Genomic DNA, 56,818 nt, shown 5'->3' on the forward strand with positions numbered 1-56,818 from the left:
TCGGCTGAGTTCAAATCCAAGCTGTATATACCGCTATGGCACGTTAACTGCTGTATCTGTAATAGATGTCGCTGTCATCGACCAACCACAACGCATAACTAGAACCAACACATACCATAAGCCTCGCTGTACCTGATGAAGGAGTTACACCATGCAACTCGATTCTCTGTTCAGTAAAAAATTCAACGGCCTTTGCATCGCCTTGGCCTTGACTGGCGCTTGCATGGCGGCTCAAGCCGATCAACTCGCCGATGTTAAAAAATCCGGTGAACTAGTGGTGGGCACCGAGCTGCAATTTGCACCTTTCGACTTCACCGAGAGCGGCAAACAGAAAGGCCTGAACGCCGAGCTGTTCGAGCAGTTGGGCAACGAGTTGGGAGTCAAGGTCAGATTCATGGACCTACCATGGCCCAGTGTATTACCAGGGCTGGAAGCCAAGAAATTCGACGTGGTTGCAGGTCCCATCATCGTCACCAAGGCGCGTAAGGAGCGTTACCACTTTGTGTTGCCGATCGCCGAGGCCACGGTCGCGTTGCTGGTCAGCGCCAAAGACAGCCCAATCAATAAGCCTGAAGACATTGCCGGTAAAGTCGTCGGCGCGGGGAAAGGCTCGGCGCAGCTCGAAGAGCTGAAAACTTTCGCCGCCACCCTACCGAAAAAAGTCGATGTTCGTGAATACATCGACAACAACCAGGCTTACGCCGAGCTGGGAACCAAGCGCATCGTTGCAGTCGCCAACTCCCTGCCAAACATTTCCTACGTCGCCGCCCAACACCCGGACAAGTACAAAGTGGTGATGCCTCCGTTCGGCAAAAAATCCTATTTCGCGTACCTGGGGCGCAAGGATGACGACGCCAACAGTCTGATCGCAGCCCTCGATTCCGCCATGCTGAAAATGCACGATGACGGTCGCCTCGCCGCTCTGCAAAAGAAATGGCTAGGTAGTGAAATGGACGTGCCAAAAGCTGACTTCGAGCCTACCTGGTAATCAGAATATGCGGGTTCGATGAACGGATCGCCGGCTCAGCCGAGCCGGTGATTTATCCATGCTGGAGGCACGACGATGTTCGATTGGCCTTTATTGCTGCTAAACCTGCCACTACTGCTGGACAGCCTGCTGGTGACCCTTGAGATTTCCGTCTTGGCACTGGCCATTGGCTTTGTCATCGGCGTTATCGTCGGGAGCTTGCGTCTTTCGCCCCTGCCGTTGCTCAGACGTTTGGGTGGCGCTTATATCTTCGTGTTCCGTGGCATTCCGCTGCTGGTGCAACTGCTGTTCATTTATTACTTCCTGCCGCGTATCGGCCTGCCCAACGTTTCACCCATGGTGGCGGCGGTGATCGGTCTGTCCCTGGCGGCCGGCGCCTATATCGCTGAAATCATGCGCGGTGGTTTTCTCGCCATCCCTGGCGGTCAGCTGGAAGCCGCCGGCCTGCTTGGCCTGAGTTCAGGACAAATGCTGGTGCGCATTCGTGTCCCTCAAGCCGTGCGCCTAACCCTGCCGGCACTGGTCAATGAAATGATCCTGCTGATCAAGGCTTCGTCACTGGTGTCGGTGGTGGGCCTGGCCGACCTGACTCGCACGGCCCAGAACATTGCGGCCAGTGACTACATGTTCGTTCAGGATTACCTGATGCTGGCCGGCTTCTATTGTCTGATCAACATCCCGCTGGCGTTCTTCGGCGGCTTGCTGGAACGCCATCTGAAGGAGCGTACCGCATGATCTTTGACCCCACGATCATCACCAATCACCTCGCAGATATCGGCCAAGGCTTCATGGTTACTCTCGGTACCTGGTCCGCCGGTGTCGCATTGGGTCTGTTGTTGGGCTTGTTGATTGCCGTCGCCCAACTGTTCGGCAACAGCCTGGTGCGCGCGCCGTTGCGAGTGTTCATCGAGATGATTCGAAGTACGCCGTTTCTGGTCCAGTTGTTCCTGGTGTATTACGGCGGCCCGTCTTTCGGTTTGAGCCTGGACCCCATTCCGGCTGGCATTCTCGGTTTGGGCATTTATGGCAGCGTTTATTTCGCGGAAATTTTCCGTACCGGTTTTGAGTCCGTAGCCCGCGGACAACTGGAAGCCGCCGACTGCCTGGGTATCAGCCGCCTGCAATGCATCATGCGCATTCAGATTCCACAAATGTTGGTGATCATCCTGCCGGCACTGGTCAATCTGGTCACCATCCTGTGCAAGGAAACCGCCGTGCTGTCGATCATCACCATCCCCGAACTGACCATGGTCCTCACCGGTATTGGCTCGGAAACCTTTGCCTTTGTCGAGACCCTGCTGGTGCTATGCATCGGCTACCTGCTGCTGGTGGAAGCCTGTTCCCGGATGGGCATGCTGCTGGAAGTACGCGTTGGGCGTTTCATGCAGAAGCAGCCGCGATGAGTAACCTCCTTCCTGCCGCCGCGGACCTGCGCGCGAAACCAGCCCCTTCGGCGCCAATAGCCCCGCCACACTCATCCGTATTGAAAAATCAGGTGAAGCGATGAAGACTTCCAAGGCACTCTCCGACAATAGCGAGCCGATGCTGAAACTTCACAACGTCGGTAAGAGCTTCGGCAACCTGCGCGTACTCAAGGGTATCGACTTGCAGGTCCGGCATTCTGAAGTGGTGTGCCTGATCGGCCCCTCCGGCTCAGGCAAAAGCACACTGCTGCGCAGCATGGCGTTCCTTGAGGAATACGACGAGGGCGAAATTTTTATCGAAGGCCAGCTGCTTGGCTGGATGCCGGAAACCGGCAACGGCCGCAAGCGCGCGGCACAGTCGCAAATCAATCTGGTGCGGCGCAATGTCGGCATGGTCTTCCAGCAATTCAACCTGTGGCCGCACATGACCGCTCTTGGCAATGTCAGTGAAGCCTTGTTGCGCGTGCGCAAGTTATCTGCCGATGACGCTCGGCAACGAGCCATGGCGATGCTTGATAAAGTCGGTCTAGCCCATAAAGCCGCGGCCTATCCGGCGCAGCTGTCTGGTGGCCAGCAACAGCGCGTTGCGATTGCCCGGGCGTTGGCCATGGAGCCGCACATCATGCTGTTCGATGAACCCACCTCCGCTCTCGATCCGGAGTTGGTCGGCGAGGTGCTGCAGGTCATGAAGACCCTCGCCAAAGAAGGTATGACCATGGTGGTAGTCACCCATGAGATGGGCTTCGCCGCTCAGGTCGCCGATTCGGTGGTGTTCCTCGATCAGGGCCAGGTGGTCGCTCATGGCACCCCTCACGAAATCTTTCACAACGCCGAACAGCCGCGACTGCAGCAATTTCTGCAGAACTACCTGGATCGCAACGCCTTCTGGCAGGACACCAAAGAGGTTAGCCCAGTATGAATGCCAACGACCTGAATCTGTTGGCCCGCGCCGAAGTGCGTGACCTGGCCAGCTACAACGCCGGCCTCGGCTCGGATGCGGTGCGCAAGCGCTTCGGTCTGACCCGCGTCGCCAAACTGGGCAGCAATGAAAACCCGATGGGCCCAGCACCCGCCGTTACCGCCGCAATGGCTCACGCCTGCAGTGAAATTGCGCTGTACCCCGATGCCGGTTGCCAGGCATTACGCGCCGCACTTTCGAAAAAACTCAACGTACCGGAAGATCATTTGGTGTTCGGCAATGGCTCGGAAGATTTACTGAGCGTCATCAGTCGGGTGTTTTTAGACCATGACGATGAAGTAGTCACCGTGGTGCCCTCCTTCGGTTTGCATTTTATCTACCCAATGGCGGCCGGTGCCCGGGTGGTAGGTGTGCCAATGACCGCCGAAGGCACTTTCGACGTGGCGGCGATGGTCGCAGCGCTCACGCCACGCACGCGTCTGCTGATGTTTTCCTGCCCGTCCAATCCGGTTGGCTGCACCCTCAGCGCCGACGAGTTGCAACAGTTGCTCAGCGCATTGCCCGCGCAGTGTTTGCTGGTGTTCGACGAGGCCTATTACGAATACGCCCGATGGGAGGCCGATTACCCGGATTGCCTGGGCTTAATTCAGGCGAGCGGCAAACCGTTTGTCCTGCTGCGAACCTTCTCCAAGGCTTATTCCCTGGCGGGCTTGCGCGTCGGTTACGGTATCGTGAGCGACCCACTGCTGGCCGATCTGATCAATCGTCTGCGCACGCCTTTCAACGTTAACCGCGTGGCCCAGGCCGCTGCGGTTGCAGCGCTGGCCGACGATGAACATCTGCAAGCCTGCCTTTCCCATGTCGCCAGCGAACGCCGGCGGTTGGCGGTCGCGCTGCAGGAGCAAGGCATCTCGACCGCACCGTCCATGGCCAACTTCCTGTACTTCAGCACCCCTTATCCTGCCGAAGTCATCAATCAGTTACTGCTGCGTGAGGGAGTGATCATCAAGCCCTGGCGCGAAGCCGGATACGCTAATCACTTGCGGGTATCCATCGGAAGCTGTGAGGATAACGACCTTTTCCTCCAAGCCCTGGCAAGAGTCCTTGCCGTACAAGAAACGCGGACCGACTGATGATTAAAAATGCACCGCAAGCGCTCTATCAGCGCGCGAAGGATTTTGTGCAAGGCCAGCTTCGCGCGGGCGTTTGGAAACCCGGCGACCTGATCCCTTCAGAGAACCGTTTGGTGCAAGAACTGGGCATGTCGCGCATGACCGTCAACCGGGCATTGCGCGAACTGACCGAAGAAGGCCACTTGGTGCGAATTTCGGGCGTCGGCACCTTCGTGGCCGAAAGCAAACCGCAATCGAACCTGCTGCGAATCACCAACATCGCCGACGAAATCATTGCTCGGGGTCACAGCTACACGTGTCGTGTCCTGCACCTGGGACGCGAGGCGGCCTCGATGCCAGTGGCCGCCGCCCTGGCGCTAACCACCGGCTCTTCGGTTTTTCATCTGGTCTGTGTGCATAGCGAAGAAGGCGTCCCGGTGCAGCTCGAGGATCGTTACGTCAATCCCGAGCTGGTGCCGGAATTTCTGCAGCAAGACTTTGGCGAGCATCTGCAACCGGCCAGATACCTGCTGCAGGTCATCAGGCCCGATGAAATGGAACATATCGTCGAAGCCAGCCACCCCAGCAGCGATGAAAGCAAACACATGCAAATCGATGCCAATGAACCCTGCCTGGTCCTCATGCGCCGGACCTGGAGTCAGAGCAAAATCGTCACCTATGTGCGCTTGATCCATCCCTCCTCACGCTATCGCCTGGGCAGTCGCCTGCCGGTGAATGGAGCGCATAGAGACAGTTGAGGCCCGATGGCACTTGGACCGCCGGGATAACCCTTTTCAAACAGCTAAAATCGTCCCCACCAGTTCAGGTATAGCTTCGAACAGGTCCGCCACCAGGCCGTAATCGGCTAGGGCGTACAGATATTTGAAGTTGTCGACGTTCTGCATGCCACGGCCGCCGGAAACGACGATCTTCAGCGGTAAGTTCCGGACAGACCAATTCGACGAATTCTCGACTCAATACGTAGGTTGCGTTTTTCCGCGCAGTGTAGCCGAGCGCGTATCTGGCCATGGCCATGACTGAGCCAGAAGAAAAAGCAGCGCGTTTCAAACTGATGCAGGAGCACGGTATTAGCGATGCTGGATGTGGCAATACATGTGGCTGAAGACATCGATCCACCGATACACGCCGGGCAGAGGACGGTGCAGCTCAGTAGGAGTCAACACGCCAAAGTTCAACCCATGTCCAAAATAGTCGACTAACGGTCCCCCCGTTGGGCACAAACCCTGCAAAAGCACTCTCGACGAACATTTGACGTCAATCTACCGCCATACGAATTTCACGCTCAGCCCGCCCAATTGACGCAGTTCAATCGCGCAGGTCAGAGCACCACTGTGGCCGCGAAATTTCATCCTCGCCTATAGGATCCTCGACATGATCGACCTCGCCACCTGGAATTTAAGCATCCCTGAAGGCAGCCCACCGGCCACCATAGAAACGCCTCAACTGGCGCAAGGGTTCAACGATAAGTATTTCAATTCTGACACCGGTACCCTTTCCTTCTGGGCACCTGTGACCGGTTCCAAGACGGCCAACGCTATTTACCCACGTAGCGAATTGCGAGAAACCTATAGCGATGGAACTGTGCGCAACTGGCAGTATTCAGCCGCGGATAACACACTGCGGGCCAGTGTGGCCGTCAACCAGGTACCCAGCACCGGCAAGATCGTCATTGGTCAAATCCACAACAAGAACAGCAACGACCCCATGGTCAAGCTGGAATACCAGTACAAAACCTCCAGCTCGACCGGAAACATTGTCGCCAAGGTGCGCATGCGTCCCGACGATGAATCGGGCCAGGTCATTACCATTGCGACGGGTGTGCCGCTCAACCAGAACTTTTCCTACATGATCCACCTGAGCCCGAAGGGCGCGCTGGGCATCAGCGCAGCCGGAAACAACTGGAGAACCACCGTCGATCCGAGTTGGAAGACCCAACCTCTGTATTTCAAAGCGGGTGCGTATGTGCAGGACAACACCGGCTATCCCACCGAGGGTGGAAAAGTGACGTTCAGGATGCTGGAAATCCACCACGATATTTAGTCGCTTCTTGCGGGCGTCGCAGCAGCATGGAAAGCTGCCCGACTGCCGCTTGTCAATTCATTGGCAGGCGATACTCTACAGATCGACCTGACTCCGCACGCCACCCGATTCCCTTCCTGGGGCGGCCGCCAAAAACCCTGCTCAACCACTCCTGATTATTGCAAGCGAGTCGCTTGTGATTTGCCCATCCTTGGTCACGCGGTGCGCCTCAGCATCGTCCGCTGCTGGAGCGTCGAGCCTTGCAAGCAGCAATGAGCACTCTGCCGACAACGCCCCAATAATTTAGCCTCTCAGCGTAGCGAATTCGCTTCTGTGAACGCACGATCAATGAGCAACGCAGTACTGCCGTTTCAGACTCGGAATTCGATGTACGTTTTAATGTTCAAAAAAAACGTGGCTGGTGGTGGTTTTCAATAGCTATCGCTGGAACGAAAAAAGAGGCCGAAGCCTCTCCTTTCAACGATAAACGTAAATGTCGCGCACAAAAAAACGCCACTCATTAGAGTGGCGTTTTTTGTGAATCTTGGAGCGGGAAACGAGACTCGAACTCGCGACCCCGACCTTGGCAAGGTCGTGCTCTACCAACTGAGCTATTCCCGCGTCTTGGTGAGGCGCATTCTATAGAATCCAGATGCCCCGTCAACCCCTTGATTCAAAAAAGTTTATTTCTTTTCCACGTCGGTCTTCAGATGCGGCCAGGCAGCCCGCAAATACTGGACCATGGACCACAACGTCAGGCCCGCGGATATCAGCAGCAAGGCGTAACCCAGCAGCACCCAGAACGTGAAATCCGACGGATTGGCCAGCAGGATCACCAGCGCCAGCATTTGCGCGGCGGTTTTCCATTTGCCCAGGTTCGACACGGCGACATGAGCGCGGGCGCCGAGTTCGGCCATCCATTCGCGAAGTGCCGAGACGACAATCTCGCGACCGATGATCACGGCGGCCGGCAGTGTGAGCCACAGGTTGCCATGTTCTTGCACCAGCAATACCAGTGCAACGGCGACCATCAGCTTGTCAGCCACGGGATCGAGGAAAGCCCCGAACGGCGTGCTTTGTTCCAGTCGGCGGGCCAGATACCCATCCAGCCAGTCTGTGGCGGCGGCAAATGCGAACACCGAGGCGGACGCCAGGTAGCTCCATTGATACGGCAGGTAGAACAGTAAAATGAAGATCGGTATGAGCAGGACACGTAGTACGGTAATCAGATTAGGGATATTCATCGGCACAACTGGCTACGAGGTGAGGGGGCATTCTACTCGCTGTGCAGATTGGCATAAATCAACTCTGCGAGCTTTTTACTGATCCCGGGTGCTTTGGCGATCTCTTCGATGCTGGCACGAGACAGCTCCTGCAATCCACCAAAATGTTTCAACAAATCGCGGCGACGGGTCGGTCCGACACCGGCGACGCCCTCCAGTGTAGACGTGCGGCGGGTTTTCCCACGACGGGCGCGGTGCCCGGTAATCGCGAAACGGTGAGCTTCGTCGCGTATCTGCTGGATCAAATGCAGCGCGGGGGAATCGCCGCGCAAGGTGAATTCGTGAGCGGCATCGTTCAGGTAAAGGGTTTCGAAACCGGCCTTGCGCGTGGCGCCCTTGGCTACGCCCAGCAGAATCAGATCAGGCACGGCCAATTCATTGAGCACGTCGCGGGCCATGGACAGCTGCCCCTTGCCACCGTCCACCAGCAAAATGTCCGGTAGCTTGCCCTCCCCGTCCTTCAGTTTGCTGAATCGTCGGGTCAGGGCCTGATGCATCGCGGCGTAGTCATCGCCCGGGGTGACGCCTTCAATGTTGTAGCGACGATAGTCGGACTTGATCGGACCTTCGGGGCCGAACACCACGCAGGATGCCACGGTTGCTTCACCACTGGAGTGACTGATGTCGTAACACTCCAGGCGCTGCGGTGGCTCATCCAGGTTCAACACTTCCGCCAGGGCATCGAAGCGTGCAGCAACGTGTTGACGGTTGGCCAGTCGCGCTCCCAGGGCCTGCTCGGCATTGGTGACCGCCAACTGTTGCCAGCGTGCTCGCGTACCACGAACCCGATGACTGATGGTCAATTCGCGACCGCGCAGCTCATCGATGGCCGCGATCAGGGTCGGAAAGTCTTCGTGAACCACGTTGACGATCAGTTCGCTCGGCAAGTCGCGCTCGGGACTGCTGATGAAGTACTGGCCGAGAAACGCCGCCATGACTTCAGAAACGTCCTCCTCAATACCCACTTGCGGAAAGAAGTTCTTGCTCCCCAACACCCGTCCGCCGCGCACACTGATCAAATGAACGCAGGCACCGCCCGGATTGACAAACGCTGCGATCACATCGATATCGCCCGTCCCGCCCTCCATGCTTTGCTGGTCCTGGACCCGGCGCAGTAATGAGATCTGATCCCGCAACTCGGCCGCACGTTCGAACTCGAGGTTGATCGCCGCCTCTTCCATTCCTGCGGACAACTCATCCGTCAGCGCATTGCTGCGCCCCTCGAGGAACATCACCGAGTGTCGTACGTCTTCGGCATACACCTCAGGCTCCACCAGCCCGACACAGGGCGCCTTGCAGCGTTTGATCTGGTATTGCAGGCAAGGGCGCGTGCGGTTCTTGTAATAGCTGTCTTCGCACTGACGAACGAAAAACGTCTTTTGCAGCAGGCTCAGGCTTTCACGAATCGCACCGGCGCTGGGATAAGGGCCGAAATATTTGCCCTTGGCCTTTTTTGCACCGCGATGGATGCTCAAGCGAGGGAACTGGCCATCCGAGAGAAAGACGTAGGGGTAGGATTTATCGTCGCGCAGCAGAATGTTGTAGGGCGGACGCCACTCCTTGATCAGCGTCTGCTCAAGCAACAAGGCTTCGGTTTCATTGGCCGTAATCGTCGTTTCGACCTGAGCGATACGCGCGACCAGCGCCGCGGTCTTGGGCGCAAGACCGGATTTGCGGAAGTAACTCGACAGGCGATTCTTGAGGTTCTTGGCCTTGCCGACGTAAAGCAGGCGTGCCTCGCTGTCGAACATGCGATACACACCGGGGCGCCCACTGACCGTCGACAGAAAGGCGCTTGGATCGAAGACTTCAGTCATTTTCAGAGGCTGGCATCGACCATGCCGTGACGAACCGCCAACAGCGTCAACTCGACATCGCTGCTGATCGAAAGCTTTTCGAAAATGCGGTAACGGTAAGTGTTCACGGTTTTTGGCGACAGGCACAGTTTGTCGGAAATGATCTGGACCTTCTGACAGCCGACAATCATCAGCGCGATCTGGATTTCCCGCTCCGACAAGGTGTCGAAAGGCGAATCATTGGTCGGCTGGAAGGATTTGATCGCCAGTTGCTGTGCGATTTGCGGGCTGATATAGCGCTGCCCGGCAAACACCAGGCGGATAGCCTGGACCATTTCCGGGAGCCCGGCACCCTTGGTCAGATAACCCGCGGCACCGGCCTGCAACAACCTCGTCGGAAACGGATCTTCTTCGCACACGGTGACCGCGACGACTTTGATATCCGGATGACTGCGCAATAATTTGCGCGTGGCTTCAAGACCGCCGATACCGGGCATCTTGACGTCCATCAGTACCACATCGGGTTTCAACTCACGCGCCTTGAGCAGGGATTCTTCCCCGGACTCAGCCTGGCCGACTACTTGCAGGCCATCGATGTCAGCCAGCATTCGTGTAATGCCTGTACGAACGAGATCATGGTCATCGACTACTAGCACCCTAATCAAGCAGACACCTCGCGATATGGTCTTATTGGGTTGCCGACACCTTAGCAAAAAGCAACTGGCAGACCTAGCGGCAAGCGTCATATAAAAAGTTTCAATACATCTTGAAAGGCTTGTCGCATGCGTGTTTCAGCCAGGCGAGGCATCGATATCGCGCTGCATTCTCAGGAAACACGCGTCTGTGCCGACCACCTTCAGGCCCTTTCGCTCATACAACGCTTGCGCGGGATTATTTTCAAAAACCGTCAAACGCAATGCCGGACGCCGTTCCTTGCACGCCATGGCGAATACCTGATCAATCGCCCAGGAACCGGCGCCCTGCCCTCGAAACGCTTCGAGGACGTGCAATTCGCGGATGTACAGGGCTTTGGCGTCACGACTCAGACTGAAAAAGCCCAGCACCGTACTGCCACTCACAATCAACCAGTTCTCGCGCCCGGCCCAGCCTATATCGAAGCCTTCGTCCTGCCACAGCAGATCGTGCTGAATGTAATAGCGCAGCATGTTGTTGCGGGTCAGTTCACGAGCGAAGTCGAGGTCCCGGAGCGTCGCCGGGCGTAATTCAAATGCCATCAACCCTCCGCGACAGCCACTATTTGCCCGTTCCAGCCTTCAGCATCGCGGCGAGCCACGACCATCAGGTTGCCTTTACCCGGTGCGGCCGCAATCAACGAACCGTCCGACGCCCAGATTGCGCTGCGTCCTGCCGATTCCCAGCCCCCCGTCGCACCGCCATGGTTGGCCATCAGGACCGCCATCGAATGAGCGCTGGCGTAGCCTTGCAACAACGCGGTATCCGGGGCGTAGCCGTTTTCCGTGATCAGCACACCCGCCGCATAGAGATCGGCGCCTTGCTGCGCCGCCGCGGCGGCATGACTGGCGTGAGAGAAATCCGCGCACACCGCCAACGCGACCGTATCGACACCAATGTTCAGGGTCGAACCGCCGGTTCCCGGTGCAAATGCAACCTCCTCGCCTGGATGCAGATGTTGCTTGCTGTAGATCCCGAGCGATCCATCAGCGCCCAACACCAGCGCCCCAATCAATACGGGCGAATCCTCCGACAGGCGAATCGGCATCCCGACGACAGTCGTTACACCAACTTCCTGCGCGAAATCCCGTAGCGGTTGCAGAACCTCGGCGTCTGGCGCAATGGCCAATTCCGCCGCAAGTCCACGTTCGTACCCGGTCAGCGATAACTCCGGGAACACCAGCAATTGCACGCCCTGCTCCGCGGCAACTTGCATGAAGCGCTGATGCCACACCATGTTTGCGGCAAGGTCTCCAGCGATGGAGGTCGATTGAGCAGCGGCGATGATCAGTGGCGTCATGGTTCGTCCTTGTGACGTGGTACGTAAGCGGAGCACAAAGTGTGTCACAACCGGCGACGCACTCAAGCGATAGAAAATGCCTCCGGTGATCGATAGCATTTTCTGATTGAATCCACGTACCGGCCTCGAGTAAGCTCGGCGCACTCATCGGAGAAAGACCATGTCCAGCCCCCTCTCACAGCTTCGTACCGTCAGCGCCCTGCGCTCGGTGGCGGCTGCCCGGGTGAATGACGTTTGTGCTCCGGTCAGCTTTTATTTTGGGTATTGGTTTAGCCACTGGCGCGCCTGATACCCACACGGCGCCCACTTTAAACGGGTCGCCACCAGAGAATTCTCAACCCCCGGTCGGCTTCCCGACCGGGGGTTTTGTTTTTTCAGCCCCGCACATTTTTAGCGACACACCAGACAACCAGAGGATTCAAAAAATGAACTACGCCACTTATTACCGTTACGACAGTTTTACCGCCTGGCGATTTAGCAGCCTCCGCTCGGGACAGCCTGCCGCCTCCGATCGGTCACCCACAGGTGGCAAGCACACACACGCAGCCAATCCGGCTAATTGTCGAACACCCCAGTAGGGCCGAGCGCGCGGGAACGAACCCGCCGCCAGCCCAGGAAGCCCGAATATGAACTCGTCCGTCTCTGCTCTGCCCCTGTCCACCTTGAGCCCTGCCAATGAAGCGCTGACTCTGCGTCTGCCCAGCTCATTGCAACTCAAACAGCAACTGCCACTCAGCAACGCCCTGAGCCAGCAAGTCGCCGCCCACCGCCAGGCGGTTCGCGCGATCCTCAACGGTGAAGACTCCCGTCTGCTGGTCATTGTTGGCCCCTGCTCGATCCACGATCCTCAGTCCGCCCTCGAATACGCCGGCAACCTCGCCCGCCTCGCCGCCGAGGTCAGTGATGAAATGCTGCTGGTGATGCGCGCCTACGTCGAAAAACCCCGCACCACGGTCGGCTGGAAAGGCCTGGCCTACGATCCTCACCTCGATGGCAGCGACGACATGGCCGCCGGCTTGACCCTGTCCCGCGAGTTGATGCGCGAAATGCTCCACCTGGGACTGCCGATTGCCACCGAACTGCTACAACCAATGGCTGCCGGCTACTTCGACGATCTGTTGAGCTGGGTCGCTATTGGCGCTCGCACCACCGAGTCGCAGATCCATCGGGAAATGGCCAGCGGCCTGAGCATGCCGGTCGGCTTCAAGAACGGCACCGATGGTGGTGTCGGTGTGGCCAGCGACGCCATGCGCTCTGCCGCCCATCCGCATCGCCATTTCGGTGTCGACAGCCAGGGTCATCCGGCAATCATTCAGACGCCGGGCAATCTCGACACCCACCTGGTACTGCGTGGCGGACACTGCGGGCCGAACTACGACCGCGACAGCGTCGCCCGGGTAAACAGCGACTTGACCAAATTGAAGATCCCGGCCCGGATCATGGTCGACTGCAGCCATGCCAACAGCGGCAAAGACCCGTTGCGTCAGCCAGCGGTGTTTAACGATGTGCTTGAACAGCGCCTGCAAGGTGATCGATCACTGATCGGCATGATGATCGAGAGTCATCTGTTCGAAGGCTGCCAACCGGTGGGCCCGTCAATGCGTTACGGCGTGTCCGTCACGGACGGTTGCCTCGGCTGGAGCGGCACGGAATTGTTGTTGCGCCAGGCAGCCGATCGGCTCAGAGGGCAGCGCAGGGATCAACAATCGGCGTGAGCCAACCCATCGTCCAGTCCTCCCATCGAGGACTGGACGTCGGAATCGAGACACTATCAACAGGCAAAGGATGTTCCCGAAGTAGGCCATCGCAGGAAAACGCTCTGTTACAGATAAAAAGATGTCCAAATATTCCGAACAAGACCTCATGTACTTTCGAACTTTCGTACATTTTCTATTCCGTTTTCATCAGGTTACAGCGGCTTTTTCATACAACGCCGAACAGCGGGTGTGCTTTAGAGTGAGCCCATCAACACACCTCTGAACCACTGCGAAAAAGGAAAGAACATGCTACGGAACGCAACTACTCAGTATCCGATCCTGTTGGTCCACGGGCTCTTCGGCTTCGATCGCATCGGCAAGGTCGAACTCTTTCATGACGTCAAGCAGGCCCTCAGGAGTGCAGGTGCAAGAGTGTTTATCCCGCACCTGTCGGCTACCCATAGCAATGAAGTCCGCGGCGACCAACTTCTGGCGCAGATCGAACGAGTACTGGAAGGAACCGGTGCGAACAAAGTCAACCTGATCGGCCACAGCCAAGGCGCACTCGCCGCACGTTACGCAGCAGCAACAGCGCCGCAGGTAATCGCTTCGGTGACCTCCGTCAGCGGCCCGAATCACGGCTCGGAACTGGCCGACTTCTTGCGCAAGGCGCTCACGCCCGGGCGCCTGCCGGAACACGTCGCCTCGACAGTTGCAACGTTGTTTGCAGACTTTCTATCGTTGCTCAGCGGCCACCGTCACCTGCCGCAGAACGCCATCGCCGCTCTGAATGCCCTGACCACCGAAGGTGTAGGCGCGTTTAACGACAAGTACCCCCAGGGGTTGCCGAAAACCTGGGGTGGCAAGGGTCGCGAACTGGTTAACGGCGTACGTTATTACTCCTGGAGCGGCACCCTGCAGGGCGACATCCTCGACAAAGGGCTTGATGCTCTGAGTCCGCTGCACGGGTTCCTCCGTGCCTTTTCCCACTACTTCACCACCGAACCCGAGCAGAACGATGGCCTGGTTGGCCGCTACAGCTCCCATTTGGGCAAAGTCATCCGGTCCGACTACCCGCTGGATCATCTGGACAGCCTCAGCCAGACCGCCGGTCCGCTGCGCAAGGGCATCGACCCGATTGCCCTGTATGTGCAGCATGCGGAGCGCCTGAGAAATGCCGGCCTATAAAGGAATGCCCGCGATCTGTGCGGACGGGAGGGAACTTTGAGAAGAAATAGACCACTGAATCCGGTAGGCTCCGCACTTTACTGAACATTGAAAGGAGTATTTCACCATGGCTAAAGCCACTGCCCGTCACATCCTCGTTGCCAGCGAAGCCAAGTGCAACGAATTGAAAGCCCAAATCGAAGGCGGCGCTGATTTCGCCGAAGTCGCCAAAGCCAACTCCACTTGCCCGTCCAGCCGCCAGGGCGGTGATCTGGGTTCGTTCGGTCCAGGCCAGATGGTCAAGGAATTCGACGCCGTGGTCTTCAGCGCACCGATCAACGTGGTGCAAGGCCCGGTCAAGACCCAGTTTGGTTACCACCTGCTGGAAGTGACCAGCCGTCAGGACTGATCAACCCTTGAGTTTTTTGCACAACGGCCCACCTTTTGGTGGGCCGTTGTGTTTGGGATACGTGATACGGGTGGCGAGGGACGCGCCGCTAGCGTACAAATTGCGGATATTGACCACCCGGCTCTAAGGCTGACAATGCGACTGGCGTTCCCTACTTTATTGTTCACTGCCGTGGCTCTGTTGTTGAGCGTCACCGGTGTGACTGCAGCACCGCAACATGCGTTGACCGTGTACGGTGAACCGGCGAAGTATCCTGCCGGCTTTAGTCATTTTGCCTACACAAACCCGCAAGCCCCCAAGGGTGGCACGATGCGCCGCTCGGCCGTCGAAATCGGTCATTTCGATCATATGTTGCCCTACATCGATAAAGGCATTGGCGTCACACAGATCGATGGCCTGCTTTACTCGCCCCTCGCCCAGCGTTCGCTGGACGAGCCTTACACCGTGTACGGCCTGGTGGCGCAGCAGATGGAGCGCTCGGACGACGGTTTGTTCCTGCGCTTCTACCTGAACCCCAAGGCCCGTTTCGCGGACGGCAAACCGATCACGGCCGAAGACGTGCGCTACACCTTCGACCTGTTGATGACCCAGGGTAGCCTGCGTTATCGCACCCAATTTGCCGACGTCAAAGGCGTCGAAGTGGAATCACCTCTGACAGTTCGATTCGACTTGAAAAGCAATGAGAACCGTACCCTGCCCCTCGATATCGCGACCCTGCCAGTGTTTCCCGAGCATTGGTGGAAGACTCGCGACTTCGCCAATGGCGGCGGTTACGAGCCACCTTTGGGCAGCGGCCCCTACCGAGTGAGCAAGGTCGACTCCGGTCGCAGCATCACCTTCGAGCGCAATGCCGATTGGTGGGGCAAGGATTTACCGGTCAGCCGCGGCCTCTACAACTTCGATCATTTCAGCATCGAGTACTTCGGTGATACCGACGTCGCCCGCCAGGTTCTGCGCGGCGGTGCCTACGACTACAACCGCGAATTTTCCGCCACCGGTTACTCCATCGGCTACGACGGCCCGGCCCTGAGTGACGGGCGCCTGCAAAAGGCACACCTGGCAACGCAAGCTCCCCAAACGGCTCAGGGCTTTGTGTTCAACCTGCAAAACCCTCTGTTCCAGGACCGTCGAGTGCGTCAGGCGCTGGCCATGCTCTGGGATTTCGAGTGGAGTAACCGGCAGATGATGCGCGACCTGTACATCCGCCAACAGAGTTTTTTTTCCAACACCGACCTCGCCGCCCGAAAGCTGCCGGACGCCGGCGAGCTGGCGATTCTCGAACCACTGCGCGGGCAGATCCCCGACGAGGTGTTCACCCAGGTTTTCGAATCACCGAAAACCGATGGCAGCGGCGTGATTCGCGACAAACAGTTGCAGGCACTCAATCTGCTCGAACAGGCCGGCTGGAAACCCGATGGCGATCAACTGGTCAACGCCGATGGCACGCCGCTGAGTTTCACTTTCCTGGTCAGCCAGAACGGCATGGACCGATTGCTGCTGCCTTATAAGCGCACCCTGAAACAGATCGGCATCGACCTGAACATCCGCCGCATCGACTCGTCCCAATACGTGAATCGCCTGATGAGCCGCGACTACGACATGATCGTCACCGGCTACCCGGTCACGACCTCGCCTGGGGGCGAATTGATCAATTACTTCGGCTCGGTCTCGGCCAACGACCCTGGCGCCAATAACTACATGGTGTTGAAAAATCCGGCGGTCGACACACTGATCACCGGACTGGTTCGCGCCACCACCCAACCCGAAATGCTGCACTATGCCCACGCGCTGGACCGGGTGCTGCAATGGAACTACTACTGGATTCCCAACTATTACCCGCCGGGCAGCTCCACCGTGTGGTGGAATCGTTTCGGCAGGCCCAACGAGCAAGCGAGCAATGACGAAGCCATCGAGAGCTGGTGGGAAATCAGCACCACGCCGCTGACCAACCAACAGATGACCGCTGAGAAAATCCGCCGTGGCAAACCCGGAGGGCCGCACTGATGTGGGCTTACATACTGCGGCGCCTGCTGCTGATCATTCCGACGCTGGTGATCATTCTTCTGGTCAACTTCATCATCGTCCAGGCCGCGCCGGGCGGCCCGGTGGAACAGGCCATCGCGCACTTGCAAGGCCTAGGCGGCGCGAGTGTCGGCGGCGGTTCCGGCGAACGCATGTCCGGCACCTCCCGATCCAGTCGCGGCCTCGACCCGCAACTGATCAAGGACATCGAAAAGCAATACGGCTTCGATAAGCCGGCGCATGAACGTCTGTGGCTGATGCTCACCAGTTACGCGCGCCTGGACTTCGGCAAGAGCTTTTTCCGCGGAGCGACCGTCACCGACCTGATCCTGGAAAAAATGCCGGTGACCATTTCCCTTGGGCTCTGGGCGACGCTGATCACCTACCTGGTGTCGATTCCCTTGGGCATCCGCAAGGCTGTGCACCACGGCAGCCACTTCGATATCTGGAGCAGCACTGCGATCGTCATCGGCTACGCCATGCCGGCGTTCCTGTTCGCGATGTTCCTGATCGTGGTCTTCGCCGGCGGTACCTCGCTGAACTGGTTCCCGGTGCGGGGGCTGGTCTCGGACAACTTCGACTCGCTGTCGACCGTGGGCAAAATCGCCGATTACTTCTGGCACCTGGTATTGCCGGTGACAGCGCTGGTGATCGGCGGGTTCGCCACGCTAACCATTCTGACCAAGAATTCCTTCCTCAATGAAATCACGCGCCAGTACGTGGTCACCGCCCGCGCCAAGGGTCTGAGCGAACGCCGAGTGCTTTATGGTCACGTGTTTCGCAACGCCATGTTGCTGGTGGTCTCGGGGATCCCGCAGGCGTTCATCAGTGTATTTTTCGCCGGTTCCCTGCTGATCGAAGTGATTTTCTCTCTCGACGGCCTGGGTCGCATGAGTTACGAAGCCGCGGTTTCCCGGGATTATCCGGTGGTATTCGGTTCGCTGTTCATCTTCACGCTGTTCGGTCTCTTGATAAAACTGGTCGGCGACCTCTGCTACACCCTCGTGGACCCGCGTATCGACTTCGCCGCGAGGAACGCCTGATGTTCAAGCTCTCGCCGTTAGGTCGTCGTCGTTTCGAGCGCTTCAAGAAAAACCGACGCGGCTGGTGGTCGCTGTGGCTGTTTGTCGGCCTGTTCCTCTTGACCCTCGGTGGCGAGCTGATCGCCAACGACAAACCGCTGATCGTCAGCTATCAGGGATCCCTCTACTTCCCGGCCCTGAAACGTCATACCGAGCAGGAATTTGGCGGGCAGCTGCCGTTCCAGGCGGACTACCGCAGCGACTATGTGCAGAAGCTGATTCACCAGGACGGTGGCTGGATGCTGTTCCCGCCAATCCCCTTCAGCGACGACACGCCAAACTATGACCTCAACCAACCGGCGCCCAGTCCTCCGACGAAGGTCAACTGGCTGGGTACCGACGATCAGGCGCGGGACGTGTTGGCCCGAGTGATTTTCGGTGCGCGGGTGTCGATCCTGTTTGCCTTGATGCTGACATTTGTCAGCGCATTGATCGGCATCGCGGCCGGCGCCCTGCAAGGCTACTACGGCGGCTGGGTCGACCTGATCGGTCAACGGTTGCTGGAGGTTTGGTCGGGGCTGCCGGTGCTGTACCTGCTGATCATCCTGTCGGGTTTCGTCGAGCCTAATTTCTGGTGGCTGCTGGGGATCATGGCGCTGTTTTCCTGGCTGGCCCTGGTGGACGTGGTGCGCGCCGAGTTTCTGCGCGGACGCAACCTGGAATACGTCAAAGCCGCCCGGGCGTTGGGCCTGACTGACCGCAAGGTTATCGTCCGGCACATCCTGCCCAACGCAATGAACGCGACCCTGAGTTATCTGCCGTTCATTCTGACCGGGGCGATCTCGACCCTCACGGCGCTGGACTTCCTCGGCTTCGGCATGCCCGCCGGCAGTGCATCGCTGGGCGAGTTGATCGGTCAGGGTAAGCAGAACCTGCAAGCGCCGTGGCTGGGGCTGACGGCGTTTTTCACCCTGGCGCTGATTCTTTCTTTACTGGTGTTTATCGGGGAGGCATTGCGAGATGCGTTTGACCCTCGATCTTGATCACGATCATGAAGCGGACGGCTGATATGAGTAACAACCTGATCGAAATCCGTGACCTCCGCGTGGCCTTCAGCGGCCAGACCGTGGTGCGCAATCTATGCCTGGACATCCGCCCCGGCGAATGCCTGGCGCTGGTGGGCGAGTCGGGTTGCGGCAAGTCGGTGACCGCTCACTCGATCCTGCAACTGCTGCCCGAGACCGGCACCGAAACCACGGGCAGTATCCGCTACCGTGGCCAGGAGCTGGTCGGCGCTCCGGCCAAGGTGTTGCGAGAACTGCGGGGTAACCGCATCGCGATGATCTTCCAGGAGCCGATGACCTCGCTCAACCCGCTGCACAGCATTGAAAAACAGATCGGCGAAACCCTGCTGCTGCACAAGGGCCTGGCCGGCAAAGCGGCACAAGCGCGGATACTCGAGTTGCTGCATCTGGTGGGCATTCAGAAACCCAAAGAGCGGCTCAAAGCCTATCCCCATCAATTGTCCGGTGGCCAACGGCAACGGGTGATGATCGCCATGGCCCTGGCCTGCGAACCGGAGCTGCTGATCGCCGACGAGCCGACCACAGCGCTGGACGTGACAGTGCAGCGCAAGATCCTGCTGCTGCTCAAATCCCTGCAACAGCGTCTTGGCATGTCGCTGCTGCTGATCAGCCACGACCTCAATCTGGTGCGCAGCATTGCCCAACGAGTCTGCGTGATGAAGGCCGGCGAGATCGTCGAGCAGGCACCTTGCGAAACGCTGTTTACCGAACCGAAACATCCTTACAGCTGCGTGCTGCTCAACGCCGAACCGGAAGGTGAAGCACTGCCCCGGGACGAGCGCGAGAACGTGCTTGAGGTGGATGACTTGCGGGTGCAGTTCGCCCTGAGCGGCGGGCTGTTTCAGCGCAAGACTTACCTGAAGGCCGTGGATGGCATCAGCCTGAATATTCAGCGCGGCAAGACGCTGGGTATTGTGGGCGAATCCGGCTCCGGCAAGTCGACGCTGGGTCAGGCGATCCTGCGTTTGCTCGATTCCGAAGGCAGCATTCGCTTTCAAGGTGAAGCGCTGGACGGCCTGACGCAAAAACAGCTGCGGCCGTGGCGCAAGAAAATGCAGGTGGTGTTCCAGGACCCGTTCGGCAGCCTCAGCCCGCGAATGTCCGTGGCGCAGATCATCAGTGAAGGCCTTGAGGTGCATAGCCAGTTGACGGCTGACGAATGCAAAGCCGAAGTGATTCGGGCATTGGTGGAAGTCGGACTTGATCCGCAAAGCCGTCATCGCTACCCGCACGAGTTTTCCGGCGGCCAACGCCAACGCATCGCCATCGCCCGCGCGCTGGTGCTGAAACCGGCGCTGATCCTGCTGGACGAACCGACCTCGGCACTGGATCGCACAGTGCAAAAACAAGTGGTCGCCCTGCTCCGCCAACTTCAGGAAAAACATGGCCTGACCTACCTGTTCATCAGCCACGACCTGGCAGTGGTGCGCGCACTGGCTCACGACATGATCGTGATCAAGGACGGCAAAGTGGTGGAAAGCGGTGCCAGCCACGACGTGTTCGATTCGCCGCAGCATCCGTATACCAAAGAACTGTTGGCGGCAGCACATCCGGGTTAAGACTTGAAACCGCGGCGCGGCCATCGCGAGCAGGTCGGATCGCCGCACCGTCACTCCCACATTGGAATGCATTTCAAACTGTGGGAGCGAGCCTGCTCGCGATTAGGCCCGTACAGACACTACACATTTTGGACATGACGCCCATGAACACCACCGAAAGCCTCAAGGACTACCAACGCGTTCGTTTGCTAGCGATCCGTTCGTTGTTCGAGATCATCGAGCAGTCCAGCGAAGGCACGGTGATTGTCGACCGCGATGCGAACATCGTCTGGATGAACGAGCGCTATGCCCGACGCTTCGGCCTGGAATCGGCGGAAGTGGCGATCGGCAAGGCTTGCGAAAGCGTGATCCCCGGCAGTCTGTTGCGCGAGGTGGTGCGCACCGGTCGGCCGATCCTGCTCGACATGCAGGACACCCCCAAAGAACCACTGGTGGTGATGCGCCTGCCGATTCATGACGACGCTGGCGTGGTGATCGGCGCCATCGGGTTTGCGCTGTTCGACGAATTGCGCAGCCTCTCGCCGATGCTCAAGCGCTACATGAGCATGCAGGAAGAACTGGCATCCACCCGCTCGCTGCTGCGAGCGCGGCAAACCAAGTACAACTTCGCGCACTTTATCGGCACCAGCGCCGCCAGCCTCGAAGTCAAGCGCCGTGCCCGACGCAGTGCCAGCGCCGAGTCCCCGGTGTTGCTGCTCGGTGAAACCGGCACCGGCAAAGAACTGCTGGCCCAGGCGATTCACGGCGCTTCGCCGCGCGCGCACAAAGCCTTTGTCAGCATCAACAGCGCGGCGATTCCCGAATCGTTGCTGGAAGCGGAATTCTTCGGCACCGCGCCCGGCGCATTTACCGGTGCTGATCGCAAGGGCCGTGCCGGCAAGTTACAGATCGCCCAGGGCGGCACTTTGTTTCTCGATGAAATCGGCGACATGCCGCTGCCACTGCAAAGCAAATTGCTGCGGGTGCTGCAGGAAAAGGAATTCGAGCCGGTGGGTTCCAACGAAGTGATCCACAGCGATGTGCGGGTGATAGCCGCGACCTCCACAGATCTGGAAGCCGCGATCAAACGCGGCGAATTTCGCGCCGACCTGTATTACCGCCTCAACGTGCTGCCAATCCAGGTCCCGCCGCTGCGTGATCGACTCGATGACCTGCCAGCCCTCAGTGAAGCGATTCTGGAGGAGCTGCGCAGTCAGCACGAATTGAACCGCGAAGCCCTGGAACTGCTGGGTCAACATGCCTGGCCGGGGAATATTCGTGAGCTGCGCAATGTGCTTGAGCGGGCGGCGCTGCTCAGTGATGACCTGATGCTGAATGCCGATGATATCCGCGCGGCGATTGGTACGTTCACACCGGTAGAGCGCGTGGCGCCTGTCACGATTGAGCCGGTTGCGCATGAGACTTTCAGTGAGGCTCGGGAGCGGTTTGATCGACAGTTGATTGAAGCTGCCCTCGCGCAATGCGGCGGGAAGGTTGTTGAAGCGGCGGCGCGACTGGGCTTGGGGCGGTCTACTTTGTATAAGAAGATGGTGGCGTTGGGGATTGCATAGTCTCAATAGAGAGACACCGATCTCAAGCTAGAGACAGCCCATCAAGATCAAAAGATCGCAGCCTTCGGCAGCTCCTACAGGTGATTTGCGCATTTCCCCGTAGGAGCTGCCGAAGGCTGCGATCTTTTAGGTGCATCATTGTCTCAAACCAGAGACAAATATCTGTCACAACACTCAACAATCTATATAAATCCTATATATTTCAATATGTTAACTGCCTGGCACGAAACTCGCTAAAGCCCTCTCCCACCAAGATCCACCCTAAAAAAATAACAATCCAGGAGACACACCATGAGTGTGATCATTGCCTTGGCAGCCCTCACGCTGCTAATGCTCGCGGCCTACCGTGGCTACAGCGTTATCCTCTTTGCCCCGATTGCCGCCCTCGGCGCCGTTCTGCTCACCGACCCTTCCGCCGTCGCCCCCGCTTTCACCGGGGTGTTCATGGAGAAAATGGTCGGCTTCATCAAACTGTATTTCCCGGTGTTCCTGCTCGGTGCGGTGTTCGGCAAGCTGATCGAGCTGTCGGGCTTTTCGCGCTCCATCGTCGCAGCGGCAATTCGCCTGCTCGGCACGAGTCAGGCGATGCTGGTGATTGTACTGGTCTGCGCCCTGCTGACTTACGGCGGCGTGTCGCTGTTCGTGGTGGTGTTCGCGGTCTATCCGTTTGCTGCTGAAATGTTCCGCCAGAGCAATATTCCCAAGCGTCTCATCCCGGCGACCATCGCCCTCGGTGCCTTTTCGTTCACCATGGACGCTTTGCCCGGCACCCCGCAGATCCAGAACATCATTCCCAGCACCTTCTTCAACACCACCGCCTGGGCCGCGCCCTGGCTGGGCTTGATCGGCGCGATCTTTGTGGTCTGCACCGGCATGCTGTTTCTGCAGCGCCAGCGCAACAAGGCTCAGCACGCCGGTGAGGGTTATGGCACCGAACTGCGCAACGAACCCGAAACCGCTGCCGACATCAAACTGCCCAACCCGTGGATCGCCGTGTCGCCTCTGCTGGCCGTCGGCGTCATGAATCTGCTGTTTACCCAGTGGATTCCGCAGTGGTACGGCAAGACCCACAGCCTCGCGCTGCCGGGCATGGCCGCGCCGGTAACCACCGACATCGCCAAACTCACGGCGATCTGGGCCGTTCAAGCTGCGTTGCTGGTCGGCATCATCATGGTGCTGGTGTTCGGCTTCCAGGCGATTCGCGGCAAGTTGGCCGAAGGCAGCAGAAGCGCGGTCAGCGGTTCGTTGCTGGCGGCGATGAACACCGCGTCGGAGTACGGCTTTGGTGCGGTGATCGCCTCCTTGCCGGGCTTCCTGGTGCTGGCCGACTGGCTCAAAAGCATTCCCAATCCGCTGGTCAACGAAGCGATCACCGTGACCCTGCTGGCCGGCATCACCGGTTCTGCGTCGGGCGGTATGAGCATTGCGCTGGCGGCTATGGCCAATGACTTCATCGCAGCGGCCCACGCCGCCAACATTCCCCTGGAAGTGCTGCACCGGGTGGCCGCGATGGCCAGTGGTGGCATGGACACCCTGCCGCACAACGGCGCGGTGATTACCTTGTTGGCGGTGACTGGCCTGACCCACCGCGAAGCCTACAAAGACATTTTCTGTATTACGCTGATCAAGACCCTGGCGGTTTTTGTGGTGATCGGTACTTTCTACGCCACTGGCATTGTGTGAGGTATTCATGACGACTCTTTCGGGCAAGACTGCACTGGTCACCGGTTCCACCAGCGGCATCGGCCTGGGCATTGCCCTCAGCCTGGCCAAGGCAGGCGCCAATCTGATCCTCAACGGTTTCGGTGATGCGTCCAAGGTGATTGCCGAGGTCGAGCTGCTCAATAACAAAAGCGGTGGCAAGGTTGGCCATCACCCGGCCGACGTCAGCGACCCGGCACAGATCGCCGACATGTTCGCCTATGCCGAGCGCGAGTTCGGCGGCGTGGACATCCTGGTCAACAACGCCGGTATTCAGCATGTGGCGCCGGTGGAAGAGTTCCCGGCGGAGCGCTGGGATTCGATCATTGCGATCAACCTGTCGTCGGTGTTCCACAGCACCCGTTTGAGCCTGCCGGGCATGCGCGCCAAGGGTTGGGGACGGATCATCAACATCGCTTCGGTGCACGGCCAGGTCGGGTCGGTGGGCAAGGCGGCTTACGTCGCCGCCAAGCATGGCGTCATCGGTTTGACCAAGGTGGTGGGTCTGGAAACCGCCACCACCAATGTCACCTGCAACGCCATCTGCCCGGGCTGGGTGCTGACGCCACTGGTGCAGAAGCAGATTGATGACCGCATCGCCAAAGGGATCGACCCGCAGCAGGCGCAACATGATTTGTTGGCCGAGAAGCAACCTTCGCTGGAGTTTGTGACACCGCCACAATTGGGCGAACTGGTGCTGTTTTTGTGCAGCGAGGCCGGCAGCCAGGTGCGTGGCGCGGCGTGGAATATTGATGGTGGGTGGTTGGCGCAGTAACCCGCAGATGATCGTTCCCACGCTCTGCGGGGGAACGATCTGATACCAACAAGAAGAGGCAAGCCATGTCCGACATCCTCTGGCAACCCAGCGCCAAGCGCATCGGCAAGACCCGCATGGAGGCCTTTCGGCGCTTCATCAATCAGCGACACAACCTCCACGTCGACGACTACCCTGCCCTGCATCAATGGTCCATCGATCAGCGTGAAGCGTTCTGGCAGGCCATCGTCGATTTCTTCGACATCCGTTTCCACGATCAACCGGACGCTGTACTGGTTGAGGGCGCGCAAATGCCCAGCGCCCAATGGTTTCCCGGCGCCACCCTGAACTTCGCCGAACACCTGATGCGCCGTCGCGACGATGCCGTGGCGGTCATTGCCATCGGCGAGAACGGCCAGCGTGAACACCTGACCTGGGCAGAACTGGCTGAGCATGTCGCAGGGTTTCAGAACAGTTTGAAAGCCGCCGGTGTCGGCCTCGGTGACCGCGTCGCGGCGTGCATGCCCAATACCTGGCAAACCCTGGTGGCGATGCTCGGCACCACCAGTTTAGGAGCGATCTGGTCCTGCTCTTCGCCGGACTTCGGTACCCAGGGCGTAATCGACCGTTTCGGCCAGATCGAGCCGAAAGTGCTGATCACCTGCGCCGGTTACCGCTATGCCGGCAAGGACATCGACCAGACCGCCAAGGTCAATGAAATCCTCGAACGCTTGCCATCCTTGCAGCAGTTGATTGTCGTGCCTTACGCCCGACCGCAAGCGCACATCGAACACTTCCACACCCGGGCCAACGTGACGCTCTGGGATGATTTCTACGACGTGGGCGGCGAACCGGATTTCGTCCCCGTGCCCTTCGCGCATCCGCTGTACATCCTCTATTCCAGCGGCACCACCGGCGTGCCGAAATGCATCATTCACAGCACCGGCGGCGTGTTGCTGCAACACGTCAAGGAACACGGATTGCATTGCGACCTCGGCCCCGGCGACCGGTTGTTCTACTACACCACGTGCGGCTGGATGATGTGGAACTGGCTGGTCTCGGCACTGGCCGTGGACAGCACGGTGGTGCTGTACGACGGCTCGCCGTTTCATCCCGCCCCCGAGCGCCTGATCGACCTGATCGACGACGAACGCATCAGTGTCTTCGGCACCAGCCCCAAGTACCTCGCGACCCTGGAAAGCAACGGCATCAAACCTCGCGAAAGCCATGACCTGAGCAGCCTCAAAACCCTGCTGTGTACCGGTTCCGCGTTGTCGCCGCAGAGTTACGACTACGTCTACCGCGACCTCAAGCCTGACCTGTGCCTGGCCTCGATGTCCGGCGGCACCGACATCGTTTCGTGTTTTGTGAACAGTAATCCGCTGCAACCGGTACGCCGTGGCGAGATACAAGGCAAAAGCCTGGGCATGGCGGTGGAAGTCTGGAACGACGACGGCCAGCCGGTGATCGGCGAAAAAGGTGAGCTCGTGTGCATCCGGCACTTCCCGGCAATCCCCATCGGGTTCTGGAATGATCCTCAGCAGGAAAAGCTTCGCGCCTCGTATTTCAGTCAGTTCCCCGGTGTCTGGGCCCAAGGCGATTACGCGGAACAATTGCCCCACGGCGCGATGATGATCCACGGACGCTCCGACGCCGTGCTCAACCCCGGCGGAGTGCGCATCGGTACCGCGGAAATCTACCGTCAGGTGGAGAAAATCCCACAGGTTCTGGACAGCGTGGCCATTGGTCAGCAATGGCAGGATGACGTGCGGGTGGTGTTGTTTGTGCGCTTGCGCGAGGGCGTCGAATTGGACGAAGCGCTGCAACAACAGATCCGCCAGGTCATCCGCGCCAACACCACACCACGGCATGTGCCGGCGAAGATTGTCGCGGTGACGGACATTCCACGGACGATCAGTGGCAAGGTTGTCGAGTTGGCCGTGAGGAATGTGGTGCACGGGCAGAAGGTGAAAAACACCGATGCCTTGGCCAATCCCGAGGCCCTTGAACAATTCCGCAACCGCCCCGAACTCAACGACTGAAACACAACCTGCGTAGGAGCTGCCGAAGGCTGCGATCTTTTGATCTTTAGCGACATCATTGATGCCATAAAATCAAAAGATCGCAGCCTTCGGCAGCTCCTACAGGGGGCGATGTCAGTCCATGAGCCCCCATTCACCCGGCGGCGCATGGGGGCCCGGTGACGCTTCGGCGTGCAGCTTCAGCCGCAAGCGCAAATTGTTCACCGAATCCGCATGTTTCAACGCTTCTTCCTCGTCAATCGCGCCCTCGACGACCAACGCATAAAGCGCTCCGTCGAACGTCTGCATCCCCAGCTCCACAGACTTCTCCATAATCCCTTTGAGCTCGGAAAACTCATTGCGCCGGATCAGGTCGCCGACGGTCGGCGTGCCAATCATCACTTCCACCGCCGCCCGTCGCTGACCGTCACGGGTACGCACCAATCGCTGGGAAACGAAGGCCTTGAGGTTGTTGCCCAGGTCATGCAGGAGTTGCGTCCGCCGTTCTTCGGGGAAGAAGTTGATGATCCGGTCCAGCGCCTGATGGGCGTTGTGGGCATGCAGCGTGGAAATAACCAGATGACCGGTATCGGCAAACGCCAGCGCATGCTCCATCGTCTCGCGGTCACGAATTTCGCCGATCAGCACGACGTCCGGTGCCTGGCGCAGGGTATTTTTCAATGCGGCGTGAAAACTGCGGGTGTCGACGCCGACCTCGCGCTGGTTGATGATCGACTTCTTGTGCCGATGGATGTACTCGACCGGGTCTTCAATGGTGATGATGTGGCCACTGCTGTGGCGATTGCGGTAGTCGATCAACGCTGCCAGCGAAGTTGACTTGCCCGAGTCGGTAGCGCCGACGAACAGCATCAGTCCTTGTTTGAGCATCACCGTTTCGAGCAGCACCGACGGCAGCTTTAGATCTTCGAAACGCGGAATGTCGAGTTTGATGTTGCGCGCTACGATCGACACATCGTTGCGTTGTTTGAAGATATTCAGTCGAAAGCGCCCGATACCGGTCAAAGAGATGGCCAGGTTCATCTCCAGCTCCCGATCGAACTCCAGACGCTGTTCGGCGTCCATGATGGACGCGGCAATGGCCGCGATTTCACCCGGTTTATACGGCTGATCGGCCAAGGGTTTAAGCACACCCTCGAACCGTGCGCTGGGTGGCGCACCGGTAGACAGATAAAGATCGGAGCCATTCTGACTGGCCAGGAGCCTTAACAGTGCATCGATTTCCATGGCAAAAAGCACCCGCGAAGCATTCAATGAATAAAAATGACCCAAATTGGGTCATCCAGCGTCTACTGCGGTACAAGGATAGTTGACACCGCTACACCGACTTAAGTGCAGGACATCTTGATGAACGCATCACCGACCGGCAGCGATGCCCAGGCCTTGATTGCCCGACTGGACTGGAGACGCAGCCCGCTGGGCGCTGCCAGTACCTGGCCGCAAAGCCTGCGAACCGCCGTGGATATCGTGATTCATTCGCCGATGCCCATGCTGTTGCTGTGGGGGCCGCAGCTCACGCAGATCTACAACGACGGCTTCGCCCTGCTGGCCGGCAGCAAGCATCCACACGCATTCGGACAGCCGACACACCTGATCTGGCCAGAGTTAAAAGACTTTACCGATCCCATTTACAGCGCCGTCCTACAAGGTCAGGTACGGACCTACAGCGAACAGCGCTTCACCTTGCAGCGTAATGGCCATGATTCCGACTTCTGGCTGGACCTGACCTACAGCCCCATCCGCGATGAAAGCGCCCAGGTCGCCGGGATTCTGGTGACGGCCATCGAAACCAACGAACGCCGACGCATCGCCCTCGAACTCGAGCAGCGTTCGGCTGCGAGCCTCAAGGCCCAGCACGAAACCGAGGAGCGCCTGCAACTTGCGCTCGCGGCCACCGACGCCGTCGGCACCTGGGACTGGGACATCAACGAAGACCGCTTCATTGCCGACACCCACTTCGCCCAGTTACACGGTATCGACCCGCTGCTCGCCAATCAGTTGCCCATCAGCGCTTACCTTCAGGGGGTGCACCCGGAAGACCGCGCCATGGTCGCCCGCAGCATCAAGCACTCCATCACCCACGGCACCGAGTACGCCGAGGAATATCGCCTGCTGCAGGCCGACGGTCAGCTGCGCTGGGTGTTTGCCCGGGGTCGTTGCTACAAGGACCACCATGGCCGGCCGATCCGCTTCCTCGGCGCCGCCCTGGACCTGACCGAACGTAAACACACAGAACAAGCCTTGCGGCAAAGCCAGACCGAGCTGCAACTGATCATCAACGCCATGCCGATCCTGATCAGCTACGTGGACCGCGAGGAACGCTTTCGCCTGAACAATGCGGCCTACCTCGACTGGTACGGGCTGACGCCTCAGGAGCTCTTTGGCAAAACCATCCGTGAAGTACTGGGTGAAGAAGCCTATGCCTTGCGCGCCGAACACATCGCCCAGGCACTGTCCGGCAAGCCTTGTTGTTTCAGCATCAGCACCCCGCACCGTGACGGCAGCATCCGCCAGGCCCTGATGAACTACTTGCCGCGCCACAGCGCGGATGGTGCGGTCAATGGATTCTATATCTTTGTGATTGACGAAACCGAGCGCAAACAGACCGAAGAAGCCCTGCGCAATCTCAACGAAACCCTTGAGGAACGGGTCGCCGCCCGCACCCAACAATTGGCTGAAGCCAACCAGCGACTGCAGAACGAGATGTTCGAACGCGAACGCGCCGAAGAGGCGTTGCGCCATGCGCAGAAGATGGAAGCGCTCGGCCAGCTCACCGGCGGCATCGCCCATGACTTCAACAATATGCTCACCGGGATCATCGGCAGCCTCGATTTGATGCAGCGCTACATCGCCGACGGGCGCGTCGCCGAGGTGGGCCGTTTCACCGAGGCGGCAGTGTCCTCGGCCTACCGCGCCGCCGCCCTGACCCATCGCCTGCTGGCGTTTTCCCGGCGTCAGTCACTGGACCGCAAGCCGCTGAACGCCAATGATCTGATCCATTCCCTGGAAGATCTGCTCAGTCGGACCAAGGGCGACCACATCGAGCTCAAACTGCAACTGGCCGATGACGTCTGGCCGGTCAGCACCGACGTCAGCCAGCTGGAAAATGCCCTGCTCAATCTGGTGATCAACGCCCGGGACGCCATGCCCGATGGCGGCGAGTTGCGGATTGAAACCGCCAACGTTTACCTCGACAGCAGTGATATCAACACCCTGGAACCGATCAAGGCCGGGGATTATCTGATGATTGCCGTCAGCGACAACGGTACCGGCATGACACCGTCGGTGCTGGCCAAGGCTTTCGACCCATTCTTCACCACCAAACCCATCGGCCAGGGCACCGGTCTTGGGTTGTCGATGATCTATGGTTTTGCCCAGCAGTCAGGCGGTCATGTCAGCCTGTTCAGCTTGCCGGGCCAGGGCACCAGCGTTCGTCTGTACCTGCCGCGGCTGCACGCCGCAGAGCCCGAAAACATCCTGATGCCGGTCACCAGCGTAGCGCCGGCCGCGATTGCCGGTGAAACCGTGGTGTTGGTGGAGGACGATCCGGCGGTGCGCATGCTGGTGCTCGACCTGCTCAACGAGCTGGGTTACCACGCCCATGAAGCCCAAGACGCGAAGACTGCCCTGCCCCTGCTGGAGTCCGACCTGCGGGTCGATTTGCTGGTCACCGATGTCGGGCTCCCGGGGATGAACGGTCGACAACTGGCGGAGATTGCGCGTCAGCATCGCCCCGAACTCAAAGTGCTGTTCATGACCGGTTACGCGGAAAAAGCCGCCGAGCGCCAGGGTTTCCTGGAAGAAGGCATGGACATGGTGGCCAAGCCCTTTTCCATTGACCTGTTGGCCAACAAGATTCGCGCGATGATCGGTCAACCGGACTGAGTTAAGGCATAATCGCGCGCCCCCCGCTGGCACCCACATAGCCACCACCGTTGCAAGGTACTGCCCATGAAAGCTCAAGCCCGCCATATTCTGGTGAAAACCTCGGAAGAAGCCGAACAGCTCAAACAACGCATCGCCAAGGGCGAAGCCTTCGATGTGCTGGCCAAGAAGTATTCCACCTGCCCGTCTGGCAAGCGCGGCGGCGACCTGGGTGAAGTACGGCCCGGGCAGATGGTTGGGGTTATCGATGCCGTGATTTTCAAAAAGCCGTTGCGGGTTGTGCATGGTCCGATCAAGAGCAAGTTTGGCTATCACCTGGTGCAGGTGTTTTACCGGGATTAATGGATCATTGTAGGAGCTGCCGAAGGCTGCGATCTTTTGATCTTGATTTAAAAGAGCAAGATCAAAAGATCGCAGCCTTCGGCAGCTCCTACAGGGGATTGCATTTCAGTCTTTGGGAATCAGAGCTCCAGGTACTTGAATCACCCGACTCGCCAAGCGGTGCCCCGCTTCAGCAGCCTCAACCGGACTGCCACCCTTGAGCCTGCTGGCCAGGTACGCGGCGCTAAATGAATCCCCCGCCGCCGTGGTGTCCACCACCCGCTCGACCACCTGCGCCGGCACTTCAAACGACGCGCCATCACAACGAATCAGACACGCCTCGGCACCACGCTTGAGTACCACTTCAGGCGTGCCAATCTGCTCGTAAGCGGCAAACACCGCCTCGCAATCGGAAAAATGAAACAGCGCCTGTTCGTCATCGACCGTCAGCAATGCCAGGTCGACATAGGGCAGAACGCTGCGATAGGCCGCTCGTGCGTCCTCGATCGACGCCCACAAACGTGGCCGGTAGTTGTTGTCGAACACGATCCGCGCATCCCGCTGCCGGGCTTCGACCAGGGTTTCCAGTAACTTCTCCCGACCTTGCACACCCAGTACCGCCAGGGTGATGCCACTGAAATACAGCACATCGTAATCCGGCAGTGCCGCCAGGATCGGCGCGGCGGCCGGGGTGGTGAAACAATCGCGGACGGCCGCCTCGTTGCGCCAGTAGAGAAAACGCCGTTCGCCGGCAGCGTCAGTCTGGATGCAATACAAGCCGGGCAATCGGCCGGGCAAGCGCTGGACCATACCGAGCCCGATATTTTCCTCGGCCCAGCTCTGGCACATCGCATCGCTGAAACTGTCGTCGCCCAGGGCGGTGACGTAATCCACCGTGCCGCCCTCACCCAGCTCCCGGGACAGGTAGACCGCCGTGTTCAAGGTATCGCCACCGAAACTCTGTTGCAGGCTGCCGTCGGCGCGTTGCTGCAACTCGATCATGCACTCGCCGATCAGGGCAATGCGCGGGGTGTTGGGGCCGAGGGTGCTGATGGTGTTCATTGTGGGGTCTCTGGTGTTTCGGTGTTGTCTGGCAGGGCCTCATCGCGAGCAAGCTCGCTCCCACATGGGATCTTCAGTGTTCACACGATCCCTGTGGGAGCGAGCTTGCTCGCGATGGCCGCGCCTCGGTCTGGAGCCTTAGAAACAGGTTTCCATGGTTTCGATGACGTTCAGCTGTTCATCCACCAGACACCCGATACGCCACTTGTCGAACGTCAGGCACGGGTGCGAAGTACCAAAGGAAATAATGTCCCCCACCCGCAACTCAACCCCCGGCGCCACGGTCATGAACGCATGCTGGTCCATCACCGCCGTCACCTTGCAGGCACTGACGTCGTCGCCCGTCGCCGGCACCACGCCCGCCTTGTAACGCAACAGCGGCACCGGTAACCCGGCGTCGTAGGCCACGTCGCGTTTACCCAGGGCGATCACCGCAAAACCCGGTTCCGGCAACGACTGCACGTGAGCCCAGACTTCCAGCGCCGGGCGCAGGCCTTCGTGCAGGTCGCTGCGGCGATCGAGCACGCAGCATTGCGCTTCTTTATAGATGCCATGGTCGTGAGCGACGTAGCTGCCGGGACGCAGCACGCTGAGGAAACGTCCGCCGGCGTTCTGCGCTTCGAAGGATTCAGCGATCAGGTCATACCAGGCCGAACCCGACGCAGTGATGATCGGCTTGGGAATGGCAAACGCGCCGCTGTCCTGCAATTGCACGGCCAGGCGCACCAAAGAATCAGCGAACGCACGGATGCCGCTCACCGCGTGATCGCCGTGAATCACCCCTTCGTATCCTTCGATCCCGCTCAGCGCCAGGGCCGGTTGTGCAGCAATGGCTTTGGCCAGTGCGACCACTTCATCTTCCGTGCGGCAACCGCAACGACCGCCGACCACGCCGTACTCGATCATCACGTTCAAGCGCACACCGCGGGAGGCGAAATACGCGCCGAGGTCAGCGACGTTGTCCGGGTGATCGACCATGCAATGGAAGTCGAAAGACGGGTCCGTCAGCAGATCGGCGATCAACGCCATGTTCGGCGTACCGACCAATTGGTTGGCCATCAGCACCCGATGCACGCCATGGGCGTAAGCCGCGCGGGTTTGCGTGGCGCTGGCCAGGGTGATGCCCCAGGCACCGGCGTCCAGTTGGCGGCGAAACAGCGCCGGGGTCATGCTGGTTTTGCCGTGGGGGGCGAGTTCGGCACCGCTGTTGCTGACAAAGGCCTGCATCCAGCGAATGTTGTGTTCCAGCGCTTCGCGGTGCAGCACCAGCGCAGGCAGGCTGACGTCGCGCACCAGATTGGCGCCTGTGTGGGCAAAGCCCTTTTCTACGGTGGCAGTATTTTTGGCAGAAAACATGGTCGAACTCCTCACATTCGCGGCCGCAGGCAGCCGCTGTTATTCGTTGATGCGACGGGCCAGGCTGTTGGCGCTGTCGATCAGCACCCGGCGGTAGTCGTTGTAATTGTTCTTGGCATCGGCCCGTGGGGCGACGATGCACAGGGTCGCAATGGCCACGCCGTTCGGGTCTTTCACCGGGGCGGCAAAGCAATGGGTAAAGGTGTCGGCAACGCTATCGAAAGAGAAGAAGCCATCGATAGCGGCCTGACGGATTTCACCGAGAAACTGTTCAAGCGGCAGGCGTTCACCGTTGGGCAGGATGAAGTCGTCGTGATCAATCAGGTCGACGATTTCCTGGTCGCTCAAGTGCGCCAGCAGCAGGCGCCCGGAAGCGGTCCAGGGGATCGGCGTGTTCTCGCCGATGTCCGAGGAAATGCGGAAATGCCGCTCGCCCTCTTTCATCAAGGCCACAGTGTATTTTCGTCCGTTGAGCAGGCACATCTGCGCGGTTTCGCGGGTCTGGCTGACGATCTCCTGCAAGGCATGATCGGCCTCGCGGGTCAGGTCGAAATGGCGTAAATGCGCTTGCCCGAGGAAGTACAGCTGACGGCCGAGGTAGACGTGACCGTCCTTGCCCACGGCCTCCAGAATCCGTCGTTCCAACAGGGAGGCAACCAATTCGTAGACCGTGGATTTCGGGCTGCCGATGCCGCTGGCGATTTCGTTCGGGCGCAGGGGCTTGCCGACTTCCTTGAGAAAATCGAGGATATCGAACGCCCGGTCCAGACCGCGAGCCCGGCGCTTGATGGTGTCTTCGGTCATTTCAGTATGCTCATTCAATGTTGCCCTGTAGGAGCTGCCGCAGGCTGCGATCTTTTGATCCAGCTCTTCTGGCACCTACAAAAACGCCAGAAGATCGCAGCCTTCGGCAGCTCCTACAAGAGTCACCGCGGTTCAGGCCTTTTTCTTGTACGCGACGCAGTCGATCTCGACCTTGCAATCGACCATCATGTTCGCCTGCACACAGGCCCGGGCCGGTGCGTGTTCGCTTTTGAAATATTCGGAAAACACCTTGTTGAAACTCCAGAAATCCCGCGGGTCTTCCAGCCACACGCCGGCGCGCACCACGTCTTCCAGGCCGTAACCAGCCTCTTCGAGAATGGCGATCAAATTCTTCATGGTCTGGTGAGTCTGTTCGACGATGCCACCCACAATGATTTCGCCATCCAGCGCCGGTACTTGCCCGGACACATGCAGCCAGCCATCGGCTTCAACGGCGCGGGCGAAAGGACGGGGCTGGCCGCCACCGGCGGTGCTGCCGGTGCCGTAACGAGTAATGCTCATGAGTGTTTCTCCTGATTGAAAAGTGAAAATGCTTTTAAAAAAATCAGAACCGCGTGTTCTTGAGAAACTCCGCCAGACGCGGTGATTGCGGGCGTTCGAACAGTTCCTTGGGTGGCCCCTGCTCTTCGATCCGCCCCTGATTCATGAAAACGATCTTGTCCGAGACCTCAAACGCAAAACGCATTTCGTGGGTCACCAGCAGCATGGTCATGCCGTCCTCGGCCAGGCCTTTGATCACGCTCAGTACTTCGCCTACCAATTCCGGATCGAGGGCCGAAGTGACTTCGTCGAACAGCATCAGGCTCGGGTTCATTGCAATCGCCCGGGCAATCGCCACGCGCTGCTGTTGACCGCCGGACAACTGACCGGGGAAGTGATCGCGGCGTTCCAGCAAGCCGACTCGCTCCAGCCATTTTTCCGCCAGGGCCACCGCTTCATCCTTGTGCAACTTTTTGACCTTGAGCAAACCGAGGGTGACGTTCTGCAACGCCGTGAGGTGCGGAAACAGGTTGAACTGCTGGAACGCCATGCCGGTCATGGCCCGATGCCGGGCGATGACTTTTTCCGGGTGCCGCACGCGCTTGCCGTTGACCTCGTCATAACCGATGGACTCGCCATCGAGCATGATCTGCCCGCCCTGGAACTCTTCGAGCATGTTCACGCAACGCAGCAGCGTGGTCTTACCCGAGCCGCTGGAACCGATCAGCGTCACGACGTTGCCGCGCTGCATGGTCAAGTCGACGCCCTTGAGCACTTCGAGCTGGCCGTACTTTTTGTGCAACCCGCGAATGTCCAGCAGGGGCTGATCGTTTTGAGCCCTGGCGTCTTTTGCGTTAGAGAGCTGAGATTGAGTCATGGCAAGGCCACCCGCTTTTCAATGTGCCGGCCGAGTAATTCGATGGCGTAGTTGATGACGAAAAACAGAAATCCGGCGAACAGGTAAAACTCGAGGGTCATGAAGGTCCGGGCGATGATCTGCTGCGTACTGAGCAACAATTCGGCCACACCGATCACCGACAGCAGCGTCGAAGCCTTGACGATCTCGGTGGACGAGTTGACCCAGGTCGGCAAGATCTGCCGCAACGCCTGAGGCAACAACACGTAGCCCAAAGACTGAAAGAACGTCAGGCCAATGGCCTTGCTCGCTTCCATCTGACCACTGGGCAGCGCTTGCAACGCGCCACGCACGATCTCGGCGACGTGGGAGCCGCAAAACAGCGTCAGCCCCAACGCACCGGCCTGAAAGGCACTGATCTGCCAGCCCAATGCAGGCGCCATATAGAAGCAGGCGAGCACCAACACAAACACCGGCGTGCCACGAATCAGGTCGACGTAAAAACGAAACGGCGCGCGCATCCAGAACTTGCCGTACGTCAGCACCAGACCGGCGACGATGCCGACCATCGTGCCCAACAGAATCGCCAGGGCCGAGACCTGCACGCTGGTCAAAAAGCCTTGCCACAGCACTTCCCGGGCAACCCATAACTCATGCAACCAACTGGGGGATTCGTACATGTGGGGCCTCCTATCGGCGAATCGCCAGACGCTGCTCGAGGTAACGCAGCATCATGGCAATGAGGTAACAGGCCGCCACATAGAGCGCGGTGGTCACCAGCCAGGTTTCAATCACCCGGTAGCTCTCGACATTGATCTTGCGCGCGTAATAGGTCAGCTCCGGCACGGCAATCGCCGCGGCCAGCGAGGTGTCCTTGAACAGCGAAATGAAGTTGTTCGACAGGGCCGGCAGCACATTGCGCAGCATCACCGGCACGGTGACGTACGCCTTGACCTGCCATTCGCCCAGACCAATCGCCAACCCGGCTTCGCGCTGCCCCTTGGGAATGCTCAACAACCCGCCGCGAAACACTTCGGTCAGATACGCCCCTGCATACAGCGACAGGGTGATGATGAACGACGGGATCTTGTCCAGACGAATCCCCAGGCTCGGCAAGGCGAAGTAGATCAACAGAATCAACACCAGAATCGGCGTGTTACGGATCACCGTCACATACACCGACGCCAGCACCCGCAACGCGCGGTGCTTTGAGAGCAAAGCAAACGCCATCATCAGGCCGATCACGCAGCCGATGGCGATCGACACCAGCGCCAGTTCGAGGCCCAGACCGAGCCCCGCCAGCAAGGTGTCGAAATCGCGCCACACGGCGGCAAAATTCAACTGATAGTTCATGGTCAGCGGTACCTTGAACGGGGCGATTTATGACCGCCCCGCTCTCACGGGATCATTTGAATTCGACGGGGAAACCGATGGCTGGTGTCGGCAGATCGACACCGAACCACTGCTTGAAGGAGGCCGCGTAGGTCGGGAATTCAACGCCGGTCATGGCTTCATGCAATGTGGTGTTGACGAAGTTCAGCCAGTCCTGATCGCCGCGCTTGACCGCGCACGCGTAGGTTTGCGGGCTCCAGGCATAAGCCGGGCTGCGATAGCGCCCCTGGTTCTGCACCATCAGGTATTTCACCGAGGACTGATCGGTGGCCGCGGCGTCGGCGCGACCGGAGTTCACCGCCTGATACATCAGGTCCACGCTGTCGTACTGATCGACCTTGGCCTTGGGCAAGGCCTGATGCACCAGTTCTTCGGCGTACACGTTCTGCAGTACCGCCACAGTCACGCTGTCGCCGGCGGCTTTCAGGTCTTCGATTTCCTTGTACTTGCTGTTGGCCGGTAACAGCAGGCCGACACCTTCGCGGTAGTACGGCAGCGTGAACGCCACTTGCTGGGCACGGCTGGCAGTCACGGTGATGAACTGGCAGCTCATGTCGACCTTGTCGGTCAGCAGGTTCGGAATCCGCGCATCGGACGACTGCACCACGAACTCGACCTTGCTCGGGTCGTTGAACAACCCCTTGGCCACCATCCGCGCGATATCGATATCAAAACCCTGCAACTTGCCATCCGCTCCCTGGAAGTGCCACGGCGCATTGGTACTGCCCGTGCCCACAATCAGTTTCCCGCGGGCCAGCACGCTATCGAGCTTGCTGTCCGCCGCCTGGGCCACACCCATGACAGCAGCCGAAGCCGCGAGAACAAAAACACACGCTTTAAACAAGGAAGGTCGGCGATGCATGGCAAGCACTCCAGGGTGATGTTTATTCCGCTATAACGGAAGGTAGTATGTAACAACGGAATAAACAGCAGAAAGTGTGCCACAGGATGTGGGCGGAATGTTGGGAGATTGAAAAGTGTTTTGAATCAAATGGATGGAGAAAAATACAACACCGACGTTACGAAACGCACAGGAGAACGACCGCTACCGTTGGCTACAAAGTGCGGGTACCTGGTTCACAGTTGGTGTTTTGATGGGCTAATTCGGTGCGGCGCTGGCTGAAAACTCCAGCTCATAGGTCATCAATCGAAACCTTTATGGTCGGATCGTTTTCCCGCTCTTTACAAAGGGCAAGTAACTCCAAATCATCCAGTCGATTCATTATGGCTTCGTACTCTTTTGCGGGAACACAATAGAAAGCCGGCTCATTGCGGTTAAGGATCGCAACAGACAGGCCACCGCCGGCAGCGACCGTTCCCATCGGATTTTTTTTCAATTCAGAAATGCTGGCCACGACCTTCGAAAGCACGATATGTGTCATGAAGTTGTTCCTGATGAGTGAACAAAAAAGTATCACGCCAGACGCTTCCGGCTTTCCGTGTGTCCTGTCGGGTTGGTCCTGTAACACGGTAAGGAGTGTCCAAGGATACGTAGGAAAACCTACCTACCTGTTATTTCTGACAGTAGACCCTTCCCTGCGCCTTCCTTTACCGTCGACGGACCGTCAATGGCCGTTGTGAAAAGGAGATTTCAATGAGCTCGATAACCGCCCCTGCAGCGCTAGCCCCGGTCTACCGCAAAGCCCTGAAAACCTGGCGCCCGGTGATCTTGTACTTCGGCAGTCAGCACTGTCCCGCCTGCGAAATGGCCGGACCGGTGTTTCGCCAGATCGCCGAGACGTATCGGCATCACGCGCAGATCTACATGCTCAACACTAGCGAATCCCCCCGCCACCCGGACGTCACCGGCACACCCACCGTGCTGTTTTACAAGGAGGGGAAGTTGCTGAAAAAGCTCAAGGGAATCGGCACTGAGCAAACCCTGCAGGAAGACTTCGCCAGGCACATCGGCAAGGTGAAACCCAGATACACGGCTCGCAAACCGAGCCATGACCTGATGTGGTTACGTAAAACCCTGCGGACCCTGTGCACCGTGCCTCGGGCACGTCAGGTCGGCAGGGCTTGAGTTGTCTGTCGCCGGATAGAGCGCTTTCGCGAGCAAGCCCGCGAAAGCCCCTCAAATCCGGCGCAAAATTACCCGCCGATACGCGCCAGCAACACGCGTGTCACCCGCCGCTCTTCAATCGCCACCACGGTCATCCGCCAGCCTTCCCACTCATGACTGTCACCGATCATCGGCAGGCGATCCAGCACGCTCACCACCAGTCCGGCCAGGGTCTGATAGTCGTCGGTGGGCTCTGCCGCAAACCCGGTTCGCTGTCGCACCCGCGCGAGGTTCAACGCGCCACTGACCATGAATCCACCCTTCTCCTCGACCACATCCGGGCCCTCGATTTCGCTGGCGTCAGGCAACTCGCCGGCGATCGATTCGAGAATGTCGGTCATGGTCAACAGACCGACGAAGTCACCGAATTCATTGACCACAAACGCAATGTGCGTCGAGGCTTTGCGCATCTGCTCCAGGGCATTGAGGATCGAGTAACTGTCCAGCAAGTTGATGGTCTTGCGCGCCAAATGCTCAAGACCGGGCGAGTTGCCGGCCAGGTATTCCTTGAGCAATTCCTTCTTGTGCACGAAGCCCAGCGGTTCATCCACTGCACCATTGCGAATCAGCGGCAGGCGCGAATAGGACGAATGCATCAGGCGTGTGCGAATGGTGTCGGCATCGTCGGACAGATCGATGTAGTCGACGTCAGCACGCACGGTCATCAAGGTGCGGATCGGCCGCTCGGCGAGTTGCAGCACACCACTGATCATCACTCGCTCGCGACGGTCGAACAGTTCTGCGCTTGGTGCTTCACCGTTGTCCAGCAAGTCGGCAATCTCCTCGCCGACCTCCTCCACGGCCAGCTTGCGGCCACCGAGCAAACGCATCACGGCGTGGGCCGTGCGCTCACGCATCGGTCGCAAGCCCTGCATGGATTTTTTGCGGCGAGCCCGGGCGATCTGGTTGAAAATCTCGATCAGGATCGAGAAACCGATGGCCGCGTACAGGTAGCCCTTCGGAATGTGGAAACCCAGGCCTTCAGCGGTCAGCGCAAAGCCGATCATCATCAGGAAGCCCAGACACAGCATGATCACCGTCGGGTGTTCGTTGACGAAACGGGTCAGCGGCTTGCTGGCGACGATCATCAGGCCGATGGAAATAATCACCGCGATCATCATCACTGCCAGTTCATCGACCATGCCCACAGCGGTAATCACCGCATCCAGCGAGAACACCGCATCGAGCACCACGATCTGCGCCACGATCGGCCAGAACAGCGCGTAAGCCGCGTTGGACGAGCGCTGGCCAACATGGCCTTCGAGCCGCTCGTGCAATTCCATGGTGGCTTTGAACAACAGGAACACACCACCGAACAGCATGATCAGGTCGCGGCCGGAGAAGCTCTTGTCGAACACCTCGAACAGCGGCTGAGTCAGCGTCACCAGCCACGAAATACTCGCCAGCAGGCCCAGGCGCATCAGCAACGCCAGGGACAAACCGATGATCCGCGCACGGTCGCGCTGCTCGGGCGGCAGTTTGTCGGCGAGGATTGCGATAAACACCAGGTTGTCGATGCCCAGCACCAGCTCCAGCACAATCAACGTCAACAGGCCCAGCCACGCGGTGGGGTCAGCTATCCATTCCATAAAAACGTCTCGATCTCTTCAGTGAATTCAGAATGCCGGGCACGGCAAGGCGCGGCGCGGAGGCCGTGGAACTGCAAGGTCAAAGGTATTCAGACGTCGAAAGACTGGGTGTTTCGCGTGCATCAAGACCGCGCCGTAGCGCGAGGAGAAAGGATAACCGGGAGGCTCCGAGAGGGTGTTCATGCACGTCCTGAAAGGAAAAAGGCCTTGGAGCGTACAGGCGAAAGCGACATTTCCTACAGCTGGAAATCATTACAAAATCTGTAATCAGCGATTTTTGACCCGTTCGATATACCTCGCCACCGCTGGTGATTTTTCGAATCGCCGATAAATCAACGACAACCACGAACTCGCCTCGCACCCTTTGATTGTCCGGTACACCACGCCGGGCAATCCCACATGGCCGACCACCGACTCAGGCACGACGGCAACGCCCTGCCCCAACGACACCAACGCAATGACCGCCACCAACCCGCCCGGTTGCGCCCCGAGTTTCGGCGCAAATCCGCCGTCGGCGGCAACTTGCAAGGTGCCGCTGATTTGCTCCGGCAGAATGAACGTCTCGTTCTGCACATGTTCCGGGCCAATCTCTGGCAGTCGGCACAGCCAGGACTCGGTCGGCAGCGCCAGCACAAAACCTTCTGCGTCCAGGCGAATGGCTTCCAGGCCTTCAGGCAGGGTCATGGGTGAGCGGACATAGCCAATATCGAAACGCCCCTCGACCACCATCATCGGCAATGACGCCATGGGACTTTCCCGTACGTTCAGGCTGACGTCAGGACACTCGCGGCTGAAGGCTTGCACCTGTTTCTGCAGCAAGCCCGAATACACCGCCGAAGCCACGTAACCCAGTTCGATATGGCCAATATCCCCGCGCCCGGCACGCTGGGCGTTGTACTGAGCGTATTCGAATTGCCGCACCGTCGCCTCGGCCTCGATCAACAGCGCGGCGCCGGCCTCGGTCAGGCTGACTTCACGTGTCTGGCGCACGAACAATCGCGTGCCGAGTTCGTTCTCCATGTCCTGGATCTGTCGAGTCAAGGTCGGCGGTGCGATACCGAGTTGTTCGGCGGCGCGGGTGAAGTTGCCTTGCCGGGCAACGGCCAGAAAATAGCGGAAATGCCGTATGTCCATTGGTGCGTTAGCTCAAAGGTAATGAAGTGACAAGGCACGCCTAACAAGGGAAGCGTCAACAGACGATAAGCTCCACTGACTTTCACAGTAGAGAAATGTTGCTATGCCCGTCAAACCCAAGGTAAGCCCGCGCCTGACATTACTCACAGCCTCAGGCGTTTGCTCACTGATCGTCCTCGACACCAACATCGTTGCCGTGACGCTGCCTACGATCGCCCGCGACCTGGGCGCTAACTTTGCCGACATCGAATGGGTGGTCAGCGCTTACATGCTGGCCTTCGCCGCCCTTTTGTTGCCGGCTGGCAGCATCGCCGACCGCTTCGGTCGGCAGAAAACTCTACTCTGCGGATTGGTCATCTTCATCCTCGCGTCCATCGGTTGCGGTGCCGCGCCCAATGCGCTGTTCCTCGACATCGCCCGGGCGATCAAGGGTGTCGGCGCGGCCTTGCTGCTGACCTCGGCCCTCGCCTCCATCGGCCATACCTTTCACGATGAAGTGGAACGGGGCAAGGCCTGGGCGTTCTGGGGCGCGTGCATGGGGGTGGCGATGACCGCCGCGCCGACGGTCGGCGGGCTGATCACCGAATATATGGGTTGGCGCTGGATTTTCTACCTTAACTTGCCCGTCGGCTTGTTCCTGATGGTGATGGTCTGGCGCGCCGTGCCGGAGTCCCGCGACACTCAGTCCGCGCGCCTCGATCCCTGGGGCAGCCTGGCGTTCAGTGCGAGTTTGCTGTGCCTGATCTGGGGCCTGATCGAGGCGAACCGGATTGGCTGGAGCAATCCGCTGACCTACGCCCGGCTCATCACCGGCGCTCTGTTGCTGGGGCTGTTCGTGGTGATTGAACGGATGCAGCGGCGGCCGATGGTTGACCTGCAACTGTTCAAGCATCCGCGTTTCATCGGCGCGCTATTGGGCATGTTTGCCTACGCCGGTTGCGCCCAGGTGATGATGACCCTGCTGCCCTTCTACCTGCAAAACGGCCTGGGTTTCTCGGCCATCGCTTCAGGGCTGGGGATGTTGCCGTTTGCCCTGACCATGCTGATTTGCCCGCGCATCGGCGTACGTCTGGCGAGTCGATTTACCCCCGCCACATTGATGGCCGCCGGTTTGACCCTGGTCGGCAGCGGCAATCTGCTCAGTGCCTGGGCCGTCAGCAGCGGCGGTTACCTGCCCTTCGCCCTGGCGATTGCCGTGACGGGCGCCGGTGCCGGGCTGCTCAACGGTGATACGCAAAAGAACATCATGGCCTGCGTGCCACGGGAGCGTACCGGCATGGCTTCAGGCATGAGCACCACCATGCGCTTCAGCGCAATCGTGCTGGCCATCGGCGTGTTCGGTGCGTTGCTGTCCAGTCATACCGAGCTGTTATTGCGTACGAGCCTGACGGCACAGGGTGCGCAATGGCTCGGCCAAACCCAGGGCATCGCCTCGCGGGTGGTGGCCGGTGACATGACGGCGGCGATGGGACTGTTGCCGGAAACCGCACGAACCGTGGTCGAACCGTTGGCCCGCCAAGCCTTCGTCGGTGGTTTCAGTCTGCTGCTGTGGGTCGCGGGATTGTTGGCACTACTGGGTGCGCTGGTGGTGGGCACGCTGATGCGCAATCCGATCCCCGTTGCGTCGACCGCAGCTATCGGCGCGAATGCTTGAATGACGCCAGCACCCGCTCGGCATTCGCATCGCAGCCCATGCCTTCGGGTTTCGCCTGTATGTCGTCGATCACCGCCAGCAGCTTCGCCTTGCTCTGCGCCAGGTGCAGCTGCATTTCTTCGATCTGACGGACTTTGCGCTTAAGCCCCGCCAGCAGTTCGTCGTGCTTGAATTCACCGGTGATGGTGTCCGGCATCAACTGTTTCAACTCTTCCAGGCTGAACCCGGCCTGCTGGGCGCATTGGATCAGGTACAGAGTCTGCAATACCTGCTCGGGATAATGCCGGTAACCGTTGGCCCGGCGTTCCACCTGCCGAATCAAACCCTGAGCCTCGTAAAACCGAATGCGCGATGCGTTCAACCCGCTCAATTGCGCCAATTCACCAATCTTCATCACGGCCTCATTTGCCTGCTTGACATTAAAGTTAACTTTAAGCTTAGCCTCTGCTCTTCACTGATGAGGAGTCAAGCATGTCGCCCTTCCAAGCGTTGAATTTGCCCAACGGCCAGACCCTCGGCAACCGCATCGCCAAAGCCGCGATGGAAGAGAACCTCGCTGACAGCGGGCAGGCACCTGCAGAGGCCTTGTTCCGGCTGTATCAGGCGTGGGCCGAAGGCGAAGCCGGCCTGTTGCTGACCGGCAACGTGATGATTGACCGCCGCGCCATGACCGGCCCCGGTGGTGTGGTGCTGGAAGATGAGCGGCACCTTGAACGCTTTCGCCAGTGGGCCAGCATCGGTCGGGCCGGTGGTGCGCAATTCTGGATGCAGCTCAATCATCCCGGCCGTCAGACCATGGCCAACCTCGGCCAGCAAGCGTTGGCGCCTTCGGCGGTGGCGCTGGACCTGGGCGCGTTCTCGAAGATGTTCGCCGAACCCAAACCCATGAGCGAGCGCGACATCGAAGACGTTATCCAACGCTTCGCCACCAGCGCTGCCCTGGCGGAAAAGGCCGGTTTCACCGGGGTGCAGATTCATGCCGCGCACGGCTATCTGATCAGCCAGTTCCTCTCGCCCTTGACCAACCGCCGAACCGACCGCTGGGGCGGCTCTCTGGAAAATCGCGCGCGCTTGTTGTTGGCAGTGGTCAGCGCCGTGCGCAAGTCTGTGTCGCCGCAGTTTTGCGTGGCGGTGAAGCTCAACTCCGCAGACTTCCAGCGCGGCGGTTTCGATGCCGACGATGCCCGGCAAGTCATCCAGTGGCTCAACGATCAACCGATCGATCTGCTGGAACTCTCTGGCGGCAGCTACGAAGCCCCGGCCATGCAAGGCGAGGCCCGGGATGGCCGGACCCTGGCGCGAGAAGCGTATTTTCTGGAAATGGCCGGTGAGCTGGCCAGCGTGGCGAACATGCCGGTGATGGTCACAGGCGGGATTCGACGCCTGGCGATCGTCGAACAGGTGCTCGAGAGCGGCATCGCCATGGCCGGGATCGGCACGGCACTGGCGCTCGAACCTCAACTGGTCAAACGCTGGCGCGAAGGTCAGAACAGTCACCCGCAACTGCCGCCGATTCGCTGGAAACGCAAACCCCTGGCGGCATTGGCGAGCATGGCCGTCGTGAAATTCCAGCTCAATCGCCTGAGCCGTGGGCGCAAGACTCGTCCCGACGTCTCGGCGCTATGGGCGTTGATTCTCGACCGCGTGTACATCGCCCGGCGTACTCGCCAGTACCGGCAGGCGATGGGAATGAAGTAATCCAATGTGGGAGCGAGCCTGCTCGCGATAGCGCCCGACCAGTCAATATTGATGTCGCCTGACACACCGCTATCGCGAGCAAGCTCACTCCCACAAGGGTATGTCTGCGCTGCAAGTATGTTTACCGTCCGGAAAAACGCAATCTGGAGAGCTGACGCAAATCCCCCTCGAGGTAATAGTCATCGGTCCAGCTATCATCCGCCGCCAACGGCTGGACCTGCTTGAGCGCGAGTTTCCTGGCGAAATAGCGGAAGCGGTAATGCTCGTAGAACCGCAGCAGTTCCAGACCATAACGGTCTGCCAGATCGGTATCACCGCGAATGATCAGGAAGTTCTCGTCATTGCCATTGCTGGCCGCGACACTGAGGTTATGGCTGCCGCTGATGATCGTCGGCGCATCGCTGGTGAAGTCCGTCACCACGGCTTTGGTGTGCACCAGCAGATTGCCCTTCTGGCCTTTCATGTTTTCTTTGAGCCAGCCTTCCAGCCCGGTGTTGAGCAGCGCGGTGGCGGCGAATTCGGCGGTGCGGTCGGCGTGGAAACCGGTGATGCGGCTGGTGGTGTTTTGCAGGCCGTAACGCAAAATGTCGTCGTGGGGCTGGCCGAGCAAGGCGTTCAGGATGTCGTCGGGCAAGGCGAACGCGGTGACGAACAGCACGTCCTTTTTCGCGGCGTTGATGATCTCGACAAACTCATCCAGATCTCCTTTGCCCGAGCGTGGTGAGAAACCGGCGAACATCGGTTGCAACGGATCCATCGGGTTGTTGTGCGTGAGCCAGTTTCGGGTGGCACCGACATCCGCAGGGTTGGCCCAGATCTGCTCGAAGGTGTGCAGATAGCTGGCGCTGACGCGTGTGTCGTCCAGCACATGCACCACGTTGGCCTGGCGGTAAACGCCGTTGGGCGTGAAATTGGTGCTGCCGCAAAGCACCGCTTCCGGCTGACGCTGCCCCGCTGCGTCGAGTCGGCTCAGCACCATGAACTTGTTGTGGAAGATGTTATGGGTGACCCGCCCGCGCTTGTTCTCTGCCGGGATCTTTTCCAGGCTCGACTCGTTCATGGCGGTATCCTCATCACCCGGTTGAGCGTGATACAGGACTCGAACGTTCACCCCACGTTCGAACGCGGCATTGACCGCATCGACGATGGCCTGCAATTCATACTCGTAGATGGCAATGTCCAGCGCCCACTGGCCATCCACCGCACGGGCGATAAACCCCAACAAACGCCCGAGCAAACCGTTTTCCAGCCACTGCCGCGGAACATCCGGCCAGGCTTCGATGGGCAGGTTCTTATTGGCGCTGATCAGCGCGTCGAGCTCGGGAAACTTGCGCTGGAACGCCTGGCTGGCGGCCACTGCGCGATTGAAGATCACACTTTGGTTATTCGGCTGACCATTGTCGGAGGTGACCGTCACTTCCAGGCATTCACCCAGTTGCGGCGCATCAACGCTGCCGTAGGCCAGGTGGATTCGGTAATGGATCGTCATCCCCGGATTGACCGCGTAATCGGCCCAGCGAAATTTCTGTAATGGCGCGATATCGCTGGGGGTGGCGTGAAACTGGGGAAAGGTATGCACCTTGCCGGGGAAGGTCAGGCTGTTGAACAGGAACAGCCAGGGCTTGGGGCCTTGCTGCTTTTCGATGGCGAAACCCAAGAGGCCTTTGCGTCGGGGTTCGGCCAGGTCCATGGCCAATAGCACACCATTGGTGCCGGCGTAGGCTTTGACGCGGAAATCGTCCTGACTGTTGGCGGCTAGAACGCGCATGACTCACTCCTGTGAAGATCAAAAGATCGCAGCCTGCGGCAGCTCCTACAGGTGTTCGCCGTTCATCGTAGGAGCTGCCGCAGGCTGCGATCTTTTGATTTTTTCGGTTACTCCATATCATCGATATGCCGGTACTGCGCTTGCAATTGAGTTGCCAATACTTTAGACCGTCCCAGCCGAATCGGCCCGCGCTCGATGTCGATCAGCAGCCCCGGACACTCAAGCGCCGGCAACATCGACCAGTCCTTCAATCGGCCATCGGTCACCAGCAACAAGCGCTGCTGTTCCGCCGGAAAACGCTTTTGCCGTGCAGCCAGCCAGCGCCCTGCCTCACCCAGCGCCGCCAGCAACGGCGTACCACCGCCCGCTCCCAGCCCATCAAGCCAGTCGCGCAAACCCGCGGAGGCTTTCAACCCTTGCACTTGCCATTTCGGCACATGACCACTGGCAGTGAGCAACGCCAGGCGTGCACGCTGGCGATAGGCATCGTCGAACAGTTGCGCCAGCAGGCCCTTGGCATCGCTCAACGCCTGACGGCGACGAGTCGAAGCCGAGGCGTCGACGATCACCAGCCACAGTTCGTGGGGCGAGCGGGTGCGCAGGTGAAACAGGACATCATCACGCTGACGCGGGCGGCCGTTCAGCAAGGTACCGGGCCAATTGATCGAGCCGCTGCGCGCTGCGTGACGTTTACCCTGTTTGCCGTTATCCAGTCGTCCGGCGCGGGGTCTGGCATTCGCCCCCGCGTCAAATCGAGGGCGAATGCCTAGGGCTTTTTTGGCCAGCTCGGCACGTCACGGCGTGCGCCGACCGGTAACGCCTGAGCGGGCATTTCCCCCCATTGCCCCTGGCCTTCGCTCGGGTTGGCATTTTGCTTAGAAGGTGGCTGACTTTGTTGCGGCGCCGGTGGCGATGGTTCGCGGCGGCGATGGCGCAAGGCAAACTCGGCGACGGCGTCGATGTCTTCCTCGGCAATTGCATTCGCCCCACGCCACGCCGCATGGGCACGCGCGGCACGCAACCAGACCAGGTCAGCCCGCAAGCCATCGACTCCGGCGGCAAAGCAGCGCTCGGTAATCTGCGCCAGCGCATGATCGTCGAGCGGGATGCTTGCCAGCACGCTGCGCGCTTTCTGACAACGTTCGCGCAGCGACTGCTGTTGGCTTTCCCATTCGGTGCAGAAGCCGTGGGGATCGCTGTCGAAATCCAGCCGCCGACGAATGATCTGGCCGCGCTCGGTCGGTGCTGTGTGGCCGCTGAGGGCGACGTTCAGGCCAAAACGGTCAAGCAGTTGCGGACGCAGCTCACCCTCTTCCGGGTTCATGGTGCCGATCAGCACGAACTTCGCTGAATGCCGATGGGAAATGCCGTCGCGTTCGATCAGGTTGGTGCCGCTGGCGGCCACATCCAGCAGCAGGTCCACCAGGTGATCGGGCAATAAATTGACCTCATCAACGTAGAGCACGCCGCCGTCGGCCTTGGCCAGTACACCGGGGGAAAACTGTGCGCGCCCTTCGCTCAGGGCGGCGTCCAGGTCGAGGGTGCCGACCAGCCGTTCTTCGGTGGCGCCGAGCGGCAATGTCACGAATTGGCCGCTGGCGAGCAAGTCCGCCAGGCCACGGGCCAGCGTTGACTTGGCCATGCCGCGAGGGCCTTCGATGAGTACGCCGCCGATTTTAGGGTCGATGGCGGTCAGGTACAGGGCGAGCTTCAAGTCGTCGGCGCCGACCACGGCGGACAGCGGGAAATGCGGGGTGTCGGTCATGGTTTGTCTGGGTCCGTGGTCTTTGGTTTGGTTGTGGGGTGTCAATGGGATCGACCCCTCACCCTAACCCTCTCCCCAAAGGGGCGAGGGGACTGATTGCGGTGATTATCAGAAATTCTGCGACCTGGGCCTTCAGGTTGAACTCAAGTTTTGGAAGCGATGAAGATCGGCTCCCTTCCCCCTCTCCCCCGTGGGGAGAGGGTTGGGGTGAGGGGTGGATTTCAGGCCGTAAAAAAATACCGAAACAACCACTACCCCTCCTCTTCAATATCCAACAACAAATTCTCCAGTGCCTCCTGATACTCACCCGGCTCCTTCCACATCCCCCGCTGCTGCGCTTCCAGCATCCGCTCAGTCATGTCGCGCAACGCATGCGGATTATGCTCACGAACAAAATCCCGAGTCGCAGGATCCAGCAAATACGCATCCGCCAGTAACGCGTACTGGTGGTCGTCGATCAGCTGCGTTGTAGCGTCGAAGGCAAACAGGTTATCCACCGTCGCCGCCAGTTCAAACGCGCCTTTATAGCCGTGGCGCTTCACGCCGTCGATCCACTTCGGATTGGCCGCCCGGGAGCGGATCACCCGGTTCAGCTCTTCCTTCAACGTGCGGATTTTCGGCAGATCCGGCTGACTGTGATCGCCATGGTAACTGGCCGCGGCTTCACCACTGAGGCTTTCCACCGCCGCGAGCATGCCGCCCTGGAACTGGTAATAGTCGTTGGAATCGAGCAAGTCGTGTTCACGGTTGTCCTGGTTTTGCAGCACAGCCTGAACCTGGCTCAGGCGCTGAGCGAACTGTTCTCGCGCTGCGGTACCTTCGTCAGAACCGCCGTAAGCGTAGCCGCCCCAGTTCAGATAAACCTCGGCCAGGTCGTCGCGGCTTTGCCACAGACGACCATCGATGGCGCCCTGCACGCCCGCGCCGTAAGCACCCGGTTTGGCGCCAAAGATGCGCCAACCGGCCTGACGCCTGGCCGCCTCTTCATCCAGCCCCGATTGCATTAACGCTTCGCGCTCGGCACGCACCTTGGCGGCCAGGGGGTTGAGGTCGTCCGGCTCGTCGAGGGCGGCGACCGCTTGCACGGCGGCGTCGAACAGGCGGATCAGATTGGCAAAGGCATCGCGGAAGAATCCGGAGACGCGCAACGTCACGTCCACGCGCGGACGGTCCAGCAGACTCAGCGGCAGAATTTCGAAGTCGTCGACCCGCTGACTGCCCGTGGCCCAGACCGGGCGCACGCCCATCAGCGCCATGGCCTGAGCGATGTCGTCGCCGCCGGTGCGCATGGTCGCGGTGCCCCACACCGACAGGCCGAGCTGACGCAGGTGATCGCCGTGGTCTTGCAGGTGTCGTTCAAGAATCAGGGTGGCCGACTGGAAACCGATACGCCACGCGGTGGTGGTCGGCAGGTTACGCACGTCCACCGAGTAGAAGTTGCGCCCGGTCGGCAGCACGTCGAGTCGACCGCGACTTGGCGCACCGCTGGGACCGGCCGGCACGAAGCGGCCGCTGAGGGCGTCGAGCAGACCGCACATTTCCGCCGGGCCGCAGGCGTCCAGCCGTGGTGCGACGACTTCGCGCAGGCTGTCGATGATGGCGTCTACTTCAGACCATTCCGCCTTTTGTGGGAGCGAGCCTGCTCGCGAATGCGGTGGGTCAGGCAAATCAATGTCGCCTGACACTCCGCTTTCGCGAGCAGGCTCACTCCCACAGGGGCTGGGTTTGGCTTGAGGTTGGTTCAACGTCTGCGAGATCAGTTGAGCTGCGAACAGTTCCAGACGTTCGCGGGTATCACCTGCTGTGCGCCAGACCTCATCGGTGAGGGTTTGCAGTTCAATCGGACGTGGCCCGGTCCAGGGTTCGGCAAGCGCACAATCCAGCGGATCGAAGCCCAATGTGAATGCCTTGGCCAAGGCCCGCAGCAGACTCGATTGCGCACCGCGCCCATCGCCACGCGGAATACGCAACAACGCCAGCAAGGTGTCGATGCGCAAGCGCCCGGTCGGCGACTCGCCAAACACATGCAAGCCGTCGCGGATCTGCGACTCTTTCAAGTCGCATAAATAGGTGTCCAGACGCGGCAACCAGATCGCCGCATCGGCATCACTGTCGAGTTTTTCGTCCAGTTGCAGTTCGCGATCGATGTGCGTCTCGCGCACCAGTTGCAGGATGTCGCGCTGCAATTCCCGGGCACGGCGCGGATCGAGCAATTGCGCTTCGTAATACTCGTCGGCGAGTAATTCGAGGTTGCGTAACGGGCCGTACGTTTCGGCACGGGTCAGCGGCGGCATCAGGTGATCGATGATCACCGCCTGCGTACGGCGCTTGGCCTGGGCGCCCTCGCCCGGATCGTTGACGATAAACGGATAGATGTTCGGCAGCGGACCGAGCAGCGCATCCGGCCAGCAATTCTCGGACAGCCCGACGCCTTTGCCCGGCAACCATTCGAGGTTGCCGTGCTTGCCGACGTGGATCACTCCGTGGGCGCCGTAGGTGTTGCGCAACCAGAAATAGAACGCCAAGTAACCGTGAGGCGGCACCAGGTCCGGGTCGTGATACACCGCGCTCGGATCAACTTGATAACCGCGCGCCGGTTGAATGCCGACGAAGGTCAGGCCAAAGCGCAGCCCGGCAATCATCATTCGCCCGCCACGGCACATCGGATCGCTTTGCGGTGTGCCCCAACGCTCCAGCACGGCCTGGCGGTTGGCCTCGGGCAAGGCGTTGAGCATCAGGTTGTAGTCGTCCAGCGCGAGGCTTTGCATACACGGGCGCTGATCGAGGGTGTCGAGGTCGTTACTGACGCCACCGAGTAATTGCTGGATCAACGCGGTGCCGCTATCAGGCAACTCGGCCGGTAGCGGATAACCTTCTTTATGCAGCGCACGCAGGATGTTCAGCGCCGCCGCCGGGGTGTCGAGGCCCACCCCATTGCCAATACGCCCGTCACGGGTCGGGTAGTTGGCGAGGATCAGGGCGATGCGTTTTTCAGCGTTGGGCACTCGCGCCAGATCAATCCAGCGTCGCGCCAGTTCAGCGACAAAATCCATGCGCTCCGGTTGTGGCCGATAGCAGACCACATCGGATTGACTGCGCTCGCTGCGCCAGGCCAGGTCTTTGAAGCTGATCGGTCGGCTGATGATCCGCCCATCCAGTTCCGGCAGCGCGATGTGCATCGCCAGATCACGCGGACCGAGGCCTTGTTCGCTGGCGCGCCAACCAGGCTCGTTGTCCTGGGCGCAGATCGCCTGGATCACCGGGATGTTGCGGCGAAACGGTCGCAAATGCGGCGCTTCGGGGCTGGATTGGGCGAAACCGGTGGTGTTGAGAATTACGCCGGCCTCGACTTCATCCAGCCAGTCCTCGACCACCGTCAGGCAGCCGGGCTCTTTCAGACTGGCCACGGCAATCGGCAACGGGTTCAACCCTGCCGCCTGCAACCGCTGGCAGAAAACATCGATGAAGCCAGTGTTGGCCGCCTGCAAATGCGAGCGGTAGAACAGCACTGCCGCGACCGGTTGACCGGCCTGCCAGTCGGCTTGCCAATCCTTCAGTTCAGCGGGGCTTTTGTGCGGGTGGTAAATCGCCGTGCGCGGCAGGGTTTGCGGCTCGGCCCAGGCGTAGTCGCGATCCAGCCAACGATTGGCAAGGCAGCGGAAAAAATCCAGGGCATTGCTCATGCCGCCCTGACGCAGAAACTGCCAGAGCCGGTCACGGTCACAGGCAGCCACCGTGCTCAGCTCGCTGAGTTCCGGGTCCGGGCGGTCATCGCCGGGCACCAGAATCAGCCGCACGCCGCGCTGTGACAATTCCACCAGTCGCTCGACGCCGTAACGCCAATAGGCGATGCCACCGTGGAGCGAAATCAGAATCACCTTGGCGTGGCGCAGCACTTCGTCGACATACAGGTCGACCGACGCGTGGTTCTGCACCTGCATCGGATTGGCCAGACGCACGCTGGGGTAATCGTCGGGCAACTGCTGCGCCGCCTCGGCGAGCAGCGCCAGGCTGGAGTCGCCGCTGCACAGGATCACCAGCTCGGCGGGGGTTTGTCCAAGGTCGGCAATGTTGTCATCCGACACGAAACCGCCGGGCTGGGTCCTGAGCAGGTGCATGGCTTAAACGCTGAGCGCAGCGCGCAATTGCGCTTCAAGCAGAGTGGCGTCCAGCTCCTGACCGATCAATACCAGGCGCGTGGTACGCGCTTCGTCGGCGCCCCACTGACGGTCGAAGTGCTTGTCGAAACGTGTGCCCACGCCCTGAATCAGCAAGCGCATCGGCTTGTTCGGAATCGCCGCGAAGCCTTTGACGCGCAGGATGCCGTGCTGGACCACCAGTTGAGTCAACGCGTCCAGCAACAGGCTTTCGTCGGCTTGCGGCAGTTCGAGGGAGATGGAGTCGAATGCGTCGTGGTCATGCTCATCGTGATGGCCGTCTTCGCCTTCATGGTGGTGATCGTGATGGCTGTGGCGGCTGTCGATGTGTTCTTCGGAACCGGCGCCGAGGCCGATCAGCACGTCCAATGGCAGACGGCCGCTGCTGGCTTCGATGACTTTCACCGCGGGCGGCAGTTCTTCAGCGACTTCCAGGCGTACACGGGCCAGGTCTTCAGGGCTGATCAGGTCGGCCTTGTTGAGGATCACCAGGTCGGCGCTGGCCAGTTGGTCGGCGAACAGTTCGTGCAGCGGCGATTCGTGGTCCAGGTTCGGGTCGAGTTTGCGCTGGGCATCGACCTGGTCCGGGAAAGCCGCGAAGGTGCCAGCGGCGACCGCTGGGCTGTCGACCACGGTGATGACCGCGTCAACGGTGCAGGCGCTGCGGATTTCGGGCCACTGGAAGGCTTGCACCAGCGGTTTTGGGAGCGCCAGGCCCGAGGTTTCGATGAGGATGTGGTCGAGGTCGCCGCGACGGGCAACCAATTCGCGCATCACCGGGAAGAATTCTTCCTGAACGGTGCAGCACAGGCAGCCGTTGGCCAATTCGTAGACGCGGCCATTAGCTTCTTCTTCAGTGCAGCCGATGGAGCACTGCTTGAGGATTTCGCCGTCGATGCCCAGCTCGCCGAACTCGTTGACGATCACCGCGATGCGGCGGCCCTGAGCATTGTCGAGCATGTGCCGCAGCAAGGTGGTTTTGCCCGAGCCGAGGAAGCCGGTAACGATGGTGACGGGGAGTTTGGCCAGTGTTTTCATCGGATGCCCTTTGGCAAGGTGGCGGGCATACGGGACGACAATCGCAGCGACGGGCGCGCGCAAGAGTTCCGCCACCGGATCACCCCGCCCGGTTGAAAGTGAGAATCTGTGTCGAGGCAGGTCTCCTGGCTGACGGTTTGCCAGGCTTGTGGGCCTGGCATTCGCTGCGCCTTCCCGCGAACCCGTTGCACAGGGTTTGCAGTGGCGTGGCAGCGAACATCACCGTTCACAGTTGCGGGGGCAGCCGCGGCATCGACCGCGTTCCCTTCTTAGCTTCGGCAGACGCCGAAGAACCTCGAAAGCGCAAGGCTACGCATCGTCTTGGGGCGGGTCAATGTCTGTAGGAGCTGCCGAAGGCTGCGATCTTTTGATTTTGCTTTTAAAAACAAGATCAAAAGATCGCAGCCTTCGGCAGCTCCTACCAAGAGCCAATCATCATTCGTATCCAAACGAGAACCCATGCCAATTGACTCTCCGCCCCCGCCCATGCTCTCCTACACGCCTTGTTACGGGTGCCCTTCAAAGGGTGAAACGGGAAACCGGTGAATCATGTGCTTTACTCTAAAGTCATGTCAGTCCGGTGCTGCCCCCGCAACGGTAAGCGAGCGAAGCGTCAGATCCACTGTGCCAGCAGTTCGGCATGGGAAGGTGATGCTTGCAGGTCAAGGCGAAAGCCTGCGCCCCTCGTGAGCCCGGAGACCGGCCCGCAACACAAAGTGACCATTACGATCACTGAATAACAAACCCGCGGTGGGCGGGCGCTGTTTGAACCTCTGCGTGCCCGACTCGCCGGGGTTTTCCATGCGCTCTATTCACCCGCTGACAGACCAGAGGGAAGCGCCATGTCGATCATCAGCAGCACCGCCAGCAACACCGATAAGAGCACCGCCAGCACCACAACCTTGACTCAACGCCTGACCGCCGCCGCGTGTGCGTCGATCCTGGGCGCATGCCTTGTGTATTTCGCCGGTTTCTCGCACATCGAAGCGGTGCACAATGCCGCGCACGATACCCGCCACAGCTCAGCATTCCCGTGCCATTGAGACCTGCTGACATGATCAAGCGTATCGCGCAAACCGCAGGGTTCACCGGGCTGCTGGCCGCCCTGCTGCTGACCCTCCTGCAAAGCTTCTGGGTGGCTCCGCTGATTCTGCAGGCCGAGACTTACGAAAAATCCGAGCCTGCCGCTGTTGAAGTTCACGAACACGCCGCAGGTGCTGTCGCCGCTCACACCCACGATGCTGAAGCCTGGGAACCGGAAGACGGCTGGCAGCGCGTGCTGTCCACCACCGGCGGCAACCTGGTGGTAGCGGTCGGTTTCGCCCTGATGCTGGCCGGTCTTTACACCTTGCGCGCACCGACCAAAACCTCCCAAGGCCTGCTTTGGGGCCTGGCCGGTTACGCCACGTTCGTGCTGGCACCGACCCTCGGTCTGCCGCCTGAGTTGCCGGGCACTGCCGCCGCTGATTTGGCGCAACGGCAAATGTGGTGGATCGGCACTGCCGCCTCCACCGCTGTCGGTATCGCGCTGATCGTATTCAGCCGTCACTGGCTGATGAAGATCCTCGGCGTGGCGATCCTGGCCGTTCCTCATGTGATCGGCGCGCCGCAACCGGAAGTGCATTCGATGCTCGCTCCAGAAGCCCTGGAAGCTCAGTTCAAAATCGCTTCGCAGCTGACCAACGTGGCATTCTGGCTGGCCCTGGGCCTGATCAGTGCCTGGTTGTTCCGTCGCAAAAGCGATGGTCAATACCACGCATGAGTGAGATCAGCACAGCGCCGACTTTAGTGGTCGGCCTAGGCTGCCAACGCGGCTGCCCTGTCAGCACGCTGCGGGCGCTGCTCGATCAGGCGTTACAGGCGCATAAAATCGAACTTCGGGCGATCAAGGCACTGGCCAGCATCGACCTGAAGCGCGAAGAACCTGGCTTGATCGAGCTGGCCGAACAACTGGCGCTGCCACTGATGTACTTCAGCAGTGAACAACTGGCCGGCTATCAACCGCAACTCAGCCACCGCTCGGACATCGCATTCGAACGCACCGGTTGCTACGGCGTCGCGGAGAGTGCCGCCCTGGCCCTCGCAGAGCAACTGACCAAGGCACCGGCAAAATTGCTGATTTCACGGCAAAAATATGCCCAGGCCACCCTGGCATTGGCCGGCGCCGCCTGAAATCCTCAATAATCCCCTCCTTTGATCATGAGCAATCTTCATCTGAAGCCTTGCCCAACCCCTTTTTCTCACAGGAACCGACGATGACCGTCTACTTCATTGGCGCAGGTCCCGGCGACCCGGAACTGATCACCGTCAAAGGCCAACGGCTGATTCGCAGCTGCCCGGTGATCATCTATGCCGGCTCCCTGGTGCCCGCCGCTGTGCTGGAAGGCCATCGCGCCGAACAGGTGGTCAACAGCGCCGAACTGCACCTGGAACAGATCATCGAGCTGATCAAATCCGCCCATGCCAATGGTCAGGACGTGGCCAGGGTGCACTCCGGCGATCCGAGTCTTTATGGCGCGATTGGCGAGCAGATCCGCTACCTGCGCGAACTCGACATCCCGTTTGAAATCATTCCCGGCGTCACGGCCACGGCGGCCTGCGCGGCACTGTTGGGCGCGGAACTGACGTTACCCGACGTGTCGCAAAGCGTGATCCTGACCCGCTATGCCGACAAAACCGCGATGCCCGCCGGTGAAGAGCTTGGCAGCCTGGCGCAGCACGGGGCGACCATGGCGATTCATCTGGGGGTCAATCATCTGGAGAAGATCCTGGCCGAATTACTGCCGCATTACGGCGCGGATTGCCCGATCGCGGTGATTCACCGGGCGACCTGGCCGGATCAGGATTGGGTGGTGGGGACGCTTGAAGACATTGCCGCGAAGGTTGAAGCCAAGGGGTTTCGGCGCACGGCGTTGATTTTGGTGGGCCGGGTTTTGGGCAGTGATCACTTCAGTGAGTCGTCGCTGTATCGCGCGGGGCATGCGCATTTGTATCGCCCATAAGATCAAAAGATCGCAGCCTTCGGCAGCTCCTACATAGGGATGCGTACATCTGTAGGAGCTGCCGAAGGCTGCGATCTTTTAAGGCTTCACCCATAAAAAAACGGCGCTCACGGGGCGCCGTTTTTTTATGTCTGCAGCGAACACCTTACTTAGTAGTAGGCGTTTTCTTTCTGCGTGTGGTCGGTGACGTCACGAACACCCTTGAGCTCGG

Annotated in this window: 52 protein-coding genes, 1 tRNA gene, 3 pseudogenes and 2 riboswitches (2 of these 58 running past the window's edge); of the genes and pseudogenes, 30 read left to right on the plus strand and 26 right to left on the minus strand. The window is 59.7% G+C overall.

Features of this window, described 5'->3' with window-relative positions:
- The 7 genes from EAH74_RS27265 to hutC all read left to right on the plus strand — a co-directional run.
- Positions 1 to 8, plus strand: the 3' portion of a protein-coding gene (locus EAH74_RS27265) for an FAD-binding oxidoreductase (RefSeq protein ID WP_140682540.1). Its footprint begins 1,369 nt before the window's first position; only the last 8 of its 1,377 coding nucleotides appear in the window; its start codon lies off the left edge, out of view; the stop codon is at positions 6 to 8.
- Between the two features lie 143 nt (positions 9 to 151).
- Complete coding sequence (locus EAH74_RS27270; RefSeq protein ID WP_140682543.1) at positions 152 to 988, plus strand: transporter substrate-binding domain-containing protein; 837 nt, start codon at positions 152 to 154, stop codon at positions 986 to 988.
- A 75-nt stretch (positions 989 to 1,063) separates the two neighbouring features.
- Entirely contained in the window at positions 1,064 to 1,723 is a 660-nt protein-coding gene (locus tag EAH74_RS27275) for an amino acid ABC transporter permease (RefSeq protein WP_140682546.1), read from the plus strand.
- Positions 1,720 to 2,391 (plus strand): amino acid ABC transporter permease, encoded by a 672-nt coding sequence (locus tag EAH74_RS27280; RefSeq protein WP_140682549.1) that lies wholly within the window; start codon positions 1,720 to 1,722, stop codon positions 2,389 to 2,391. Before EAH74_RS27275 ends, EAH74_RS27280 begins: the two co-directional genes overlap by 4 nt.
- A gap of 100 nt (positions 2,392 to 2,491) precedes the next feature.
- Positions 2,492 to 3,331, plus strand: a complete 840-nt coding sequence (locus tag EAH74_RS27285) for an amino acid ABC transporter ATP-binding protein (protein ID WP_140682552.1) — start codon at positions 2,492 to 2,494, stop codon at positions 3,329 to 3,331.
- Positions 3,328 to 4,464 carry a histidinol-phosphate transaminase gene (gene hisC, locus EAH74_RS27290; RefSeq protein ID WP_140682555.1) on the plus strand — a complete coding sequence of 379 codons (1,137 nt, stop codon included), beginning with the start codon at positions 3,328 to 3,330 and terminating at the stop codon, positions 4,462 to 4,464. The genes EAH74_RS27285 and hisC overlap by 4 nt, the downstream gene beginning before the upstream one ends.
- Positions 4,464 to 5,201 carry a histidine utilization repressor gene (hutC, locus tag EAH74_RS27295; RefSeq protein WP_140682558.1) on the plus strand — a complete coding sequence of 246 codons (738 nt, stop codon included), beginning with the start codon at positions 4,464 to 4,466 and terminating at the stop codon, positions 5,199 to 5,201. The genes hisC and hutC overlap by 1 nt, the downstream gene beginning before the upstream one ends.
- 102 nt (positions 5,202 to 5,303) lie before the next feature.
- On the opposite strand, the pseudogene EAH74_RS33995 reads toward hutC, so the two are convergent.
- Positions 5,304 to 5,391, minus strand: a pseudogene (locus EAH74_RS33995) (hypothetical protein); the annotation flags it as partial.
- A 61-nt stretch (positions 5,392 to 5,452) separates the two neighbouring features.
- Here EAH74_RS33995 and EAH74_RS34000 point away from each other — a divergent pair.
- The 3 genes and pseudogenes from EAH74_RS34000 to EAH74_RS34005 all read left to right on the plus strand — a co-directional run.
- A pseudogene (locus tag EAH74_RS34000) lies at positions 5,453 to 5,663 on the plus strand (hypothetical protein); the annotation flags it as partial.
- A gap of 172 nt (positions 5,664 to 5,835) precedes the next feature.
- Complete coding sequence (locus tag EAH74_RS27300) at positions 5,836 to 6,504, plus strand: polysaccharide lyase family 7 protein (protein WP_140682561.1); 669 nt, start codon at positions 5,836 to 5,838, stop codon at positions 6,502 to 6,504.
- Between the two features lie 66 nt (positions 6,505 to 6,570).
- Positions 6,571 to 6,723, plus strand: a pseudogene (locus EAH74_RS34005) (ISL3 family transposase); the annotation flags it as partial.
- Between the two features lie 305 nt (positions 6,724 to 7,028).
- Here EAH74_RS34005 and EAH74_RS27310 read toward each other — a convergent pair.
- The 6 genes from EAH74_RS27310 to EAH74_RS27335 form a co-directional block, all read right to left on the minus strand.
- A tRNA-Gly gene (locus EAH74_RS27310) sits at positions 7,029 to 7,104 on the minus strand.
- Positions 7,105 to 7,166: 62 nt separating this feature from the next.
- Entirely contained in the window at positions 7,167 to 7,727 is a 561-nt protein-coding gene (pgsA, locus tag EAH74_RS27315; protein WP_008150904.1) for a CDP-diacylglycerol--glycerol-3-phosphate 3-phosphatidyltransferase, read from the minus strand.
- Positions 7,728 to 7,759: 32 nt separating this feature from the next.
- Positions 7,760 to 9,583, minus strand: a complete 1,824-nt coding sequence (uvrC, locus tag EAH74_RS27320) for an excinuclease ABC subunit UvrC (protein ID WP_140682564.1) — start codon at positions 9,581 to 9,583, stop codon at positions 7,760 to 7,762.
- A 2-nt stretch (positions 9,584 to 9,585) separates the two neighbouring features.
- Positions 9,586 to 10,227: a response regulator transcription factor GacA gene (gacA, locus tag EAH74_RS27325; protein WP_123368181.1), complete on the minus strand. Its 642-nt coding sequence runs from the start codon at positions 10,225 to 10,227 to the stop codon at positions 9,586 to 9,588.
- Positions 10,228 to 10,353: 126 nt separating this feature from the next.
- The gene (locus tag EAH74_RS27330; RefSeq protein WP_140682567.1) at positions 10,354 to 10,797 is read right to left on the minus strand and encodes a GNAT family N-acetyltransferase; all 444 of its coding nucleotides are present in this window, start codon (positions 10,795 to 10,797) and stop codon (positions 10,354 to 10,356) included.
- Positions 10,797 to 11,555 (minus strand): carbon-nitrogen hydrolase family protein, encoded by a 759-nt coding sequence (locus EAH74_RS27335; protein WP_140682570.1) that lies wholly within the window; start codon positions 11,553 to 11,555, stop codon positions 10,797 to 10,799. The genes EAH74_RS27330 and EAH74_RS27335 overlap by 1 nt, the downstream gene beginning before the upstream one ends.
- Before the next feature lie 626 nt (positions 11,556 to 12,181).
- Here EAH74_RS27335 and EAH74_RS27340 point away from each other — a divergent pair.
- From EAH74_RS27340 to EAH74_RS27390, 11 genes are all read left to right on the plus strand, one after another.
- Positions 12,182 to 13,270 carry a 3-deoxy-7-phosphoheptulonate synthase gene (locus EAH74_RS27340; protein ID WP_140682573.1) on the plus strand — a complete coding sequence of 363 codons (1,089 nt, stop codon included), beginning with the start codon at positions 12,182 to 12,184 and terminating at the stop codon, positions 13,268 to 13,270.
- 288 nt (positions 13,271 to 13,558) lie between these two features.
- Positions 13,559 to 14,440: an esterase/lipase family protein gene (locus EAH74_RS27345; protein ID WP_140682576.1), complete on the plus strand. Its 882-nt coding sequence runs from the start codon at positions 13,559 to 13,561 to the stop codon at positions 14,438 to 14,440.
- A 106-nt stretch (positions 14,441 to 14,546) separates the two neighbouring features.
- Positions 14,547 to 14,828, plus strand: coding sequence for a peptidylprolyl isomerase (locus EAH74_RS27350; protein WP_046048458.1), 282 nt, complete (start codon positions 14,547 to 14,549; stop codon positions 14,826 to 14,828).
- Between the two features lie 135 nt (positions 14,829 to 14,963).
- On the plus strand, positions 14,964 to 16,832 hold the full coding sequence (locus tag EAH74_RS27355; protein ID WP_140682579.1) for an extracellular solute-binding protein: 1,869 nt from the start codon (positions 14,964 to 14,966) through the stop codon (positions 16,830 to 16,832).
- Positions 16,832 to 17,893: a microcin C ABC transporter permease YejB gene (locus EAH74_RS27360; protein WP_140682582.1), complete on the plus strand. Its 1,062-nt coding sequence runs from the start codon at positions 16,832 to 16,834 to the stop codon at positions 17,891 to 17,893. The genes EAH74_RS27355 and EAH74_RS27360 overlap by 1 nt, the downstream gene beginning before the upstream one ends.
- Positions 17,893 to 18,915 (plus strand): ABC transporter permease, encoded by a 1,023-nt coding sequence (locus EAH74_RS27365; RefSeq protein ID WP_046048461.1) that lies wholly within the window; start codon positions 17,893 to 17,895, stop codon positions 18,913 to 18,915. Before EAH74_RS27360 ends, EAH74_RS27365 begins: the two co-directional genes overlap by 1 nt.
- A 26-nt stretch (positions 18,916 to 18,941) precedes the next feature.
- Positions 18,942 to 20,516 (plus strand): ABC transporter ATP-binding protein, encoded by a 1,575-nt coding sequence (locus EAH74_RS27370; RefSeq protein WP_140682585.1) that lies wholly within the window; start codon positions 18,942 to 18,944, stop codon positions 20,514 to 20,516.
- A gap of 143 nt (positions 20,517 to 20,659) precedes the next feature.
- Positions 20,660 to 22,066, plus strand: a complete 1,407-nt coding sequence (locus tag EAH74_RS27375) for a sigma-54 interaction domain-containing protein (RefSeq protein WP_140682588.1) — start codon at positions 20,660 to 20,662, stop codon at positions 22,064 to 22,066.
- Positions 22,067 to 22,357: 291 nt separating this feature from the next.
- A complete protein-coding gene (locus EAH74_RS27380; protein WP_140682590.1) occupies positions 22,358 to 23,749 on the plus strand; it encodes a GntP family permease in 1,392 nt (463 codons plus the stop codon).
- A gap of 7 nt (positions 23,750 to 23,756) precedes the next feature.
- Positions 23,757 to 24,542 carry a 3-hydroxybutyrate dehydrogenase gene (locus EAH74_RS27385; RefSeq protein WP_140682593.1) on the plus strand — a complete coding sequence of 262 codons (786 nt, stop codon included), beginning with the start codon at positions 23,757 to 23,759 and terminating at the stop codon, positions 24,540 to 24,542.
- A gap of 65 nt (positions 24,543 to 24,607) precedes the next feature.
- Positions 24,608 to 26,563, plus strand: coding sequence for an acetoacetate--CoA ligase (locus tag EAH74_RS27390; protein WP_140682596.1), 1,956 nt, complete (start codon positions 24,608 to 24,610; stop codon positions 26,561 to 26,563).
- Between the two features lie 114 nt (positions 26,564 to 26,677).
- On the opposite strand, the gene EAH74_RS27395 is transcribed toward EAH74_RS27390, so the two are convergent.
- A complete protein-coding gene (locus EAH74_RS27395) occupies positions 26,678 to 27,787 on the minus strand; it encodes a PilT/PilU family type 4a pilus ATPase (RefSeq protein ID WP_140682599.1) in 1,110 nt (369 codons plus the stop codon).
- 120 nt (positions 27,788 to 27,907) lie between these two features.
- Here EAH74_RS27395 and EAH74_RS27400 point away from each other — a divergent pair, with 120 nt between their 5' ends.
- Positions 27,908 to 30,445: a PAS domain-containing hybrid sensor histidine kinase/response regulator gene (locus EAH74_RS27400; protein WP_140682602.1), complete on the plus strand. Its 2,538-nt coding sequence runs from the start codon at positions 27,908 to 27,910 to the stop codon at positions 30,443 to 30,445.
- Between the two features lie 66 nt (positions 30,446 to 30,511).
- Positions 30,512 to 30,787, plus strand: coding sequence for a peptidylprolyl isomerase (locus EAH74_RS27405; protein ID WP_007898282.1), 276 nt, complete (start codon positions 30,512 to 30,514; stop codon positions 30,785 to 30,787).
- Positions 30,788 to 30,892: 105 nt separating this feature from the next.
- Here EAH74_RS27405 and EAH74_RS27415 read toward each other — a convergent pair whose 3' ends face one another.
- The 9 genes from EAH74_RS27415 to EAH74_RS27455 form a co-directional block, all read right to left on the minus strand.
- The gene (locus tag EAH74_RS27415) at positions 30,893 to 31,828 is read right to left on the minus strand and encodes a sugar kinase (protein ID WP_140682605.1); all 936 of its coding nucleotides are present in this window, start codon (positions 31,826 to 31,828) and stop codon (positions 30,893 to 30,895) included.
- A 138-nt stretch (positions 31,829 to 31,966) separates the two neighbouring features.
- A complete protein-coding gene (locus EAH74_RS27420; RefSeq protein ID WP_140682607.1) occupies positions 31,967 to 33,184 on the minus strand; it encodes an amino acid deaminase in 1,218 nt (405 codons plus the stop codon).
- A gap of 39 nt (positions 33,185 to 33,223) precedes the next feature.
- A complete protein-coding gene (locus tag EAH74_RS27425; RefSeq protein ID WP_140682609.1) occupies positions 33,224 to 33,988 on the minus strand; it encodes an IclR family transcriptional regulator in 765 nt (254 codons plus the stop codon).
- 132 nt (positions 33,989 to 34,120) lie between these two features.
- A complete protein-coding gene (locus EAH74_RS27430) occupies positions 34,121 to 34,510 on the minus strand; it encodes a RidA family protein (RefSeq protein WP_140682610.1) in 390 nt (129 codons plus the stop codon).
- Positions 34,511 to 34,553: 43 nt separating this feature from the next.
- Positions 34,554 to 35,366 carry an amino acid ABC transporter ATP-binding protein gene (locus EAH74_RS27435; RefSeq protein ID WP_140682613.1) on the minus strand — a complete coding sequence of 271 codons (813 nt, stop codon included), beginning with the start codon at positions 35,364 to 35,366 and terminating at the stop codon, positions 34,554 to 34,556.
- Positions 35,363 to 36,025: an amino acid ABC transporter permease gene (locus EAH74_RS27440; protein ID WP_140682616.1), complete on the minus strand. Its 663-nt coding sequence runs from the start codon at positions 36,023 to 36,025 to the stop codon at positions 35,363 to 35,365. The genes EAH74_RS27435 and EAH74_RS27440 overlap by 4 nt, the downstream gene beginning before the upstream one ends.
- A 10-nt stretch (positions 36,026 to 36,035) precedes the next feature.
- Positions 36,036 to 36,698 (minus strand): amino acid ABC transporter permease, encoded by a 663-nt coding sequence (locus tag EAH74_RS27445; protein WP_008015908.1) that lies wholly within the window; start codon positions 36,696 to 36,698, stop codon positions 36,036 to 36,038.
- A 52-nt stretch (positions 36,699 to 36,750) separates the two neighbouring features.
- Entirely contained in the window at positions 36,751 to 37,599 is an 849-nt protein-coding gene (locus tag EAH74_RS27450; RefSeq protein WP_140682619.1) for a transporter substrate-binding domain-containing protein, read from the minus strand.
- 271 nt (positions 37,600 to 37,870) lie between these two features.
- Positions 37,871 to 38,119: a type II toxin-antitoxin system Phd/YefM family antitoxin gene (locus tag EAH74_RS27455; RefSeq protein WP_140682622.1), complete on the minus strand. Its 249-nt coding sequence runs from the start codon at positions 38,117 to 38,119 to the stop codon at positions 37,871 to 37,873.
- Positions 38,120 to 38,331: 212 nt separating this feature from the next.
- Here EAH74_RS27455 and EAH74_RS27460 point away from each other — a divergent pair, with 212 nt between their 5' ends.
- Positions 38,332 to 38,763 carry a thioredoxin family protein gene (locus tag EAH74_RS27460; protein WP_140682625.1) on the plus strand — a complete coding sequence of 144 codons (432 nt, stop codon included), beginning with the start codon at positions 38,332 to 38,334 and terminating at the stop codon, positions 38,761 to 38,763.
- A 68-nt stretch (positions 38,764 to 38,831) separates the two neighbouring features.
- Here EAH74_RS27460 and EAH74_RS27465 read toward each other — a convergent pair whose 3' ends face one another.
- Complete coding sequence (locus EAH74_RS27465; protein ID WP_140682628.1) at positions 38,832 to 40,391, minus strand: TerC family protein; 1,560 nt, start codon at positions 40,389 to 40,391, stop codon at positions 38,832 to 38,834.
- A 267-nt stretch (positions 40,392 to 40,658) separates the two neighbouring features.
- The gene (locus EAH74_RS27470) at positions 40,659 to 41,525 is read right to left on the minus strand and encodes a LysR family transcriptional regulator (protein WP_140682631.1); all 867 of its coding nucleotides are present in this window, start codon (positions 41,523 to 41,525) and stop codon (positions 40,659 to 40,661) included.
- A 103-nt stretch (positions 41,526 to 41,628) separates the two neighbouring features.
- Here EAH74_RS27470 and EAH74_RS27475 point away from each other — a divergent pair, with 103 nt between their 5' ends.
- Positions 41,629 to 43,179 (plus strand): MFS transporter, encoded by a 1,551-nt coding sequence (locus tag EAH74_RS27475; protein ID WP_140682634.1) that lies wholly within the window; start codon positions 41,629 to 41,631, stop codon positions 43,177 to 43,179.
- Here EAH74_RS27475 and EAH74_RS27480 read toward each other — a convergent pair.
- Positions 43,160 to 43,573: a MerR family transcriptional regulator gene (locus EAH74_RS27480; RefSeq protein ID WP_140682637.1), complete on the minus strand. Its 414-nt coding sequence runs from the start codon at positions 43,571 to 43,573 to the stop codon at positions 43,160 to 43,162. The genes EAH74_RS27475 and EAH74_RS27480 overlap by 20 nt on opposite strands.
- Positions 43,574 to 43,650: 77 nt before the next feature.
- On the opposite strand from EAH74_RS27480, the gene EAH74_RS27485 reads away from it, so the two are divergent.
- On the plus strand, positions 43,651 to 44,877 hold the full coding sequence (locus EAH74_RS27485; RefSeq protein WP_140682640.1) for an NADH:flavin oxidoreductase/NADH oxidase family protein: 1,227 nt from the start codon (positions 43,651 to 43,653) through the stop codon (positions 44,875 to 44,877).
- A 121-nt stretch (positions 44,878 to 44,998) separates the two neighbouring features.
- Here EAH74_RS27485 and EAH74_RS27495 read toward each other — a convergent pair whose 3' ends face one another.
- The 5 genes from EAH74_RS27495 to cobW all read right to left on the minus strand — a co-directional run bounded on the left by EAH74_RS27495 (position 44,999) and on the right by cobW (position 53,605).
- Positions 44,999 to 46,645 carry a phospholipase D-like domain-containing protein gene (locus tag EAH74_RS27495; protein WP_140682646.1) on the minus strand — a complete coding sequence of 549 codons (1,647 nt, stop codon included), beginning with the start codon at positions 46,643 to 46,645 and terminating at the stop codon, positions 44,999 to 45,001.
- Between the two features lie 107 nt (positions 46,646 to 46,752).
- Positions 46,753 to 47,292: a vWA domain-containing protein gene (locus tag EAH74_RS27500; RefSeq protein WP_170206638.1), complete on the minus strand. Its 540-nt coding sequence runs from the start codon at positions 47,290 to 47,292 to the stop codon at positions 46,753 to 46,755.
- Positions 47,293 to 47,411: 119 nt separating this feature from the next.
- Positions 47,412 to 48,410 carry an ATP-binding protein gene (locus tag EAH74_RS27505; protein ID WP_140682652.1) on the minus strand — a complete coding sequence of 333 codons (999 nt, stop codon included), beginning with the start codon at positions 48,408 to 48,410 and terminating at the stop codon, positions 47,412 to 47,414.
- Positions 48,411 to 48,661: 251 nt separating this feature from the next.
- Positions 48,662 to 52,528: a cobaltochelatase subunit CobN gene (gene cobN, locus EAH74_RS27510; RefSeq protein ID WP_140682655.1), complete on the minus strand. Its 3,867-nt coding sequence runs from the start codon at positions 52,526 to 52,528 to the stop codon at positions 48,662 to 48,664.
- Between the two features lie 3 nt (positions 52,529 to 52,531).
- Positions 52,532 to 53,605: a cobalamin biosynthesis protein CobW gene (gene cobW, locus EAH74_RS27515; protein WP_140682733.1), complete on the minus strand. Its 1,074-nt coding sequence runs from the start codon at positions 53,603 to 53,605 to the stop codon at positions 52,532 to 52,534.
- 98 nt (positions 53,606 to 53,703) lie between these two features.
- A riboswitch (cobalamin riboswitch) is annotated at positions 53,704 to 53,918 on the minus strand.
- A gap of 180 nt (positions 53,919 to 54,098) precedes the next feature.
- A riboswitch (cobalamin riboswitch) is annotated at positions 54,099 to 54,327 on the plus strand.
- Positions 54,328 to 54,447: 120 nt separating this feature from the next.
- On the opposite strand from cobW, the gene EAH74_RS27520 reads away from it, so the two are divergent.
- The 4 genes from EAH74_RS27520 (at position 54,448) to cobM (ending at position 56,607) form a co-directional block, all read left to right on the plus strand.
- Entirely contained in the window at positions 54,448 to 54,648 is a 201-nt protein-coding gene (locus EAH74_RS27520; RefSeq protein ID WP_123368152.1) for a CbtB domain-containing protein, read from the plus strand.
- Positions 54,649 to 54,659: 11 nt separating this feature from the next.
- Positions 54,660 to 55,367: a CbtA family protein gene (locus EAH74_RS27525; protein WP_140682658.1), complete on the plus strand. Its 708-nt coding sequence runs from the start codon at positions 54,660 to 54,662 to the stop codon at positions 55,365 to 55,367.
- Positions 55,364 to 55,777 (plus strand): cobalamin biosynthesis protein, encoded by a 414-nt coding sequence (locus EAH74_RS27530; protein ID WP_140682661.1) that lies wholly within the window; start codon positions 55,364 to 55,366, stop codon positions 55,775 to 55,777. The genes EAH74_RS27525 and EAH74_RS27530 overlap by 4 nt, the downstream gene beginning before the upstream one ends.
- An 83-nt stretch (positions 55,778 to 55,860) precedes the next feature.
- Entirely contained in the window at positions 55,861 to 56,607 is a 747-nt protein-coding gene (gene cobM, locus EAH74_RS27535; protein ID WP_140682665.1) for a precorrin-4 C(11)-methyltransferase, read from the plus strand.
- Positions 56,608 to 56,756: 149 nt separating this feature from the next.
- On the opposite strand, the gene nfuA is transcribed toward cobM, so the two are convergent.
- Positions 56,757 to 56,818: the final stretch of a Fe-S biogenesis protein NfuA gene (gene nfuA, locus EAH74_RS27540; protein WP_008150988.1), read on the minus strand. Its footprint extends 523 nt past the window's final position; only the last 62 of its 585 coding nucleotides appear in the window; its start codon lies off the right edge, out of view — the gene reads right to left on this strand; it ends in the stop codon at positions 56,757 to 56,759.

Source organism: Pseudomonas mandelii, from assembly GCF_006438925.1.
Classification (GTDB): Bacteria; Pseudomonadota; Gammaproteobacteria; order Pseudomonadales; family Pseudomonadaceae; genus Aquipseudomonas; species Aquipseudomonas mandelii_C.

Coding starts and splice junctions, on each gene's coding strand:
- EAH74_RS27345 (WP_140682576.1), top strand. CDS start 13,559: ATGCTACGGAACGCAACTACTCAGTATCCGATCCTGTTGGTCCACGGG.
- EAH74_RS27485 (WP_140682640.1), top strand. CDS start 43,651: ATGTCGCCCTTCCAAGCGTTGAATTTGCCCAACGGCCAGACCCTCGGC.
- EAH74_RS27470 (WP_140682631.1), bottom strand. CDS start 41,525: ATGGACATACGGCATTTCCGCTATTTTCTGGCCGTTGCCCGGCAAGGC.
- EAH74_RS27505 (WP_140682652.1), bottom strand. CDS start 48,410: ATGACCGACACCCCGCATTTCCCGCTGTCCGCCGTGGTCGGCGCCGAC.
- EAH74_RS27285 (WP_140682552.1), top strand. CDS start 2,492: ATGAAGACTTCCAAGGCACTCTCCGACAATAGCGAGCCGATGCTGAAA.
- EAH74_RS27355 (WP_140682579.1), top strand. CDS start 14,964: ATGCGACTGGCGTTCCCTACTTTATTGTTCACTGCCGTGGCTCTGTTG.
- EAH74_RS27420 (WP_140682607.1), bottom strand. CDS start 33,184: ATGTTTTCTGCCAAAAATACTGCCACCGTAGAAAAGGGCTTTGCCCAC.
- EAH74_RS27450 (WP_140682619.1), bottom strand. CDS start 37,599: ATGCATCGCCGACCTTCCTTGTTTAAAGCGTGTGTTTTTGTTCTCGCG.
- EAH74_RS27415 (WP_140682605.1), bottom strand. CDS start 31,828: ATGAACACCATCAGCACCCTCGGCCCCAACACCCCGCGCATTGCCCTG.
- EAH74_RS27460 (WP_140682625.1), top strand. CDS start 38,332: ATGAGCTCGATAACCGCCCCTGCAGCGCTAGCCCCGGTCTACCGCAAA.
- EAH74_RS27280 (WP_140682549.1), top strand. CDS start 1,720: ATGATCTTTGACCCCACGATCATCACCAATCACCTCGCAGATATCGGC.
- EAH74_RS27395 (WP_140682599.1), bottom strand. CDS start 27,787: ATGGAAATCGATGCACTGTTAAGGCTCCTGGCCAGTCAGAATGGCTCC.
- EAH74_RS27455 (WP_140682622.1), bottom strand. CDS start 38,119: ATGACACATATCGTGCTTTCGAAGGTCGTGGCCAGCATTTCTGAATTG.
- EAH74_RS27360 (WP_140682582.1), top strand. CDS start 16,832: ATGTGGGCTTACATACTGCGGCGCCTGCTGCTGATCATTCCGACGCTG.
- uvrC (WP_140682564.1), bottom strand. CDS start 9,583: ATGACTGAAGTCTTCGATCCAAGCGCCTTTCTGTCGACGGTCAGTGGG.
- cobN (WP_140682655.1), bottom strand. CDS start 52,528: ATGCACCTGCTCAGGACCCAGCCCGGCGGTTTCGTGTCGGATGACAAC.
- cobW (WP_140682733.1), bottom strand. CDS start 53,605: ATGAAAACACTGGCCAAACTCCCCGTCACCATCGTTACCGGCTTCCTC.
- EAH74_RS27430 (WP_140682610.1), bottom strand. CDS start 34,510: ATGAGCATTACTCGTTACGGCACCGGCAGCACCGCCGGTGGCGGCCAG.
- EAH74_RS27375 (WP_140682588.1), top strand. CDS start 20,660: ATGAACACCACCGAAAGCCTCAAGGACTACCAACGCGTTCGTTTGCTA.
- EAH74_RS27465 (WP_140682628.1), bottom strand. CDS start 40,391: ATGGAATGGATAGCTGACCCCACCGCGTGGCTGGGCCTGTTGACGTTG.
- EAH74_RS27440 (WP_140682616.1), bottom strand. CDS start 36,025: ATGTACGAATCCCCCAGTTGGTTGCATGAGTTATGGGTTGCCCGGGAA.
- EAH74_RS27350 (WP_046048458.1), top strand. CDS start 14,547: ATGGCTAAAGCCACTGCCCGTCACATCCTCGTTGCCAGCGAAGCCAAG.
- EAH74_RS27335 (WP_140682570.1), bottom strand. CDS start 11,555: ATGACGCCACTGATCATCGCCGCTGCTCAATCGACCTCCATCGCTGGA.
- EAH74_RS27530 (WP_140682661.1), top strand. CDS start 55,364: ATGAGTGAGATCAGCACAGCGCCGACTTTAGTGGTCGGCCTAGGCTGC.
- EAH74_RS27480 (WP_140682637.1), bottom strand. CDS start 43,573: ATGAAGATTGGTGAATTGGCGCAATTGAGCGGGTTGAACGCATCGCGC.
- EAH74_RS27400 (WP_140682602.1), top strand. CDS start 27,908: ATGAACGCATCACCGACCGGCAGCGATGCCCAGGCCTTGATTGCCCGA.
- cobM (WP_140682665.1), top strand. CDS start 55,861: ATGACCGTCTACTTCATTGGCGCAGGTCCCGGCGACCCGGAACTGATC.
- EAH74_RS27495 (WP_140682646.1), bottom strand. CDS start 46,645: ATGCGCGTTCTAGCCGCCAACAGTCAGGACGATTTCCGCGTCAAAGCC.
- EAH74_RS27525 (WP_140682658.1), top strand. CDS start 54,660: ATGATCAAGCGTATCGCGCAAACCGCAGGGTTCACCGGGCTGCTGGCC.
- EAH74_RS27340 (WP_140682573.1), top strand. CDS start 12,182: ATGAACTCGTCCGTCTCTGCTCTGCCCCTGTCCACCTTGAGCCCTGCC.
- hisC (WP_140682555.1), top strand. CDS start 3,328: ATGAATGCCAACGACCTGAATCTGTTGGCCCGCGCCGAAGTGCGTGAC.
- EAH74_RS27380 (WP_140682590.1), top strand. CDS start 22,358: ATGAGTGTGATCATTGCCTTGGCAGCCCTCACGCTGCTAATGCTCGCG.
- pgsA (WP_008150904.1), bottom strand. CDS start 7,727: ATGAATATCCCTAATCTGATTACCGTACTACGTGTCCTGCTCATACCG.
- EAH74_RS27390 (WP_140682596.1), top strand. CDS start 24,608: ATGTCCGACATCCTCTGGCAACCCAGCGCCAAGCGCATCGGCAAGACC.
- EAH74_RS27385 (WP_140682593.1), top strand. CDS start 23,757: ATGACGACTCTTTCGGGCAAGACTGCACTGGTCACCGGTTCCACCAGC.
- EAH74_RS27475 (WP_140682634.1), top strand. CDS start 41,629: ATGCCCGTCAAACCCAAGGTAAGCCCGCGCCTGACATTACTCACAGCC.
- EAH74_RS27445 (WP_008015908.1), bottom strand. CDS start 36,698: ATGAACTATCAGTTGAATTTTGCCGCCGTGTGGCGCGATTTCGACACC.
- EAH74_RS27435 (WP_140682613.1), bottom strand. CDS start 35,366: ATGACTCAATCTCAGCTCTCTAACGCAAAAGACGCCAGGGCTCAAAAC.
- EAH74_RS27405 (WP_007898282.1), top strand. CDS start 30,512: ATGAAAGCTCAAGCCCGCCATATTCTGGTGAAAACCTCGGAAGAAGCC.
- EAH74_RS27370 (WP_140682585.1), top strand. CDS start 18,942: ATGAGTAACAACCTGATCGAAATCCGTGACCTCCGCGTGGCCTTCAGC.
- EAH74_RS27425 (WP_140682609.1), bottom strand. CDS start 33,988: ATGACCGAAGACACCATCAAGCGCCGGGCTCGCGGTCTGGACCGGGCG.
- hutC (WP_140682558.1), top strand. CDS start 4,464: ATGATTAAAAATGCACCGCAAGCGCTCTATCAGCGCGCGAAGGATTTT.
- EAH74_RS27275 (WP_140682546.1), top strand. CDS start 1,064: ATGTTCGATTGGCCTTTATTGCTGCTAAACCTGCCACTACTGCTGGAC.
- EAH74_RS27330 (WP_140682567.1), bottom strand. CDS start 10,797: ATGGCATTTGAATTACGCCCGGCGACGCTCCGGGACCTCGACTTCGCT.
- EAH74_RS27300 (WP_140682561.1), top strand. CDS start 5,836: ATGATCGACCTCGCCACCTGGAATTTAAGCATCCCTGAAGGCAGCCCA.
- EAH74_RS27270 (WP_140682543.1), top strand. CDS start 152: ATGCAACTCGATTCTCTGTTCAGTAAAAAATTCAACGGCCTTTGCATC.
- EAH74_RS27520 (WP_123368152.1), top strand. CDS start 54,448: ATGTCGATCATCAGCAGCACCGCCAGCAACACCGATAAGAGCACCGCC.
- EAH74_RS27365 (WP_046048461.1), top strand. CDS start 17,893: ATGTTCAAGCTCTCGCCGTTAGGTCGTCGTCGTTTCGAGCGCTTCAAG.